Source organism: Antarctobacter heliothermus, assembly GCF_900188425.1.
Lineage (GTDB): Bacteria > Pseudomonadota > Alphaproteobacteria > Rhodobacterales > Rhodobacteraceae > Antarctobacter > Antarctobacter heliothermus.
Map to the genome: position 1 here is coordinate 1 of NZ_FZON01000021.1, position 57,231 is coordinate 57,231.

53 protein-coding genes and 1 tRNA gene (1 of these 54 only partly in view) are annotated in these 57,231 nt (G+C 62.4%); 28 read left to right on the forward strand and 26 right to left on the reverse strand.

The features are described 5' to 3' along the window. Positions 1 to 76 precede the first annotated feature (76 nt). Positions 77 to 697: a delta-class carbonic anhydrase gene (locus CHB90_RS12185; protein ID WP_170941053.1), complete on the reverse strand. Its 621-nt coding sequence runs from the start codon at positions 695 to 697 to the stop codon at positions 77 to 79. Between the two features lie 360 nt (positions 698 to 1,057). Here CHB90_RS12185 and aroQ point away from each other — a divergent pair, with 360 nt between their 5' ends. Together aroQ and CHB90_RS12195 are read left to right on the forward strand one after the other, a co-directional pair. Then, complete coding sequence (gene aroQ / locus CHB90_RS12190) at positions 1,058 to 1,501, forward strand: type II 3-dehydroquinate dehydratase (protein WP_089278152.1); 444 nt, start codon at positions 1,058 to 1,060, stop codon at positions 1,499 to 1,501. Next, positions 1,498 to 2,262 carry a helix-turn-helix transcriptional regulator gene (locus tag CHB90_RS12195; RefSeq protein WP_089278153.1) on the forward strand — a complete coding sequence of 255 codons (765 nt, stop codon included), beginning with the start codon at positions 1,498 to 1,500 and terminating at the stop codon, positions 2,260 to 2,262. Before aroQ ends, CHB90_RS12195 begins: the two co-directional genes overlap by 4 nt. Before the next feature lie 548 nt (positions 2,263 to 2,810). On the opposite strand, the gene tsf is transcribed toward CHB90_RS12195, so the two are convergent. The 11 genes from tsf to CHB90_RS12250 form a co-directional block, all read right to left on the reverse strand. Next, complete coding sequence (gene tsf, locus CHB90_RS12200; RefSeq protein ID WP_089278154.1) at positions 2,811 to 3,686, reverse strand: translation elongation factor Ts; 876 nt, start codon at positions 3,684 to 3,686, stop codon at positions 2,811 to 2,813. 127 nt (positions 3,687 to 3,813) lie between these two features. Continuing rightward, positions 3,814 to 4,590 carry a 30S ribosomal protein S2 gene (gene rpsB / locus CHB90_RS12205; RefSeq protein ID WP_089278155.1) on the reverse strand — a complete coding sequence of 259 codons (777 nt, stop codon included), beginning with the start codon at positions 4,588 to 4,590 and terminating at the stop codon, positions 3,814 to 3,816. A gap of 178 nt (positions 4,591 to 4,768) precedes the next feature. Continuing rightward, positions 4,769 to 6,502, reverse strand: coding sequence for a neutral/alkaline non-lysosomal ceramidase N-terminal domain-containing protein (locus tag CHB90_RS12210; RefSeq protein WP_089278156.1), 1,734 nt, complete (start codon positions 6,500 to 6,502; stop codon positions 4,769 to 4,771). Between the two features lie 95 nt (positions 6,503 to 6,597). Then, a complete protein-coding gene (locus CHB90_RS12215) occupies positions 6,598 to 7,899 on the reverse strand; it encodes a HupE/UreJ family protein (protein WP_089278157.1) in 1,302 nt (433 codons plus the stop codon). A gap of 154 nt (positions 7,900 to 8,053) precedes the next feature. Further along, a complete protein-coding gene (gene phoB / locus CHB90_RS12220) occupies positions 8,054 to 8,743 on the reverse strand; it encodes a phosphate regulon transcriptional regulator PhoB (protein ID WP_089278158.1) in 690 nt (229 codons plus the stop codon). 3 nt (positions 8,744 to 8,746) lie between these two features. Next, on the reverse strand, positions 8,747 to 9,499 hold the full coding sequence (phoU, locus tag CHB90_RS12225; RefSeq protein WP_089278212.1) for a phosphate signaling complex protein PhoU: 753 nt from the start codon (positions 9,497 to 9,499) through the stop codon (positions 8,747 to 8,749). Then, the gene (gene pstB, locus CHB90_RS12230) at positions 9,499 to 10,296 is read right to left on the reverse strand and encodes a phosphate ABC transporter ATP-binding protein PstB (protein WP_089278159.1); all 798 of its coding nucleotides are present in this window, start codon (positions 10,294 to 10,296) and stop codon (positions 9,499 to 9,501) included. The genes phoU and pstB overlap by 1 nt, the downstream gene beginning before the upstream one ends. 32 nt (positions 10,297 to 10,328) lie before the next feature. Next, complete coding sequence (pstA, locus tag CHB90_RS12235; RefSeq protein ID WP_089278160.1) at positions 10,329 to 11,660, reverse strand: phosphate ABC transporter permease PstA; 1,332 nt, start codon at positions 11,658 to 11,660, stop codon at positions 10,329 to 10,331. After that, a complete protein-coding gene (gene pstC / locus CHB90_RS12240) occupies positions 11,660 to 13,132 on the reverse strand; it encodes a phosphate ABC transporter permease subunit PstC (protein WP_089278161.1) in 1,473 nt (490 codons plus the stop codon). The genes pstA and pstC overlap by 1 nt, the downstream gene beginning before the upstream one ends. A gap of 103 nt (positions 13,133 to 13,235) precedes the next feature. Then, a complete protein-coding gene (locus CHB90_RS12245) occupies positions 13,236 to 14,276 on the reverse strand; it encodes a substrate-binding domain-containing protein (RefSeq protein WP_089278162.1) in 1,041 nt (346 codons plus the stop codon). Positions 14,277 to 14,523: 247 nt separating this feature from the next. Beyond that, positions 14,524 to 15,561 (reverse strand): sensor histidine kinase, encoded by a 1,038-nt coding sequence (locus CHB90_RS12250; protein WP_089278163.1) that lies wholly within the window; start codon positions 15,559 to 15,561, stop codon positions 14,524 to 14,526. 277 nt (positions 15,562 to 15,838) lie between these two features. Between CHB90_RS12250 and CHB90_RS12255 the strand changes: the two genes are divergently transcribed. Continuing rightward, entirely contained in the window at positions 15,839 to 16,357 is a 519-nt protein-coding gene (locus CHB90_RS12255) for a hypothetical protein (RefSeq protein WP_089278164.1), read from the forward strand. Here CHB90_RS12255 and CHB90_RS12260 read toward each other — a convergent pair. From CHB90_RS12260 to CHB90_RS12270, 3 genes are read right to left on the reverse strand one after another with little or no spacing between them, the layout of a single operon-like run. Beyond that, positions 16,354 to 16,875: a gamma carbonic anhydrase family protein gene (locus CHB90_RS12260; RefSeq protein ID WP_089278165.1), complete on the reverse strand. Its 522-nt coding sequence runs from the start codon at positions 16,873 to 16,875 to the stop codon at positions 16,354 to 16,356. The genes CHB90_RS12255 and CHB90_RS12260 overlap by 4 nt on opposite strands. Then, positions 16,872 to 17,522 (reverse strand): guanylate kinase, encoded by a 651-nt coding sequence (gene gmk / locus CHB90_RS12265; protein WP_089278166.1) that lies wholly within the window; start codon positions 17,520 to 17,522, stop codon positions 16,872 to 16,874. Before gmk ends, CHB90_RS12260 begins: the two co-directional genes overlap by 4 nt. A 7-nt stretch (positions 17,523 to 17,529) precedes the next feature. Next, positions 17,530 to 18,420, reverse strand: a complete 891-nt coding sequence (locus tag CHB90_RS12270) for a YicC/YloC family endoribonuclease (RefSeq protein WP_089278167.1) — start codon at positions 18,418 to 18,420, stop codon at positions 17,530 to 17,532. A 211-nt stretch (positions 18,421 to 18,631) separates the two neighbouring features. Between CHB90_RS12270 and CHB90_RS12275 the strand changes: the two genes are divergently transcribed. Continuing rightward, positions 18,632 to 19,351, forward strand: coding sequence for a PAS domain-containing protein (locus tag CHB90_RS12275; RefSeq protein WP_089278168.1), 720 nt, complete (start codon positions 18,632 to 18,634; stop codon positions 19,349 to 19,351). 252 nt (positions 19,352 to 19,603) lie between these two features. Further along, on the forward strand, positions 19,604 to 20,347 hold the full coding sequence (locus CHB90_RS12280) for a dihydrofolate reductase family protein (protein WP_089278169.1): 744 nt from the start codon (positions 19,604 to 19,606) through the stop codon (positions 20,345 to 20,347). On the opposite strand, the gene CHB90_RS12285 is transcribed toward CHB90_RS12280, so the two are convergent. Further along, on the reverse strand, positions 20,230 to 21,600 hold the full coding sequence (locus tag CHB90_RS12285; RefSeq protein ID WP_089278170.1) for a class II 3-deoxy-7-phosphoheptulonate synthase: 1,371 nt from the start codon (positions 21,598 to 21,600) through the stop codon (positions 20,230 to 20,232). The genes CHB90_RS12280 and CHB90_RS12285 overlap by 118 nt on opposite strands. Positions 21,601 to 21,902: 302 nt before the next feature. Between CHB90_RS12285 and CHB90_RS12290 the strand changes: the two genes are divergently transcribed. Both CHB90_RS12290 and CHB90_RS12295 read left to right on the forward strand, forming a co-directional pair. After that, positions 21,903 to 22,913, forward strand: a complete 1,011-nt coding sequence (locus tag CHB90_RS12290) for a GlxA family transcriptional regulator (protein WP_089278171.1) — start codon at positions 21,903 to 21,905, stop codon at positions 22,911 to 22,913. Beyond that, positions 22,910 to 23,419, forward strand: coding sequence for a GNAT family N-acetyltransferase (locus tag CHB90_RS12295; protein ID WP_170941054.1), 510 nt, complete (start codon positions 22,910 to 22,912; stop codon positions 23,417 to 23,419). Before CHB90_RS12290 ends, CHB90_RS12295 begins: the two co-directional genes overlap by 4 nt. 255 nt (positions 23,420 to 23,674) lie before the next feature. Here the strand turns inward: CHB90_RS12295 and CHB90_RS12300 are convergent, their stop codons facing one another. Next, positions 23,675 to 24,778, reverse strand: coding sequence for a PQQ-dependent sugar dehydrogenase (locus CHB90_RS12300; protein ID WP_089278173.1), 1,104 nt, complete (start codon positions 24,776 to 24,778; stop codon positions 23,675 to 23,677). Positions 24,779 to 24,932: 154 nt separating this feature from the next. Here CHB90_RS12300 and CHB90_RS12305 point away from each other — a divergent pair, with 154 nt between their 5' ends. The 8 genes from CHB90_RS12305 (at position 24,933) to CHB90_RS12340 (ending at position 31,360) form a co-directional block, all read left to right on the forward strand. Beyond that, positions 24,933 to 26,120 (forward strand): ABC transporter substrate-binding protein, encoded by a 1,188-nt coding sequence (locus tag CHB90_RS12305; RefSeq protein WP_089278174.1) that lies wholly within the window; start codon positions 24,933 to 24,935, stop codon positions 26,118 to 26,120. 98 nt (positions 26,121 to 26,218) lie between these two features. Further along, positions 26,219 to 27,004, forward strand: coding sequence for an ABC transporter ATP-binding protein (locus tag CHB90_RS12310; protein WP_089278175.1), 786 nt, complete (start codon positions 26,219 to 26,221; stop codon positions 27,002 to 27,004). Beyond that, positions 27,001 to 27,828, forward strand: coding sequence for an ABC transporter ATP-binding protein (locus tag CHB90_RS12315; RefSeq protein WP_089278176.1), 828 nt, complete (start codon positions 27,001 to 27,003; stop codon positions 27,826 to 27,828). The genes CHB90_RS12310 and CHB90_RS12315 overlap by 4 nt, the downstream gene beginning before the upstream one ends. A gap of 12 nt (positions 27,829 to 27,840) precedes the next feature. Continuing rightward, a complete protein-coding gene (locus tag CHB90_RS12320) occupies positions 27,841 to 28,203 on the forward strand; it encodes a hypothetical protein (protein WP_141135862.1) in 363 nt (120 codons plus the stop codon). Beyond that, entirely contained in the window at positions 28,203 to 28,586 is a 384-nt protein-coding gene (locus tag CHB90_RS12325) for a hypothetical protein (protein WP_141135863.1), read from the forward strand. The genes CHB90_RS12320 and CHB90_RS12325 overlap by 1 nt, the downstream gene beginning before the upstream one ends. A 76-nt stretch (positions 28,587 to 28,662) precedes the next feature. Next, on the forward strand, positions 28,663 to 29,673 hold the full coding sequence (locus tag CHB90_RS12330; protein ID WP_089278179.1) for a branched-chain amino acid ABC transporter permease: 1,011 nt from the start codon (positions 28,663 to 28,665) through the stop codon (positions 29,671 to 29,673). Next, positions 29,670 to 30,962: a branched-chain amino acid ABC transporter permease gene (locus tag CHB90_RS12335; RefSeq protein ID WP_170941055.1), complete on the forward strand. Its 1,293-nt coding sequence runs from the start codon at positions 29,670 to 29,672 to the stop codon at positions 30,960 to 30,962. Before CHB90_RS12330 ends, CHB90_RS12335 begins: the two co-directional genes overlap by 4 nt. Positions 30,963 to 31,126: 164 nt before the next feature. Then, complete coding sequence (locus tag CHB90_RS12340) at positions 31,127 to 31,360, forward strand: hypothetical protein (protein WP_089278180.1); 234 nt, start codon at positions 31,127 to 31,129, stop codon at positions 31,358 to 31,360. Positions 31,361 to 31,381: 21 nt separating this feature from the next. On the opposite strand, the gene CHB90_RS12345 is transcribed toward CHB90_RS12340, so the two are convergent. Beyond that, the gene (locus CHB90_RS12345) at positions 31,382 to 32,005 is read right to left on the reverse strand and encodes a helix-turn-helix domain-containing protein (protein WP_089278181.1); all 624 of its coding nucleotides are present in this window, start codon (positions 32,003 to 32,005) and stop codon (positions 31,382 to 31,384) included. 85 nt (positions 32,006 to 32,090) lie between these two features. Between CHB90_RS12345 and CHB90_RS12350 the strand changes: the two genes are divergently transcribed. From CHB90_RS12350 to CHB90_RS12365, 4 genes are all read left to right on the forward strand, one after another. Further along, a complete protein-coding gene (locus CHB90_RS12350) occupies positions 32,091 to 33,605 on the forward strand; it encodes a class I adenylate-forming enzyme family protein (RefSeq protein WP_089278182.1) in 1,515 nt (504 codons plus the stop codon). 63 nt (positions 33,606 to 33,668) lie between these two features. Beyond that, positions 33,669 to 34,313 (forward strand): DsbA family oxidoreductase, encoded by a 645-nt coding sequence (locus tag CHB90_RS12355; protein WP_089278183.1) that lies wholly within the window; start codon positions 33,669 to 33,671, stop codon positions 34,311 to 34,313. Then, positions 34,310 to 34,669 (forward strand): potassium channel family protein, encoded by a 360-nt coding sequence (locus CHB90_RS12360; RefSeq protein WP_089278184.1) that lies wholly within the window; start codon positions 34,310 to 34,312, stop codon positions 34,667 to 34,669. The genes CHB90_RS12355 and CHB90_RS12360 overlap by 4 nt, the downstream gene beginning before the upstream one ends. Before the next feature lie 56 nt (positions 34,670 to 34,725). After that, positions 34,726 to 35,982: a multidrug effflux MFS transporter gene (locus tag CHB90_RS12365; RefSeq protein WP_089278185.1), complete on the forward strand. Its 1,257-nt coding sequence runs from the start codon at positions 34,726 to 34,728 to the stop codon at positions 35,980 to 35,982. 18 nt (positions 35,983 to 36,000) lie between these two features. On the opposite strand, the gene CHB90_RS12370 is transcribed toward CHB90_RS12365, so the two are convergent. Next, entirely contained in the window at positions 36,001 to 37,548 is a 1,548-nt protein-coding gene (locus CHB90_RS12370; RefSeq protein ID WP_089278186.1) for a methyl-accepting chemotaxis protein, read from the reverse strand. A gap of 212 nt (positions 37,549 to 37,760) precedes the next feature. On the opposite strand from CHB90_RS12370, the gene CHB90_RS12375 reads away from it, so the two are divergent. From CHB90_RS12375 to CHB90_RS12385, 3 genes are all read left to right on the forward strand, one after another. Beyond that, positions 37,761 to 38,975 carry an NADP-dependent isocitrate dehydrogenase gene (locus tag CHB90_RS12375; RefSeq protein ID WP_089278187.1) on the forward strand — a complete coding sequence of 405 codons (1,215 nt, stop codon included), beginning with the start codon at positions 37,761 to 37,763 and terminating at the stop codon, positions 38,973 to 38,975. Between the two features lie 90 nt (positions 38,976 to 39,065). Next, a complete protein-coding gene (locus CHB90_RS12380) occupies positions 39,066 to 39,686 on the forward strand; it encodes a YitT family protein (RefSeq protein WP_089278188.1) in 621 nt (206 codons plus the stop codon). A 294-nt stretch (positions 39,687 to 39,980) separates the two neighbouring features. Further along, on the forward strand, positions 39,981 to 41,510 hold the full coding sequence (locus CHB90_RS12385; RefSeq protein WP_245823235.1) for a peptidoglycan-binding protein: 1,530 nt from the start codon (positions 39,981 to 39,983) through the stop codon (positions 41,508 to 41,510). 122 nt (positions 41,511 to 41,632) lie between these two features. Here CHB90_RS12385 and CHB90_RS12390 read toward each other — a convergent pair whose 3' ends face one another. From CHB90_RS12390 to pdxH, 7 genes are all read right to left on the reverse strand, one after another. Beyond that, positions 41,633 to 41,878 carry an EF-hand domain-containing protein gene (locus CHB90_RS12390; RefSeq protein ID WP_089278189.1) on the reverse strand — a complete coding sequence of 82 codons (246 nt, stop codon included), beginning with the start codon at positions 41,876 to 41,878 and terminating at the stop codon, positions 41,633 to 41,635. 548 nt (positions 41,879 to 42,426) lie between these two features. Beyond that, a complete protein-coding gene (locus tag CHB90_RS12395; protein WP_089278190.1) occupies positions 42,427 to 46,089 on the reverse strand; it encodes a vitamin B12-dependent ribonucleotide reductase in 3,663 nt (1,220 codons plus the stop codon). A 582-nt stretch (positions 46,090 to 46,671) separates the two neighbouring features. Continuing rightward, positions 46,672 to 48,624, reverse strand: a complete 1,953-nt coding sequence (locus tag CHB90_RS27330) for a DUF4214 domain-containing protein (protein ID WP_089278191.1) — start codon at positions 48,622 to 48,624, stop codon at positions 46,672 to 46,674. A gap of 200 nt (positions 48,625 to 48,824) precedes the next feature. Continuing rightward, positions 48,825 to 48,901 (reverse strand) — tRNA-Pro (locus CHB90_RS12405). A 54-nt stretch (positions 48,902 to 48,955) separates the two neighbouring features. Continuing rightward, entirely contained in the window at positions 48,956 to 49,777 is an 822-nt protein-coding gene (locus tag CHB90_RS27470) for a DUF192 domain-containing protein (protein WP_342744955.1), read from the reverse strand. Continuing rightward, positions 49,753 to 50,280: a cold-shock protein gene (locus CHB90_RS12415; RefSeq protein WP_245823236.1), complete on the reverse strand. Its 528-nt coding sequence runs from the start codon at positions 50,278 to 50,280 to the stop codon at positions 49,753 to 49,755. Before CHB90_RS12415 ends, CHB90_RS27470 begins: the two co-directional genes overlap by 25 nt. A gap of 160 nt (positions 50,281 to 50,440) precedes the next feature. Then, a complete protein-coding gene (gene pdxH, locus CHB90_RS12420) occupies positions 50,441 to 51,046 on the reverse strand; it encodes a pyridoxamine 5'-phosphate oxidase (protein WP_089278193.1) in 606 nt (201 codons plus the stop codon). 145 nt (positions 51,047 to 51,191) lie between these two features. Here pdxH and fabI point away from each other — a divergent pair, with 145 nt between their 5' ends. The 6 genes from fabI to trpE all read left to right on the forward strand — a co-directional run. After that, positions 51,192 to 51,998, forward strand: coding sequence for an enoyl-ACP reductase FabI (gene fabI, locus CHB90_RS12425; protein ID WP_089278194.1), 807 nt, complete (start codon positions 51,192 to 51,194; stop codon positions 51,996 to 51,998). A 123-nt stretch (positions 51,999 to 52,121) separates the two neighbouring features. Then, positions 52,122 to 52,724 carry a LysE family translocator gene (locus tag CHB90_RS12430; protein WP_089278195.1) on the forward strand — a complete coding sequence of 201 codons (603 nt, stop codon included), beginning with the start codon at positions 52,122 to 52,124 and terminating at the stop codon, positions 52,722 to 52,724. A 286-nt stretch (positions 52,725 to 53,010) separates the two neighbouring features. Then, entirely contained in the window at positions 53,011 to 53,514 is a 504-nt protein-coding gene (gene gpt / locus CHB90_RS12435; RefSeq protein ID WP_089278196.1) for a xanthine phosphoribosyltransferase, read from the forward strand. A gap of 137 nt (positions 53,515 to 53,651) precedes the next feature. After that, entirely contained in the window at positions 53,652 to 54,848 is a 1,197-nt protein-coding gene (locus CHB90_RS12440; RefSeq protein ID WP_089278197.1) for an aminotransferase, read from the forward strand. A gap of 29 nt (positions 54,849 to 54,877) precedes the next feature. Next, complete coding sequence (locus tag CHB90_RS12445; protein ID WP_089278198.1) at positions 54,878 to 56,722, forward strand: peptidyl-prolyl cis-trans isomerase; 1,845 nt, start codon at positions 54,878 to 54,880, stop codon at positions 56,720 to 56,722. A 4-nt stretch (positions 56,723 to 56,726) separates the two neighbouring features. Further along, positions 56,727 to 57,231, forward strand: partial view of an anthranilate synthase component I gene (trpE, locus tag CHB90_RS12450; RefSeq protein ID WP_089278199.1) — the start only. 1,010 nt of this gene lie beyond the right edge of the window; only the first 505 of its 1,515 coding nucleotides appear in the window; the start codon lies at positions 56,727 to 56,729; the stop codon falls past the right edge of the window.

The window sequence follows — 57,231 nt, forward strand, 5'->3', positions numbered from 1 at the left end:
CCCGTCATGGAGTGCCTCAAGATGTCCATTATCGATCATGGACATTATCGACAGCAGAGGCTCACCGTCAGAGCGGTCACAACGGACGGATACTCACCTGGGCCATCTGGGTGAAATCAATCGCTGCCGGATCGTTGACCAACACCGCCACCACGGCCTCGACCCGCAGTTGCGGATTGCCGATGGCATCGGTCAGACAGGTTCCCAGGCCGTGACCGGGTGCCGCCTGAGCGGTGGAATAGACAAAGTGGATCTCGATCGTGTCCCCCGGCACAAGGTCGCCGTGTTCGCTTTCCCCGACCTTCATTCCAATGGGCGCAAGTTCGCCCTCGCTGAGCGTTCCGTTGAATTTGAACCCTGTTCCATTACCGTGGCCATCGCCATTGCCGGCATAGGTGGTGAACTCACCGCCCTTGTGTTCGGCGTTCTCGTGGAAATGAATGTCGCACAGCGTCATGGCCTCATGGCTTGGCGCGGTGCCGAACGCCCGTGCATTGACGCCGGCCACAGCGTCGATATCGCGGGGCGATTGCGGGCCGAACCCAAGACCAGCGGTGGCCGCTGACAGTTCGGCGCGCTGACCAGAAATGACCTCGTCCGACACTGGGCCATGCGCCTCTGTCTCCGCGAGGCCTGTGGTGCCTATCACGCAGGCGAAAATCACCGCGGCAGATCGCTGGTGGAAAGATGTGGTCATCAGACCCTCCTGGAAAATAACTTGGACAATCGAGTTGCGGCTTCGGCCAGAACCCAAGGCCAGCGGACGCCGAATATGGACGGGTCGTCAACAGTCAATTCAAGCGTTCGTCACCCCCGCGATGGCCCTGCGAGGCTCGCCACCGACCTTACCTAAAGGTGTCTCAATGGGTTGGCAGGCATTGCTATGGTTGTGCGTCAGCGCGGTTTTTCGGTGAAGCAGCTGAAAAAACGTGTGAAACTCCACCGCATTTCGCGTCTCGAACGCAACGATTGCAGCCTAATCACGGAACGCCGCTGCAGGAGACTGGACAGCATTGCACAGCGCACCTTACCAACCGGTCAAACACCGGAGACGCACATGACCTCTATCCTTGTCCTCAACGGCCCCAATCTCAACCTGTTGGGGACACGCCAGCCGGAAATCTATGGCCACACGACCCTCGCCGATGTCGAAGAGATGTGTGTGGCCCACGGCAAGACGCGCGGAATTGACGTTGCGTGCGCACAGTCCAACCACGAAGGCGCGCTGGTCGCCCACATCCACGAGGCGCGCGGCCAACATGCCGGGATCGTGCTGAACGCCGGGGCCTATACCCATACCTCGATTGCGCTGATGGACGCGATCAAGGGCACCGAGATGCCCACCGTGGAATTGCACCTGTCCAACGTCCACGCGCGTGAAAGTTTTCGCCACACGTCATTCATTGCGCCGGTGGCCATCGGCGTCATAGCGGGATTTGGCGCAAACGGGTATAAACTGGCCATAGACGCCCTGCTGGGCTTTCTGGAGACACGGCCATGACCCCCGAGCTGAGAGATTACCTGATCGACCTGACCAATGCCCATGATGTGCAGGAGCTTTGGGAAATGCACTGTGCGCGGATGGACAGCTATGGGTTTGACCGGCTGATCTACGGGTTCACGCGGTTCATGACGGCAACCAGCTTTGGCGATCCGAATGATTTTATCGTGCTGACCAACCACACGCCTGCCTATCGCAAGGGCTTTGTCGAGGACGGGCTGTATCGCTACGCGCCGATGGTCCGCTGGGCTTTGGAAAACGAGGGTCATTGCAGCTGGCGCGCGATGGCGGAACAGATCAACAAGGGCACGCTGGACGACCGCGCCGCCAAGGTCGTGGCCTTCAACCTGCAGCACAAGGTGCACGCGGGCTATACGATCAGCTTTCAGTCGGTGTCGCACCGCGCCAAGGGGGCGATTTCGCTGACCACGCGCCCCGAACTGAACCAGGACGAGGCAGATGCCATCTGGGCGAAACATGGCCAGGACATCATCCTGCTGAACAATCTGGTGCATCTCAAGATCATGACCCTGCCCTTGCCGCTGGCTGGTCAGAACCTGACCCCGCGCCAGCGCGAGGCGCTGGAATGGGTCGGCGATGGCAAGACCATGCAGGACATTGCCACCATCATGGGGCTGACGCAGGCGACGATCGAAAAGCACCTGCGCCTTGCGCGTGAGACGCTGAATGTTGAAACCACCGCGCAGGCCGTGGCCAAGGCGGCGTTTCACAACCAGATGTACATCATCGCCGCGCAATAAAACATTAACAGGGCCAAGATGTTGACACCAAAGGGTTAAAATCCCGCCCTTTGGCGTAAATTCTGCGTGAGTCCGGGCGTTTTACCCTTTGGTCAGGAAATCCGTACTTCCTTTACCATAGGTTAATTGCGATTGTTTCCTTGTTCCGTGAGTGGTGGCTTTGGCCATGGAGCAAAGGGACCGCAACCCGCGAATTTCCGGGCCCTGCGGCGCCCCCGGTGTTTGCCGGACGCTGGTTCGACGGGGCAATTACCGCTTCCGTCGGCCAGCACCCTTTCGGGGTCCCTGGATCTCATCCCCAATGTCTCACCGGGGGCCCCGAATCCTATCCTCTGTTCTCTCCATGCGCCCTGCCCTGACCGGCACGCTGTCTTTTCTCACCATGCGAAGCCTTGGCCGTGCCCGCAAGCCAAGTTGTCGGCGGCGCTCCGTTCCGGCGGGTGTTCGCCCAAAAACAGCGCATCTGGTGCTGCCAGAACGCAAAACGCCCCGAACTGTGTCCGGGGCGCGTTGATGATGTGCGTTCGAGCCGGATCAGCCCAAAGGGATCAGCCCTGAGCGGCCTTGGCCACCTCGGCGGCAAAGTCTTCCTGGACCTTTTCGATGCCTTCGCCGACCTGCATCCGCACGAAACCGACAACCTCGGCGCCCGCGTCTTTGGCGGCCTGCTCAACGGTCTTGTCGGTGTCCAGCGCGAACTGCTGACCCAGCAACGTCACCTCAGCCATGAATTTCTTCATCCGGCCAACGATCATCTTTTCGATCACGGCGTCGGGCTTGCCCGATTCCTTGGCGATGTCGATCTGGATCTGCTTTTCCTTTTCGACCACGGACGGATCGAGCGAGGCCTCGTTGAGCGCGGCAGGGTTCATGGCGGCGATGTGCATGCCAACCTGTTTGCCGAACTCTTCGGTGCCGCCCTTGAGCGCGACCAGAACACCGATCTGGCCCATGCCGTCGGTGGCCGCGTTGTGGACATAGGCCGCCACGACGTCACCTTCGACCGACGCCATGCGGCGCAGGGACATGTTCTCGCCGATGGTGGCGATCTTGTCGGTGATCACGTCGGCCACGGGCTTGCCACCCATGTCGGCGGTCTTGAGCGCCTCGACGTCGGACACACCCAGCGCCGCCTTGGCGATCCCGCCAACCATCTTCTGGAAGTCGGCGTTCTTGGCGACAAAGTCGGTTTCCGAGTTGACCTCGACGGCCACACCCTTGCCACCGGCAACCTCGACGGCCACGAGGCCCTCGGCTGCGGTACGACCGGATTTCTTGGCCGCTTTGGCCAGACCCTTGGTGCGCAGCCAGTCAATGGCCGCTTCCATGTCGCCGTCGGTTTCCACCAGCGCCTTCTTGGCATCCATCATGCCTGCGCCAGTCATTTCGCGCAGTTCTTTCACCTGTGCAGCAGTGATCGCCATGGTTTGGCTCTCCTCATCGTCTCATTGCAGGAGGTCGGGTGGCCGCCGCGGATCCGAAACCCGCAGCTTTGGCCACCCCTCATGTCATGGGCATGTATCGCTTTTGCGACACGGCCCGCGAAGGCAATCAGCCTTCGGCTTTTTCACCGGCCTCGACCAGCGTCTCTTCGACAGGCGCGTCTTCGAGTGCGCCAAGGTCGATGCCGGCGGCTTCCATCTGGCCGGTCATACCGTCCAGAGCAGCGCGGCTGACGAGGTCGCAGTACAGCGCAATGGCGCGGGCCGCGTCGTCGTTGCCGGGGATGATGTAGTCGATGCCAGCGGGCGAGCAGTTGGTGTCGACGATGGCGACAATCGGGATACCCAGCTTGTTCGCCTCGGCCACGGCCAGTGCCTCTTTCTTGACGTCAATGACGAACAGCATGTCCGGCACGCCGCCCATCTCACGGATACCACCCAGCGACGCTTGCAGCTTTGCCTGGTCGCGTTCCATTCCAAGACGCTCTTTCTTGGTCAGGCCCTCGGCGCCGTTTTCCATCTTTTCGTCGATTTCCCGCAGGCGGTTGATCGACTTGGACACGGTCTGCCAGTTGGTGAGCGTGCCGCCCAGCCAACGGTGGTTCATGTAATACTGGGCGCATTTCTCGGCCGCCTCGGCGATCGGAACAGCGGCCTGACGCTTGGTGCCGACGAACAGCACGCGGCCGTTCTTGGCCACGCATTCACGGATCGCGTTCAGCGCCGCGTCCAGCATCGGAACGGTCTGCGTCAGGTCCATGATGTGGATGCCGCTGCGCGCGCCGTAGATGAACTCGCCCATGCGGGGGTTCCAGCGCTGCGTCTGGTGGCCAAAGTGAACGCCAGCTTCGAGCAGCTGACGCATGTTGAACTCGGGAAGAGCCATGCTTCTATCCTTTCCGGTTTATGCCTTGGCGGGGGATCAAGGCGGATGCCTCAACCGGTGGACGTTTGGGGATGTCTCTCCCAAAGCGCCCGCCCCCGCCTGCGGAGTACGTGGAGCGGCCCTTACAGCAGGTCCGGGCAGGGCGCAAGGGGGATTGCCATCCCCCTGCCCCGGCACGCTAGGCCCGCGCCAGATTGGTCAGATGGGCGACATGCGCGTCAAGGGTGTGCCTGCCGAACAGGGTCGATGCGCCCTCGTAGTGCTGACAGTCGTATTCCTCGGGCGTGGTGACGTACTGACAATAGTCGTTGGCATAACAGACCGTCAGGACGTGCGATGGTCTTTGCCCGCTTGGGTTGCAGACCTGGCCAAGGGCGTCACGCAGACGACGACCGGCCATGGTCGTCATCTCGCCCGGAAGCGCCGCGATGAGGATCGGCCCCAGCCAGAACACCTGTTTGGGCGGGCTCTCGGGTGAAATGCGACGGGTGAGGATCGCAACGGGCTTGGGCGCCTGCCCCCCAACATAATCCGCCCCGACAGAGATCGCGTCCGTATCCATGTCGAACTTCAGCTTGAGCAAGCCCACGACCGCGTCGGTCAATGCATTCGGTATCGGGCCGACAAGCTGGACGATGTCCTTTTTCGGCGTGCGCGACGAAACCTCCATCAAGAGCGACCAGAGCCCGCGCTCCGTGATGCTGGCATTCTGCGTCGTGATCCCTTCGCGCAGCCCCAGAGGCCCCGGCCCATCCATCACCGCGCCAGCCAGGGTCGACAGACCCACAGCGCCCCGCCACGTCCGCTTGTCGCCATCCTGCCAGTCGGTCATGTCTGGTGTGCCGTAGGCTGCGTGGATTTCCCCCTCCACGGTCGTGGGAAAAGAAGCCAGGTGTGTCTTGCTTTCGGGCGCCCCATGCGCTGCGGCAAAGGCTGCGCCGATCTCTTCCGCCAGCGCGACAAAGCCCTCTTCCTCTGTCTGGGGCGGCGCATGGTTGCCGGCGAACAGGCCCTTGAACCAGTCGATCGCTTCTTCGCCCCAATGCTCAACCTGCGCAATCGGGTTGTGCGGCACGCGCTGGCGTTTTTGGACATAGCCCTCGCCGCTGGCCTTCATGTTGGGGGAAATGTCGCCGCAGCAACCATTCAGGCTACCGGCCACAAAGGGTGCCGCGCCAGCCAGTTTCCTTCTCGTCACGAAGCCCTCAATGTGGGTCGAGACATTGCCGGGAATGTCGCCGCTCAGATTGCGGTTGTCGGGCCCCAGCGCAGTGCCATGAACCGCGAGGAAGTTCAGCGATCCGATCAGCGCGCCAGTGTCGGCTTCGCGAAACAGGAGCGTGGCAAAGTTCTTTTCCACGGCCGACCGATGGCGGTTCCGTTCTGCCTCCGGGTTGGCCTTGTAGGCCTCGAGCGACCGGTTGCCGAACCATGCGCCACTGGCGGCATCCCCCTTGTCCACGATGTCCAGGATCTCGATCCGCGCCGGGCGCCGGGTCTGGTCGGCCTGCTGCAAGGCCTTGCACATCGCCAGCGCGATGTCATCGACGACCGCCTGGGAATACCCGCCCGACAGCTGGGCATAGAGCCGATGATCGGTTATCCCGGACGGCCCGCTGTGGGTATGCGTGCCCGCCACCATGAGGTGACCGCCCGACAAGCGCGCGCCCAATTCCGTCCCCTTGAGACGCTTGAGCAGTGCCGTGCGGATACTCTCGGTCCCGGACCAGATGTCGGCCACTACAAGCGCGATCAGGTTGCCATCCGTTTCAATCACGAATGCGCGGGCGGCCAGCTGGCCGATCACTTTCTCTGCGATCTGGTTCTCATCGTTGAAGCCCATGAGGGGGCGTTTCAAAAGGTGTCTGTAGTCGATCTCAGCTTTTCCGGCCCCGATAACAAATTCGCCCACCCCGTGATCCCCCGATGAGAGTTTCCCTCATAAGGTTAGTCGGATTGGGCCGTTGGTGTCCACTTATTCCACCTGACGGGGCGCAATTGGGCCGGTTAGAGAAAGACCCGCTCTACGAACCAGTAGGCGCCGACACAGGCAATCGCCAGCGAGGCGGGCACGGCAACGAAATGGCGATAGGCCCGCACGTCGCTGACAAAAGTCGCCGACAACAGGCACAGCAGGCAGAGCCCGGCCAGCGGCCACAAAAAGACCGGCGCGCCCGCGCCCATGGCGGCGGTAAAGCCGGGGCCGTTCAGCAAGAAGCCGAAGCCGACAAAGGCCAGCGCAAGGATGCCGTAGACCACCTGCCCGGTGCGCAGATCGGTGCGTCCGCTGTCCACCCGCTGCGCCAGGAACACCAACAGAAAGGCGATGGCGATGACCGTCAACTGACCCAGTTCCACGCCGACGTTAAAGCCGATCAGCGCCGGTACAAATTGATCCGCTGGCAATCCGAACTCTCCCAGAACAGAGGCAAAGCCCAGCCCGTGCAGCAAGCCAAAGACAAAGATCACCAGAGGTCGCCAGCGGTGCAGTTTGTCCGAGACGATGTTTTCCACCGCCACATAGACGATGGAGGCGGCAATGATCGGTTCCACGATGCTGCCGGGAATGTTGACATACCCCAGCGCCCCAAGGGCGAGCGTCACAGTATGCGCCAGCGTAAAGGCCGAGATCTGCCACAACAGCGGCCCCATCCGGGTGGACAGAAAGAACAGCCCCAGCACAAACAGGATATGGTCCAGCCCCATGGGCAGGATGTGCTCAAAACCCACCGGGATGTAGTAGCCAAAGGTGCCCAGACCGGACATGGCGTCGCCACCGGCAATGGCGATGGGATCGGATGTGCCGCCGGTCAGATAGCCGGTAAAGCCATCCTCGACATCGATTTGCCGCAGGATCAGCGTGCCGTATTCCGACGGCCAGCTGACCGTCAGGCTTTGCGCGCCGTCGGGCAGATCGCCGGACAGAAACAGCCGAGACTCGCGCGGCAGGTCGACCTGCGGCACATCGTCGACCTGGATGTCTGTCACAGTCAGGGGCACGTCCGTTCCATCCGCCGCAATGGCGATTTGGCCCAGAACGCCGTTCATGGCGGCCGTGATGTCGGCCTTCATGGCCTCCGGGTCCAGCGCGCGCAGCCTGTCCACCGCATCGGCGCGGTCGGTGTCGTTGGTGTCCTCGACCCCTTCGAGATCGACGCCGGCCAGAACCGGCTCCATGCTCAGCCGCAGGACCAGAGCGACGCCGTCCTCGCCGGTGGACAGATCGCCAATGGCGGGGCGGACCTCATGTGCCGAGGCGGCGGTGACGGATATGAGCAAAGCGAAAAACGCGACAAGACTACGAAACATGAGACCCCCGAGAGCACAATTTCGTAACAAAATGACGCAGTCGCGGCAGAGTTCAAGCAAATGCAGACCCGACCGGACCAGAAACCGGAAAAAAGGCCGCGCCGTTGTGCAACGGCGCGGCCTTATTTGTTATGCGACGGACACAGCGAACCGGTCAGCCAAGCGCGTAGCCCGCGCCGCGTACCGTACGCAGCGGATCGCCGCCGCCGTGCTGGCACAGCGCCTTGCGCAGGCGCCCGATGTGGACGTCGACAGTGCGCGTGTCGACATAGATGTCGCGGCCCCAGACCCGGTCCAGCAGTTGCTCGCGCGACCAGACCCGGCCCGGCTTTTCCATAAAGGTGGTCAGCAGGCGAAATTCGGTCGGGCCCAGCTTCAGCGACTTGTCGTTGCGGGTGACGCGGTGGGTTTCACTGTCCAGCATGATGTCCTGGTATTCCAGCCGCAGACCCGCCGCCGCTGGACGCGCCCGGCGCAGTTGCGCGCGCACCCGTGCCATCAGCTCGATCACCGAATAGGGTTTGACCACATAATCGTCTGCCCCGGTTTCAAGGCCGCGCACCCGGTCCACCTCTTCCGAGCGGGCCGACAGCATGATGATCGGCACGTTGCGCGTGTCGGGGCGCGTCTTGATCTGGCGGCACACCTCGATCCCGGACACATTGGGCAACATCCAGTCCAGCACGATGATGTCGGGGTTTTCCTCGTCGATGAGGATCAGCGCCTCTTCGCCGTTTTCGGCGCGTGCAACGCGGAACCCCTCGGCCTCGAGGTTGTAGGTCAGCACTTCTCGCTGGGCGGCTTCATCCTCGACCACCAGAACTGTTGGCTGATCTGCGGCCATCGTTCAATCCTCTCTGTCCTCGTCGCCGTCCAGCGCATCCAGGGACAGGCTGGCATCGGTCGAGGTGCGGTCATCCTTGACGCGAATATCGTCCGGCTTGCGCCCGGATGTCAGGAACACGACCTGTTCGGCGATCGACGTCACATGGTCGCCCATGCGTTCGATGTTCTTGGCGATGAAATGCAGATGCATGCAGGCGGTGATGTTGCGCGGGTCTTCCAGCATGAAGGTCAGGAATTCGCGGAACAGGGTGTTGTACATCTGGTCGACGTCGCGGTCGCGTTCGATCACGTCCATGGCCAGTGCCTCATCGCGCTGGATATAGGCGTCCAGCGCGTCCTTGAGCATCAGTTCCACATCGCGCGCCATCCGGCGCAGCGATTGCGAGGTGCCGCCGATGGGCTGCATCTGCACCAGCACGGTTGTGCGCTTGGCCATGTTCTTGGACAGATCGCCGATCCGTTCCAGATTGGCCGACATGCGCATCACCGACAGGACAATGCGCAGGTCCGACGCGGTCGGCGCGCGCAGCGCGATCACGCGAGCCGCCTCTTCGTTGAGGCTTTCCTCCAGCGCGTCGATGGCGGCATCTCCGCGGCGGACCTGATTGGCCAGCTCTTCGTCGCGGGTCTCCAGCGATTTGGCCGCGCTGAGGATGGCAGCCTCGGCAAGGCCCCCCATCTTCATGATCTTGGCCTGTATGCCCTCAAGATCGCGGTCAAACGCGCTTGCGATATGTTGATTGAGCTCTCTCATCATCCGATCCGCCCTGTGATGTAGCTTTCGGTCCGGCTGTCGACCGGGTTGGTAAAGATCTTGCTGGTGTCGCCGTATTCCACCAGATGACCCAGGTGAAAAAACGCGGTCTTCTGGCTGACCCGCGCGGCCTGCTGCATCGAGTGGGTCACGATGACCACCGAATACTCCTGCCGCAGTTCGTCAATCAGTTCCTCGACTTGGCTGGTGGCGATGGGGTCCAGCGCCGAACAGGGTTCGTCCATCAGCAGAACCTCGGGTTCGGTGGCCACGGCGCGCGCGATGCACAAACGCTGTTGCTGGCCGCCCGACAGGCCGGTGCCCGGCGCGTCCAGCCGGTCCTTGACCTCATCCCAGATGGCCGCACGGCGCAGAGACCGTTCGACGATCACGTCCAGATCGGCCTTGTTCCGGGCCAGACCGTGGATGCGCGGGCCATAGGCCACATTGTCGTAGATCGACTTGGGGAACGGGTTGGGTTTCTGGAACACCATGCCGACCTTGGCGCGCAATTGCACCGGATCGACGCGCTTGTCATAGATGTCTTCACCGTCGATGGTGATGTCGCCCTCGACGCGGCAGATGTCGATGGTGTCATTCATCCGGTTCAGGCAGCGCAGAAAGGTGGATTTGCCGCAGCCAGAGGGACCGATAAAGGCGGTCACGGTCTTGTCCTGGATCTCGCAGTTCACGTCCTTGATGGCGTGGGTGGTGCCGTAATAGACCTGCACCTTGCGGGCGCTGATCTTGATGTCTCGCTGCTCCACGTTGATCTCCGTGTTCGGTACGTCGTACATTGTTGTGCTCTCCTAGTTCCGCAACCCGGCGCTTACCAGCGACGCTCAAAGCGGCGGCGCAGAATGATGGCGATGATGTTCATGGTCAGCAGAAAGATCAGCAGGATGATGATACCGCCCCAGGCCTTTTCGTAAAAGCTGGCATCGGCACGGGCCGCCCATGTGTAGATCTGCGCCGGCATGGCAGAGTTCGGGTCGATAAACCCGCTGATGAACCCGTCGGGATAGCCACGGGCGACAAAGCCCACCATGCCGATCAGCAGCAGCGGTGCGGTTTCCCCCAGCGCCTGCGCCAGACCGATGATTGTGCCGGTCAGGATGCCGGGCATCGCCAGCGGCAGAACGTGGTGGAACACCGATTGCATCCTTGAGGCCCCGACCCCCAGCGCCGCGTCGCGGATCGACGGCGGCACCGCCTTGAGCGACGCGCGGGTCGAGATGATGATGGTCGGCAGCGTCATCAGCGTCAGCACCAGACCACCCACCAGCGGCGCGGACTGCGGCAAGTGCGCGAACTGGATGAACACCGCCAGACCAAGGATACCAAAGACAATCGATGGCACGGCGGCAAGGTTCGAGATATTGACCTCGACCAGATCGGTCCAGCGGTTCTGCGGGGCGAATTCCTCCAGGTAGATCGAGGCGGCCACGCCGATGGGCAGCGACAGGAACAACACCACCAGCATCATGAAGAACGATCCCACGACCGAGGCGCCGATCCCGGCCCCGCCGGGGTTGTCCACGCCTGAATCCGCCCCGGTGATAAAGTTCCAGTCAAAGGTGGTGGTGATGATACCGGCCTCGGCCAGCGCATCGACCAGATCAAGGTCGGCCAGCGTCAGAAAGCGGCTGTCCTGCAACCCTTCGCGGGTCACGCGGCCCTTGAAATAGCCGTCTACACGCGACGATGCGCCCAGGCTGAAATCCACCGGCTGTCCCAGCGTGTCAGGCGAGGCGCTGTAGTGTTCGCGCAGCGTGCTGCCGATCTTGCCCATGACCCGTTCGATCGAGGCCTCGTCGAAGGAGACCTTGATCCCCTTTTCCGTCAGGGTCGTTTGCAGCGCGCTGATGAAGTAGTTCGAATAGGCCTTGGTCTTGAACAGTTGCCCTTCGGCCTCGTCGAATTCCTCCTGTTGCAGGGTGAACTCGACACTGACCACCGTGGTGGTGAAGGCCGGGATGCCCGACCGCAGGATCGAGGTGGCCAGCACCAGCAGGAAAAACAGGCCAATGGCGATGGCGCCGATGCCATAGGCCTGGAACCGCTTTTCTGCCTTGTTGCGCTTTTTCGTGCGCGCATCGTCGGCAACCAGCGAGATCTTTTTCCGGCGCGGGGTCGGGGTGTCCATGCTTGCATCGGTCATTAGTCGTACTGCTCCCGGTATTTGCGCACGATAAAGAGGGCCAGGACGTTCAGCCCCAGCGTCAGGACAAAGAGGCTCATCCCCAGCGCGAAGGCGACAAGCGCCTCGGGCGAGGCAAAGTCACTGTCGCCGGTGAGTTGGCTGACAATCTTGGCGGTGACGGTGGTCATCGCCTCGAAGGGGTTCAGGGACAGGCGCGCGGCGGCCCCTGCCCCCAGCACCACGATCATCGTCTCACCGATGGCGCGGCTGGCGGCCAGCAGGATGGCCCCCACGATGCCCGGCAGGGCGGCAGGCAGGATCACCTGCTTGATGGTTTCCGACTTGGTGGCGCCCAGCCCGTAGGAGCCGTCGCGCATCGCCTGCGGCACAGCGTTGATGATGTCGTCCGACAGGGAGCTGACAAAGGGGATCAGCATGATGCCCATGGCCAGACCGGCGGTGATCACCGCGCGCTGTCCGCCCATCCAGCCGGTGCCATCGGGGCCAAAGACGCTCAGCAGCATCGGGCCGATGGTCAGCAGGGCAAACAGGCCGTAGACGATGGTCGGGATACCGGCCAGCACCTCCAGCATCGGCTTGGCAAAGCTGCGCACCGTGGGAGAGGCGTATTCGGACAGGTAGACGGCGGCGAACAGGCCCACGGGCACCGCCACCAGCAGCGCCACGATAGAGATATAGAATGTCCCCCAGAGCAGCGGCAGCACCCCCAGGCTGGACGATCCGCCCCGGCCCGAAAAGCTGGGCGCCCATTCCAGCAGGGTAAAGAAGTCCCCGGCGGGATACAGGTTGAAGAACACCCAGGTGTTCCCGATCAGCGAGAACACGATGCCGATGGTGGTCAGAACCGCAATAGAGGCGGCGGCGATCAACAGCGCCATGACGCCCTGTTCCACCACGTTGCGGGCCCGGAAATCGGCGTTGGTTTCCTTCAATCCCCACAGCACGCCGACCAGCGCTGTCAAAAGGACAAGCCCGGTCATGACCCAGTTTCCGGTCGCGTTCAGCGCGCGGTAGCGTTGTGCTGCGTGCAGCACCGGCTGTGTGATCTGGCTGGTCACGACCTGTCCCGCATCCTTGAGCCGGGTGGTGACCGCGTCGAGATCGGCACCGGCGTCACGCGCCATGTCATCTGTCAGCGCCCCGCTGGCCACGGCATTGGTCAGCCCGTCTGAGGTGCGCCGCACCTCTGCGAGGATCAGCCCGCGGCTGGAGCCTTCGGAAATGACGCTGTCGGGGATCATGCCCGACACTGCATAGTTGACCGCAAAGGGCTGGGCGATCAGCCAGCCGATCATCAGCAGAAAGGCCGGCACCAGCGATTTCATCGCCACGTTGGAGCCATAGTAGATTGGCAGCGAGTGCAGGTCGCGTCTGTCGCCCCCGGCGCTTTGCAACGCGCGGGCCCGGCCGAGGATGAATCCAACGGCCGCCAGCGCGAGAACGATCACGATGAGCCAGAAAACAGGCATATGCCCCCCGAGGTCTGTGTTTGGGAAAAGGTCCAAAAAGGAAGGGGGCGGCGGAATATGCCGCCCCGCAGGTATCAGGCGCAATCAACCCAGTGCGGGTGGATCACATGCCACCGCCCATGACGACTTCGTCGGCAACCATCTGCTGGATCTTGCCCAGTTCGGGGTCGGACACGAGGCCATAGTTGGCCAGCGGACCGGAGGGGCCAGCCAGTTCGTCAGAGATAAAGAACTGCGCATACAGCTTCAGTCCGGGGATCACGCCGATGTGGGCCTTCTTGACGTAGAAGAACAGCGGACGCGACACCGGGTACTCTCCCGATGCGATGGTTTCGGTCGAGGGCGCGACACCGGCCATGGTGGCGACCTTCAGCTTGTCGGTGTTGTTTTCGTAGAACGCGAGACCGAACACGCCGATGCCGTTCACGTTGGCGTAGATGGAGGCCAGCGTTTCGGTATAGTCGCCATCGATGTCGACAGAGCGGCCATCGGTGCGGACCTCAAGGCAGGCATCTTCGGCGTCGTCTTCGGACATGCCGGCGTCGATCATGGCCGCCATTGCGCCGGTGGCCTCACAGCCAACCGCGATGACCTTTTCTTCGAACACTTCACGGGTGCCGTGCTTGGTGCCGGGGATGAACGCGAGGATCTCGGCGTCGGGCAGATCGGCGTTGAAGTCCGACCATTTGGTGTAGGGGTTGTCGACCAGCGCGCCGTCAACCATGACCTTGGGCGCCAGCGCGGTAAAGATGTCGGCCTGGGTAAAGGCCGTGTAGTCCGGGCCGCCCTGCTGCGAGGCAAACACGATGCCATCATAGCCGATGCGGACCTCGATGATGTCGGTCACGCCGTTTTCGGCGCAGGCCTGGATCTCTTTTTCGCGGATCTTGCGCGAGGCGTTGGCAACGTCGGTGTGCTCTTCGCCTACGCCCTGGCAGAACCGCTTGAGCCCGGCGGAAGAGCCGCCCGATTCAACGACCGGTGTCGGGAAGTCGGTGTTGTCGCCAAAGGCCTCTGCCACGATCGAGGCATAGGGCAGAACGGTCGACGATCCGGCAACCTGGATGTTGTCACGCGCGACAGCAGAGGTGGCCGACACAGCGGCGATCGCCAGAGTGGAAGCGGTCAGTTTAGCGAATTTCATGGAAAGCTCCGTGAACCTAGGAAACGATCATCCCCACGATGACCTTGTCCCGGACCGCTAACGGCCCGACGCTATGGTTTTGTGACGCTTGTGTAACGGTTTTATGACGCGCGCGGTTTTTGCTGCATTGCAGCAGGGATTCGCGCTCCGGGCGGCGGCGACAGAAATCTGCAACCCGAAAAGCGGCTGTGTTCCGCGCCGTCACGCAGTTTCATAGCTCTGGCAAGGCAGGAGGGGATTCGTCAGGTCAACTCACCGGCAGCGTGATGGTAAAGCGGGTGCCCACGCCCTGCTCGCTCTGGATCTTGAGCCGCCCACGGTGGCGATTGACGATATGTTTGACAATCGCCAGTCCCAGCCCGGTGCCGCCCATCTCGCGGGAGCGGTGTGTGTCGATGCGGTAGAACCGTTCCGTCAGGCGCGGCAGGTGGATCGGGTCGATCCCCGGCCCGTTGTCCTGGATGATCAGGGTCGCGGCCTGCGCCCGCAGTCCCGGCGCGTAGTTCGGCACGCCCAGCCGCACCGTTACCGTGGTGCCCTTGCCGCAATACTTGATCGCGTTCTCTATCAGGTTGGTCAGCACCTGATGCAGCTGATCCCGGTCTGCGGGCACCACCACCTGCGTGTCGGGCAGGTCATGAACCAGCGTGACCTCCGCCTCCTGCGCCAGTGGAGACAGCCCGTTGATGGTGGCCATGATCGACGCGCCCAGATCAATCCGTTCCGTCGGGCGGACCCGTTCATCCGCCTCGACCCGGCTGAGCGACAGCAGATCGCTGACCAGCCGGTTCATCCGGTGCGCCTCGGCCTCCATGATGTTCAGGAACCGCGCCTGCCCCACCGGATCGTTGCGCGCCGGTCCCTTCAACGTCTCAATAAAGCCGATCAGCGCGGTCAGCGGTGTTTTCAGTTCGTGGCTGACATTGGCGACAAAATCGCGCCGCATCTGGAGCAACTGTTCGGCGTGGGTCACATCCTCGAAACTGACCAACACACCCGCCCCGCTGGGCAACTCGACCGGACGCACCGCCACGCGAAAGGTGGTGTCCTGCCGTCCGTCGTTGCCCATATAGTCGGCGGCGCGCGGGGCGCTGTCCCGCAGGCTGTGTTCGATCGCGTCCAGCAGTTGCGGTTGCCGCAACGCGGTGATGAAATGCCGCCCCACGATCCCGGGCCCCAACAGGCTCCGGGCCTGCGGATTGGCGGCCTCGATGCTTTCGTCGCGCCGGATCACCAGTGCCGGCAGCGGCACCGCATCGACAAAGGCGGCGATGAACGGCGCCACCTCAGGCCACCGTCGGCACGGCGCGCGGCGATCGGACCGCCGGAACCGCTGCGCACCAGCGTGGTTGGCGCAATAGGGCCATCACCTTACCTCCACAGGGTTTTTGTTGCGACGGCTGTTTAGCTGATCGGTTCAGGCCGGTCGATAGGCATGATCCCGCCCTTCCTGCCCCTGACTGACACAATTCATCATTATGAATGACTATCCTTGAATATGAATTGCCGTTACCAGCATCAGGGTAAAGTTTTCGAATGATCGGTCGAGGGCAGCAAGAGACATGGACGGGACCAGACCAATCCACGACGGGCTATCGCCCGAACAGATCAAGGCAGCCTCTGTCCCGGAGGCCGTGACGATCTATCAGGACACCATCGACGCCATCAAGAAACACTTCTGGGTTGGCAATTGGGACGCTCTGGTGTCGTGCATCGCGGTTCCGAACCGGATCAGTGCACTGGATACCGCACGGGTGTTCGAAACCCATGAAGAATGGCTGAACGTGACCCGCGCCGCGCGGACCTGCTTTGCGGATCAGGGCGTGACGGAATATCACCGCATCTGCAGCGGTGCTTTTTTCATGGACGCCACCAAACAGGAGATCACCGGGTTTCACGAAACCTATATCCTGCGCGGCTCTGCCCTGGCCGCACCCCGGTTCAAGGGATACATGCGGCTGGTTCTGCGCGATGGTCGCTGGCAGTCGCAAGGACTGCACACCGAACAGCGCGATTCGGTGTTTCCGACCATCTACGCAGACCGTCTGGTGGCCGCCAAGGACCAGCGGATAACGCCCTAAAGCGCCGTCAGCCCGGTGGCAAAGCGGGCGGCATTCGCCTGATACCCCAGCGCCGATTTGCGCAGCCCTTCGATGGCAGCCTCGTCCAGTTGGCGCACCACTTTGCCGGGCATCCCCATCACCAGACTGCCGTCGGGGATCTCTTTGCCCTCGGTGATCAGCGCGCCTGCGCCGATCAGGCAGTTCTTGCCGATCTTCGCGCCATTCAGGATTGTGGCCCCCATGCCGATCAACGTGTTGTCGCCGATGGTACAGCCGTGCAGCATGACCTTGTGGCCGATGGTGCAGCCCCGCCCGATCACCAGCGGATAGCCCATGTCGGTATGGCAAACGGTGTTTTCCTGCAGGTTCGAACCTTCGCCGAGGCGGATTTCCTCATTGTCGCCGCGCAGCGTGCAGCCGAACCAGACCGAAGCGCGCGCCTCCAGCACCACCTTGCCGATCAGGTTGGCATCCGGCGCGGCCCATGCGTCCCCGGCCAGTTGCGGCGCGATCCCGTCCAATGCGTACAGAGTCATGACAAATCCTCGAATTCTTGTTGCAGGGCGCGGACGTGATCCAGCAGGCCGGGTTGCTGGGTGCGTCGCAGGCGTGCCGCCGTGACCACGCTTTTCAGCCGCGCCTCGGTCTCGTCCAGATCCTCGTTCACCAGCACAAAGTCGTAGGATCCCCAATGGCTGATCTCGTCCCAGCTTTTCTGCATCCGCTTGTCGATCACGGCTTCGTCGTCCTGCGCCCGCCCTTCCAGCCGCCGCTTGAGTTCGGCAATCGACGGCGGCAGCAAGAAGATCGACAGCGTGTGCAGCGCCAGTTCCGAATTGGTCATCTGCTGCGCGCCCTGCCAGTCGATGTCAAACAGCACATCCTTGCCCGCGATGATCGCATCGCGCACTGGCCCCTTGGGAGAGCCGTAGAAATTGCCAAAGACATGGGCGTGTTCCAGCATCTCGCCCTGGTTGACCGCCTTCCTGAAGTCCAGTTCACTCATGAAATGGTAGTCTTCGCCGTCAACTTCGCCGTCCCGGGGTGCGCGCGTCGTGGCCGAGACCGAGAAGACGATCGACGGGTCCCAGGCACGCAGCCGACGCGCCAGTGTGGATTTTCCCGCGCCCGAGGGCGAGGACAGGATGATCAGCAATCCGCGTCGTGTTGGTGTCTGGGTCATGTCGGGGTCACTCCACGTTCTGAACCTGTTCGCGCATCTGGTCGATCACGGTTTTCAGCGCCAGTCCGGTCTGGGTCAATCGCGCATCCCCGGATTTCGAGCATAGCGTATTGGCCTCGCGGTTGAACTCCTGCATCAGGAAATCGAACTTGCGGCCCACCGCGCCCTCTGCCGCCAGCAGATCCCGCGCGGCCACGATATGGGCGCGCAGCCGGTCGATTTCCTCGGTGATGTCGGATTTGACAGCGATCACCGCCAGTTCCTGCGCGATGCGCGCCGGATCGACGCCATCCGCATTGCCGATCACGCGGGCGAGTTGTTCGCGCAGGCGCTCGGCCTGTTGTGGCTGACGGTCGGCCACGGCCTTGGTGGCGTCGTCGACCAGCGTGGTGATCTCGGCCAGTTGGCCCTCCAGCACGACAGTCAGCGCATCGCCTTCGGCGCGGCGCATGGCCACGAAATCCGTCAGCGCACCGTCAAAGTCTGCCAGCAGCGCGGCGGCCAGCGCCACCGGCTCTGCCTCTGGCGCTTCGGTTGTCAGAACGCCGCGCAATCCAACGATCTCTGCCGCCGTCGAGGGGGCCAGCGACAGGCCCTCTGCCATGGCGTCTGCCTCGATCCGGTGCATCGCGGCCAGTACGGCGGCCAGTTGCGCCTCATCCAGACGCACCCCCGCGTCGCCCTCATCCGCTGCAAGTTTCAATGAGATTTGCAGGTTGCCGCGTTTGAGCAGCGCCGCGCAACGCGCGCGCACACCGGCCTCCAGCCCGTCGATCCCGTCGGGCATCCGCAACCGCAGGTCCAGCCCCTTGCCGTTCACACCGCGCAATTCCCAGACCCAGCTGCGACCAAGTCCCTGTCCGCTCCGGCTTGCAAAGCCCGTCATAGATTGGCGCATCTCGCCCCCTCCGCCGTCTTTCGAACCGGGGTATCGGCAGACGCTGCCGGGCGCAAGTCGGGGTTAAGTCCTGGGCGTTCCGTTAACCTTCGCCGAAGAATTGGGACGAATTTGAGACGAACCTCTGCTAGTAAGGTTTCAGTAACTTCAATTAAGCAGGCTGGGTGGCAGACACGCCTTACCATGCCGCGGCGGACGACAGGAGTTTGGCATGTTGGGCAAAAGTGGCAAGGACAAGGGCATCGTTTCCATGACGGAACGCGAAAAGATGCGGCGGCTCGCCCCTCTGCGGCAGGTCGAGGCCTATTGGCACGGGCTATGCGCGGCAGACGCGGTGCCGATGCGCAGCCAGATCGATCCGCGCGGCATGGAAGACGCGCTGGAGAATGCCTTTCTGATGGAACGGATCGCGCCCAGCATGGCCAAGATCCGCGTCGCCGGCACACATCTGAACGACATCATGGGGATGCAGATCGCCGGGATGCCGCTGTCCTGCTTGATCGCGCCGCCGGACCGGGAACGCTTTGGCGAGGCGGTGACACGGCTGTTTGCCGATCCAGCGATTGTGCGTCTGGATCTGACCGCAGAGGGCGGTTTCGGCAAACCCGACCTTGAGGCGCATATGATCCTGTTGCCGCTGCGGTCGGATTTCGGCGACCAGACCCGCGCTTTGGGTGCGCTGATCAGCCATGGCCGCATTGGCCGCACCCCGCGCCGGTTCACCCTGCGCCATGTCGAGGTGACGGCAGCACTGTCGGGCAAGCCGGTCACAGCGGCCCCGATGGAGCCCGCCAAACCTGACGCGCCGGTAATGCACAAGGCACCGGCGGCATCCATGCCGCGCGGCGCGACGCCGGTTCCGGCCCCCGCCGCCGTATCGGCTACGGGCGACAGGACAAGCCACCTGCGCCTTGTGGTCAGCAACGACTGACCCGGCCAGTCCTGACAGGGACGCAGCAAAGGATTGGCCCCGATCACAAGGTCGGGGCCTTTTGTTTCAAAGACATGTATTGACCCGCTGCCCCCCGGTCGAGCAGACCAGACAGGGTTTTCAGACAATCTTGATCTGGAACGGGTCGGTCCCTAAACTCGTCAACAGACAAGGGAGTGCTCTGCCAGTGATCAATTAAACCAACCGCACAATTGCCTTCGGGTGTGTCGGAGTTTTATTGAGGAGCAGGCAATGCATCCCATCGTTTATGATGTCGCTGTCTCTGTTGACGGCTTTATTTCCGGGCCCGACGGGGACATTTCAAACTTTGCGCAAGACGGGCAGGTTGTCGAAGACTACCGCGCCCGATTGGCGGGCTACTCTGTCGCCATCATGGGACGAAAGACCTATGAGTTTGGCTATCGTTTTGGCATGACCCCCGGTCAGAACCCTTATAGCCATATGAGAACAATCGTTTTTTCAAAGTCTCTGGACCTACCCGAAGAGAGCGAGGTGGAGGTGCGCAGAACATGTGACCTCGCAGTCCTCAAGACTCTCAAGACAACTTCGGATGGGCCTGTCTACCTCTGTGGCGGCGGGGATTTTGCGGGTGCGCTAGTGTCGATGGGTGCAATTGACCTGTTGCGCCTGAAGCGCGCGCCAATTCTGCTGGGGGGCGGAGTCACGCTGTTCGGTCAGACGGCGGTGTCTGCCCCCCCCCATCCATATTCGGTCCGATATTTACCCCTGTGGCTATGTGCTGCAAGAGTTCGCGCTGTAGGGTCAGGTCCGCTCATTCCGGCAAATGGACCGCAAAAGAAAAACGCCGCCGCAATTCCCTGCGGCGGCGTTTCTCATGTCTCAACGATTGGCCGAAATCAGGCGCTGGCCGCCTCGGCCGCCTTGGCGCGGCGGGCCACCAGTTCCTCGGCCACCAGGAACGCCAGTTCCAGCGACTGCGAGGCGTTCAGGCGCGGGTCGCAGGCGGTGTGGTAGCGGTCCGACAGATCCTCATCGGTGACTTCGCGCACGCCGCCGGTGCATTCGGTCACGTCCAGGCCCGTCATCTCGAAATGCACGCCGCCGGGGATGGTGCCCTCGGCCTCATGCACGCCAAAGAACTCACGCACTTCGCGCAGGATCGAATCAAAGGGGCGTGTCTTGTAGCCGGTGGCCGACTTGATGACGTTGCCGTGCATCGGGTCGCAGACCCATGTCACCTTGGCGCCCTCTTCCTGCACGGCCTTGATCAGGCGCGGCAGATTTTCCCCCACCTTGCCCGCGCCAAAGCGGGCGATCAGCGTCAGCTTGCCCTCTTCGTTCCTCGGGTTCAGCTTTTGCATCAGAACCTTGAGATCCTCTGCCGTGGTGGTCGGGCCGCATTTCAGACCGACCGGGTTCAGCACGCCGCGGGCGTATTCCACATGCGCGCCGTCCGGCTGCCGGGTGCGGTCGCCGATCCAGATCATGTGACCCGAGCCCGCCAGCCAATTGCCAGAGGTCGAATCCTGACGGCACAGCGCCTCTTCGTATTCCAGCAGCAGTGACTCGTGGCTGGTGTAGAATTCCACCGTGTGCAGCGTGTGCGCCTGATCGCCGGTGACACCGGCGGCGGTGAGGAAATCCAGCGCGTCCTGAATGCGGGTCGACATCTCGCGGTAACGCGCGGCCTTTTCGCTCTCGGTAAAGCCCAGCGTCCACTGGTGGACCTTGTGCACGTCGGCATAGCCGCCGGTCGAAAAGGCGCGCAGCAGGTTCAGCGTCGCCGCCGCCTGCGTGTAGGCCTGCAACATGTTACGCGGATCGGGGATGCGCGCCTCTGGCGTAAAGGCCAGCCCGTTGATGATGTCGCCCCGGTAGCTGGGCAGTTCGACGCCATCCTTGACCTCTGTCGGCGCGCTGCGCGGCTTGGCGAACTGGCCGGCCATGCGGCCCACCTTGACCACCGGCACCTTGGCGCCATAGGTCAGCACCATCGCCATTTGCAGCATCACCTTGAAGGTGTCGCGGATCGCATCGGCCGAGAATTGTTCAAAACTTTCAGCACAGTCGCCGCCCTGCAACAGGAACGCCTCACCCCGGCCCGCAGCGGCCAGGTGCTGCTTCAGCCTGCGCGCCTCGCCGGCAAAGACGAGCGGCGGATACTTGGCCATCTGCGACTCGACAGCGGTCAGGGCCTCGGGATCCGTATACTCCGGCATCTGAACCCGCGGCTTGCTACGCCAGTTCGCTTTCTGCCACTCGGTCATCGTGTCTCTCCGGTTCATCATTTCGAGCGCTAACGGTTGGGCTGTATAAGTCACCCTCTCGCCCCTGACCAGCGATGATTTGCCTGCAAATGCCGCACAGTGCAAAAGCACCGCCCCGGACGAGCCGTGCAAATCGATGCAGACATCGTCGGGCAGACCACGAACCGGCAAACCGGCAGACCCGCCCGGCGTTGTCCGGCAATTGTTTCCGACATGTCTTGACGCTGCCGGGGAGTTCTGCCCATGTGCCACGATGATATTGCGGGCAACAGGCCGCAACCCGATCAGGAAGGTGGCTTTCCATGTTTCCCCCGCCGCAGCGCCAGGTCATCGAACTCGACAGCGTGCCGCCCAAACCGCGCCGCTTTGTTTTTGTTCTGTTGGACAATTTCACCATGTTGTCGTTTGCCGCAGCACTGGACTGTCTGCGGCTGGCCAACCGCATGTCGCAGAAAAAGCTGTATGAGTGGCAAGTGGTCGGTGAAGGCGGGGAAACCGCGACCTGTTCCACCGGCACGGTGTTTCATCTGGATGGCGGGTTGAACGACCTGCACCGCGACGACACGGTTGTCCTGTGCGGCGGGGCCGAGGTGCAGCAGGCGACGACCAAACGGCTGCTCAGCTGGCTTCGGCGCGAGGCGCGCAAGGGGCTGGTCATGGGCGGGTTGTGTACCGCCACTTACACGCTGGCCAAGGCCGGGTTGATGGACGGCAAGCGCGCCACCATCCACTGGGAAAACCAGGACAGTTTTTCAGAGGAATTCGACGAGGTCGAGTTGACCAAATCGGTGTTCACCATAGACGGCAACCGGCTGACCACAGCGGGCGGCACATCGTCCATCGATCTGTTCCTGCAGATCATTGCCAATGATCATGGTGAGGAGCTGGCCACCGCCGTGGCCGATCAGCAGATCTATTCTTCGATCCGGACCGATCAGGACACCCAGCGCCTGTCGGTGCCCACCCGCATCGGTGTGCGCCACCCCAAGCTGAGCCAGGTCATCCAGATGATGGAAACCAACATCGAGGAACCGATCAGCCCGGCGATCCTTGCCAAGGATGTGGGCATGTCGACCCGTCAGCTGGAGCGGCTGTTCCGGCGCTATCTCAACCGTTCGCCGAAACGCTATTACATGGAATTACGGCTGCAAAAGGCACGCAACCTGTTGATGCAGACGGAAATGAGCGTGATCAACGTGGCGCTGGCCTGCGGCTTTGCCTCGCCCTCGCATTTCTCGAAATGCTACCGGGCGCATTACAAGACGACGCCGTACCGGGAACGCGGCGCGCAGGCCACCCGCCTGTCGGTATGATCCGGACAGAGCGGCTGTTGCTGCGGCCCGGTCGGCTGACCGATCTGGAGCCGCTGCACGAGATCCTGTCCAACCCCCAGGTGATGCGTCACTGGTCCGGTCCCGCCCATGAGGACATCGCGCAGACCCTGCAATTCCTGCGCCGGTTCATGGATGGCTACGGCCATGACGGGCGGGTGGAATACATCCTCGAAAAGGACGGGCGCTGTATCGGCAAGGCCGGGCTGTGGCAGAATGCAGAGGTCGGATACATCCTGCACCCCGACTACTGGGGACAGGGTCTGGCCTATGAGGCGATGTCCGCCATCCTGATCGAGATCGCCCGCCGCCGCCCCGACCTGACGCGCCTGACCGCCGATCTGGACCCGCGCAACACCGGATCCATCCGGTTGCTGGAAAAACTGGGGTTCATCCATGACCGCACAGAAACCGGCGACTACCTGTATGGCGGGTATGAGGTCTGCGACAGCGCCTACTACAGCCGGGTGATGCCCGCGCAGGACTGAGGCCCGCCGCAAGGCCGGGGCCTTGGGCGGGGACTGGCAGAGTAGTGATAGGTCCGAAAGAACGGCGGCCGCCGGTCGGATCATGCCACCGGGGTGTCAAACCCGGCGCCTTTGGGGCGTCGCCCCTTCGTTCCGCGCAGATCGAAAGGCCCCCATGAGGGCGTTGATCCTGTTTTCGGTGGTACCAGGGGCGAACATGCCGCGCACAGGTTTACGGAACCCAAACGCACCGCACGGCGGTCAATCAGCAGCAGATCAGTCGGCGGCAGGCACCAGCCGGTACAACGCGCCATTGCCGACGCTGAGGAACCACAGCGCACCGTCCGGCCCGGTGTCCACATCGCGCACGCGCAGGGTTTCATCGCTCTTGATCTGCTCGACCTCTGTCAGCGGGTCGCCCGACAGCCGCGAGATGTAGTCGAACTTGAGCGAGCCGATAAAGGCATTGCCGGACCACTCCGCCACGCTGCCGTCATAGAACCCCATGCCAGAGGGCGCGATGGACGGATCCCAGAAATGCACCGGCTGCGCCATGCCCTCCTTGGCGGTGCCCTGCCCCAGCTTGGAGCCGTCGTAGTCGACCCCGTAAGAAATCACCGGCCAGCCATAGTTCACGCCCGGATCAATTCGGTTGACCTCATCGCCACCCTTGGCGCCGTGTTCCACGACCCAAAGCTGTCCGCTGGCATCCAGTGCGGCACCCTGCGGGTTGCGATGGCCGTAAGACCAGATTTCCGGCAAGGCACCATCCGTGTCGACAAAGGGATTGCCCGGCGCGGGCGCGCCGTCGCGGGTGATCCGCAGAACCGAACCGTTGTGCATCGACAGATCCTGCGCCTTGGGCCCGTCGCCGCGGTCGCCCACGGTCACAAACAGGTGCCCGTCCGATCCCTCGACCAGACGAGAGCCAAAGTGGTATCCGCCGCCGGTTCCGCGCGCGATCTCGAAAATCGTCGTGCCGTCTTCCAGCCGCGTGCCGTCCTCTGACAGCCGGGCGCGGTAGACCGCCGTGCCGGAGCCGCGAAAGCCCTGACGTTTGGCATAGGTAAAGAACAGTTCACGGCTGGTGGCAAAGTCACGCGGCACCAGAACGTCCAGCAGGCCGCCCTGCCCGTTGGCCACAACCTTTGGCACGCCGCGCACCTCTGTCCGCGCGTCACCGTCGATCCGCAACAGCTGGCCCTCGCGTTCGGTCAGCAGAATCGCGCCATCCGGCAGAAAGTCAAAAGCCCAGGGCGTGCCCAGATCCTCGACCATCGGTTCGGCAGTCATGGGACCGGCAGAGGTCTGAATCGGGGCGGCGGCAAGCGGACCCGCCATGCAGACGGAAAGTGCCGTAACGGCATGTTTGAGAATCATGTTTGCGCCTCCTGTTTCCCTTGCGATATGGCGGCTCTGCTTTGCCGGGCAAGGGGACACGGGGAAGAAACCGCAGCTTTCAAGGGGCCTTTCCTTTTCTGAAAACCCTGCTTAGGCTCACGCTAGGACACAAGATCCAACACGGGAGTTAACAATGAAAAAACTACTGATGGCCACAACGGCCTGTACCCTCGTCGCCTCTGCCGCATTTGCAGAAAGCCACGCAAGCGAAGCAAAGATCGGCATCATCCTGGGCTTCACCGGCCCGATTGAATCGATCACACCCGCAATGGCAGACGGCGCAGAGCTGGCGATTTCCGAGGTCAACGCATCGGGCAAGTTCCTGGACGGTGTGACACTGACCCCGTCGCGTGCGGATTCGACCTGCATCGACGCCGCCGCCGCCACAGCCGCCGCAGAACGTCTTGTCACCACCGAGGGCGTCGTCGCCATCATGGGCGCGGACTGTTCCGGCGTGACCGGCGCGATCCTGTCGAACGTCGCCGTGCCGAACGGTGTGCCGATGGTATCGCCCTCTGCGACCTCGCCTGCGCTGTCGACTGCCGAAGACAACGGCCTGTTCTTCCGCACCTCGCCGTCGGATGCCCGCCAGGGTGCCGTTCTGGCCGAGATCCTCGCCGAGAAGGGCATCACCGAAGTTGCGGTGACCTATACCAACAACGACTACGGCAAGGGATTTGCCGATGCCTTTGCATCGTCCTATTCCGGCACCATCACCCTGTCGGCGCCGCATGACGACGGCAAGGCCGACTATTCGGCCGAGATCGGCGCGCTGGCATCGGCCGGCGGTCAGGCCCTGATTGTTCTGGGCTATACCGACCAGGGCGGCAAAGGCATCATTCAGGCATCCTATGATACCGGCGCGTTCGACACCTATGTCATGGGTGACGGCATGTACGGCGACACGCTGTTCACCGAACTGGCCGACGCTCTCGAGGGGTCGATCGGCACCGTGCCTTGGGCCGAGGGCGCAGGCGCAGACGCGTTTGCTTCAATCACAGCCGCCGCAGGCATCAACGGCGACAGCTCATACACGCGTGAGTCCTATGACGCCGCGGCGCTGATCGCACTGGCGATGATGAAGGGTGGCGCAGCTTCCTCCGACGTGATTGCCGCCAACCTGCTGGACGTGGCCAACGCACCGGGTGAGCTGATCCTGCCGGGTGAACTGGGCAAGGCGATGGAAATCCTCGCCGGTGGCGGCGACATCGACTATGTCGGCGCATCGGGTGTCGAGCTGATCGGACCGGGTGAAGCCGCTGGCAGCTACAAGTACTACACCATCACGGGTGGTGCTGCGGAAACCGTCTCGTTCAAGTAAACCGGAACCGTGACAAGAGCAGCCCGACAAATGTCGGGCTGCTTTTTTCGCTATATGAGGACGCCACCCCTGCGGGCGGCGCTCTTGGGGGATAATCCTTGATCAAGGTGGATAACCTGCACCGGCATTTCGGTGCGTTCCGGGCCGTCGACGGTGCCTCGCTTGAGATCGCCACAGGGTCGATCACCGGGCTTGTCGGACCAAACGGCGCGGGCAAGACAACGCTGTTCAACGTGATTGCGGGCGCGCTGGAACCAACCAGCGGCACGGTGACGATGGACGGTGAGGACATCACCGGCCTGCCGCCGCATGAACTGTTTCACAAGGGCCTGCTGCGCACCTTTCAGATCGCGCATGAATTTCACTCGATGACGTGCCGCGAGAACCTGATGATGGTGCCGGGCGGGCAATCCGGTGAAACCTTGTGGAACACATGGGTGGGCCGCAAGCGGATCGCCGAAGAGGAACGCGCCCTGCGGGCCAAAGCGGACGAAGTGCTTGAGTTCCTGACCATCGAGCATCTGGCAGATCATCCCGCCGGGGCCATTTCCGGCGGCCAGAAAAAGCTGTTGGAACTGGGCCGCACCATGATGGTCGACGCCAAGATCGTGTTTCTGGATGAGGTCGGCGCCGGTGTGAACCGCACGCTGCTGAACACCATCGCGGATACGATTGTGCGGCTCAACAAGGAACGCGACTATACGTTCTGCGTGATCGAACATGACATGGATTTCATCGGCCGCATCTGCGACCCGGTCATTGTCATGGCCGAGGGCAAAAAGCTGGCCGAGGGCACGCTGGACGAGATCAAGGCCAACGATGCGGTGATCGAGGCCTATCTGGGCACCGGACTGAAAAACAAGGACCAGGTGGCGCAGGCATGAGCGGCAATCCATACCACAACGATCGCGGCAACAAGGACGCCTCGATCACCCGTCCGGGCAAACCCAGCGAGATCGACTCGACCCGCAAATCTGGCCCGATCAAGGACGCCCCCGGCGGGCCGTTCCTGATTGGCGACACCATGACCGGCGGCTATGGCAAGGGGCCGGACATCCTGCACGACTGCACCATTGCTGTCGACAAGGGTGAAATCGCGGTGATCGTCGGCCCCAACGGCGCGGGCAAATCGACCGCGATGAAGGCGGTGTTCGGGATGCTGGACGTGCGCAGCGGCGCGGTGCGGCTGGACGGCCACGACATCACTGCGCTGACCCCGCAAGACCGGGTGGCGCAGGGCATGGGCTTTGTCCCTCAGACCTCCAACATCTTTACCTCGATGACCGTCGAGGAAAACCTTGAGATGGGGGCGTTCATCCGACTGGATGATTTCCGTACCACGATGGAACAGGTCTATGAACTGTTCCCGATCCTGCACGAAAAGCGCCGCCAACCGGCGGGGGAACTGTCAGGCGGTCAGCGTCAGCAGGTGGCCGTGGGCCGCGCGCTGATGACCAAGCCCAAGGTTCTGATGCTGGACGAACCCACCGCCGGTGTCAGCCCCATCGTGATGGACGAACTGTTCGACCGCATCATCGAGGTGGCGCGCACCGGCATTTCCATCCTGATGGTGGAACAGAACGCACGGCAGGCGCTGGAAATCGCGGACAAGGGCTATGTTCTGGTTCAGGGGCGCAACGCCTTTACCGGGACAGGCAAGGAACTCTTGGCCGACCCGGAAGTCCGCAAGAGCTTTCTGGGGGGCTGAGCGGTGCGGGCCGTGGAACACGCGGTACTGGGGTCGCTCCTGCTGGGGGCGCTGCACGGACCGGCGCGCGCCGGGATCGAGGGCTATGACTGTGACCTGACACGGGGCGATGACAGCCTGTCGCTGCGGTTCGATCTGGACACCGCCAGCTTTGCGCCGCCGCTGGACCGGAATGAGCCGCCGCACAGGCGTATCAGCCGGGTGACGCTGAACGACGGTGGTTTCACCGCCGAGGCGATCCTGTCCGAAACCGGACAACGCGGGTTCTGGTCGCCTGACCGGGGGTGGTTGCTGACCGTGGATCGCGATGGCGCGGCGCGGTTGAGCGATGCGGATGACACGCCGTGGCTGGGCAAATGCAAGGAGACCGGATGATGCGAAAACGGATTCTGGCCCTTGGCCTGACAGGATGCGCGGTGGCCGCCTCTGCCGACATCATCGAGGAACAGGGTGCCGCGCTGATGTCGTGCAGCTACACCGTCGAATGCCTCGAAGAAGAGACCTGCACCTTTGCCCAGTTCGGCCATGACGTCGACCTGCCGCAACAGATGCCCGGCGACGTGGTGCTGGAACTGGGCACCGGCCCCGCCAAGGGCACGGCGCAGGTCGTCAACGGCCTGCTGGTGATCAACGCATCTGACACCCACGGCAGTTACCTGCTGAGCCAGACGCCGGACGGCATCGCCAAACTGAGCGTCCATTTCGCCGATCCGCTGATGGTCGTCACCTATCACGGCGCATGTGTGGTCACGGAGTGACCGGACACATGACCGACATACACACAACAAGAGCCGCCGGAGCAACCGCGCGGCCGACCAACGAGGGCAACCCCTGATGGACTTTATCAACGCCATCGTGGCGCTATCCAACTTCGTTCTCATCCCGGCGATGACCTATGGCAGCCAACTGGCGCTTGGGGCGCTGGGGGTGACGCTGATCTATGGCATCCTGCGCTTTTCCAACTTTGCGCATGGCGACACCATGGCCTTTGGCACGATGGTCGTGATCCTGTTCACTTGGCTGTTCCAGTCCTGGGGCATCAGCCTGGGACCGTTGCCGACGGCGCTGCTGGCGATTCCCTTCGGGATCGCCGGGACCGCCGCGCTGATGCTGATCACCGATCGCGGCATTTATCGGTTCTACCGCAGTCAAAAGGCCAAGCCGGTTGTCTTTGTGATCGTCTCCATCGGAGTAATGTTCATCTACAACGGGCTGACGCGTTTTATCCTTGGCACCGATGACCAGAGGTTCGACGATGGTGAACGGTTCATCATAAACGTGCGCGAATTTAAAGAGATGACCGGCCTTGCAGAGGGTCTGGGGATCAAGACGACGCAGGGGCTGACGGTGATCACCGCCATCCTTGTGGTGATCGTGCTGTTCTGGTTCCTGAACAAGACGCGCACCGGCAAATCCATGCGCGCCTATTCCGACAATGAGGATCTGGCGCTGCTGTCGGGGATCAACCCGGAACGGGTGGTCATGGTGACCTGGCTGATCGTGGCGGCGCTGGTTACGATTGCGGGCACGCTGTACGGGCTGGACAAGTCGTACAAGCCCTTCACTTATTTCCAGCTGTTGCTGCCGATCTTCGCCGCCGCCATCGTCGGCGGGCTTGGCTCGCCGCTTGGGGCGATTGCGGGCGGCTTTGTCATCGCCTTCTCGGAGGTGACAATCACCTACGCCTGGAAAAAGGTGCTGGTCTACCTGATGCCTGACGCGCTGGAGCCGTCCGGTCTCGTGCAACTTATGGCGACGGAATACAAATTCGCTGTCAGCTTTATGATCCTCGTGGTGGTGCTGTTGTTCAAGCCCACGGGCCTGTTCAAGGGGAAGTCGGTATGAGCAACCATATCCGAACCGTCACACTCTTTGCTTTTGTCGCGCTGCTGATTGTCGGCACCGGCATGTTGCAAAGCTGGGATCTTGCGCTGGTCATCCTCAACATGGGCCTGATCAGCGCCATCATGGCGTTGGGGGTGAACCTGCAATGGGGCATCGCCGGGCTGTTCAACGTCGGTGTCATGGGGTTTGTCGCCCTTGGTGGCATGGCGGTCATGCTGACCTCTGTCGATCCGGTGCCAGAGGCCTGGGCCGCGGGCGGGGTGCGGGCCTTGTTTGCGCTGATCCTGGGCGCGGGCACCATCATCGTCACCTTCTTTGCATGGAAAAAGACCAAGAACCGCTATCTGGCAGCGGCGCTGCTGGTCGCCGGGTTCGTGATCTATCGCATGGTGCGTGACCCTGCCGTGGATGCCATCGAGGCGGTGAACCCTGCTGGCACCGGCTTTCTGGGCGGGTTGGGCCTGCCGGTGGTGATCGGCTGGATGGTCGGCGGATTGCTGGCCGCAGGCGCTGCATGGATCATCGGCAAGACGGCGCTGGGGCTGCGGTCGGACTATCTGGCCATCGCGACGCTGGGAATCTCCGAGATCATCATCGCGATCATGAAAAACGAGGAATGGCTAACACGCGGCGTCAAGAACGTCTCTGGCCTGCCCCGCCCGGTTCCCGACGCCATCGAGTTGCAAAATGATCCTGCCTTTGTGGAACGTGCGGCGGGCTTTGGTCTGGATGCCACCGCCGCCTCGACCTTGTATATCAAGATCAGCTACGGGCTGATGTTTGCGGTCGTTCTGGTGATCCTTCTGGTGCTGGCGCAACTGGCGCTGAACTCTCCCTGGGGCCGGATGATGCGGGCGATCCGCGACAATGAAACCTCGTCGCGCGCGATGGGCAAGGACGTCACCTATCGCCATTTGCAGGTCTTTATCCTGGGCTCTGCCATCTGCGGTATCGCGGGCGCAATGATGACCACGCTGGACGGCCAATTGATCCCGACCACATATCAGCCGCTGCGCTATACCTTCCTGATCTGGGTGATGGTGATTGTCGGCGGATCGGGCAACAACCTGGGCGCGGTGCTGGGCGGTTTCCTGATCTGGTTCCTCTGGGTGCAGGTCGAAACGCTGGGCCCCGGATTCATGACCTGGGTCACAAGCTGGATGCCCGACGATTCCAATCTCAAGGCTCATCTTCTGGACAGCGTGCAGCATATGCGCCTGCTGACCATGGGGGTGATCCTGCTGATGGTATTGCGGTTCAGCCCACGCGGGCTGCTGCCGGAACGCTGATTCAGCCAGTCGCGCTGTCCCCCGTCACAGGGCGGCGGCGCGACTGTGCCTGCGGCATCCGGTCAATAGGCCCTTGGTCGCAATGGATGCGACCCCTTTCCCCTTTTTCAACGTCCACAAAAAAGATACATTTCAGAGTCGGCGGACATGAAGGAGCGCCTGACATGAACTGGCATGAGCTTTCGGCAAACTGGGACAACACGGTTGGCAAGCTGCAAACCTGGTTTCCCGCGCTGGACCGCAGTCGCCTGGCGGACCCGCCGCGCGACAGCCGCGCGCTGACCCGCCACATCGCCGATATGCATGAGCTGACCGTCGAAGAGGCGCGAGACGCGTTGCAGGATTTCATGCACCGTGAGGATCTTGCCCGTCGGGCCACCGAACTGGCCAGCCAGTAGCAGGTCAGCCACAGTAGAGGATCAGCCCAGCGACGTGACCCAAAGGATGGTTGCATCCTCGGGCGAGGCTGACACGACGTTGTGCCCCATGGTCGCGTCGTAGTAGGCGCTGTCGCCGCGTTTCATCTCGATCGGTTCGTAAAATTCCGTGTACAGCCGGACCACCCCGGTCAGGACATACAGAAACTCCTCACCGTCGTGGCGGACCCAGCCGTCAAACTCTTCCATGCTGCGGGCCCGGACACGCGCCCGGTAGGGCAGCATTTTCTTGCGCGTCAGGCTTTCGGCCAGCAGTTCATGTTCATAGGTGGCGGTGGCGTGGCTCTGACCCGCGTCCGACCGGGTCACGGCCATCCGGCCATTGACCTTTTCCTGCTGCGGCTGAGTGAACAACTGCGGCACAGAGATTTCCAGCCCGACGGCGAGTTTCTTCAACGCGTCATAGGTCGGCGACATCTGTCCGTTTTCGATCTTGGACAAGGTCGATCGGGCCAAACCCGCCTGACGCGCCGCCTGTTCCAGCGTCCAGTTGCGTTCCTTGCGCAGCTCGCGCACGCGGTGGCCAAGGTCCAGAGGCTCTGGCTGGGGCGCGTCGCCGGACTCGCGGGCGATGCGGATCAGGGATTTGGGATCTCGCGACATAATCAGGTGCTATAGGATGGTGCCCGCAGTGTTGCAAGCGCGCCCCTTGCAGGCGCGCGCATTGCGGGCTACGCGAAGCGTCATGTCCATGACCGTATCGCTCTTTGATGAGGGGGCGTTTGCGCCCTGCCCGCCCAACTTCAACCTGGCTGCCCATGTGTTGGCGGCCGGTAGTGCCGTGCCCGACAAGATCGCGCTGGCGGTGGTCCGGCCAACTGGCGCGCAGCGCTGGTCCTACGCCCGGTTGACGGCGGCGGTGCGCGGGACGGCCACTGGGCTGTTGAACGCGGGCCTGACCCCTGGTGACATCCTGCTGATGCGGCTGGGCAATACCGTCGATTTTCCCATTGCCTACCTTGGGGCCATCGCGGCGGGCATCGTGCCAGTTCCGACCTCGTCGCAGCTGACTGTGCCTGAAGTGACCAAGATCATCGACCGTCTTGCACCAAAGGCCATCCTTCGTGCCGAAAACGTCCCTTGCCCGGACACCGACCTGCCGGTGTTCGGACCGGAAAGCTATGAGGCATGGCACGACCTGCCGCCTGCCGACTATGCCCTGGGCGACCCAGAGCGGCTGGCATATATCATCTACACCTCCGGCACTTCTGGAACGCCGCGCGCGGTCGGTCATGCCCACCGGGCGATCTGGTCCCGGCAGATGATGATGGACGGCTGGTACGGGCTGCGCCCCGACGACCGTCTGTTGCATGCAGGCGCCTTCAACTGGACCTATACGCTGGGCACCGGGTTGATGGACCCCTGGACGATGGGTGCCACCGCGCTGATCCCCGCCGCAGGCAGCGATCCGGCGCAACTGGCGCTGCTGATGAAACGGTTCGAGGCGACGATCTTTGCCGCTGCACCGGGAGTCTACCGGCAGATGCTGAAATTCCCTGTCCCGCCGATGCCCGCCCTGCGGCATGGGCTGGCGGCGGGCGAAAAGCTGTCCAGCGCGCTGCGCGACGGCTGGCGCGCGGAAACCGGTACAGAGATCTTTGAGGCCTACGGTATGTCGGAATGTTCGACCTTCATCTCTGCCGCGCCCGACGTGCCAACGGTCGCGGGCACCCTGGGCCGGCCCCAACACGGGCGGCAGGTGGCAATCCTTGACCACGACGGACACCCCGCGCCGCTGAACACCGAAGGCGTCATTGCCATTGCCCGCACCGATCCGGGCCTGATGCTGCGCTATGTCGGTGCGCCCGAGGCGACGGCAGAGAAGTTCAGCGGCGACTGGTTCTTGACCGGAGATCGCGGCACGATGGATGCAGCGGGCCATGTGACCTACCTGGGCCGCGATGACGACATGATGAACGCGGGCGGCTACCGCGTCTCTCCGCTAGAGGTCGAGGCCGCGCTGGCCGGGTTGCCCGGGGTGATCGAACTGGCGGTGACGGATATTTCAGTCAAACAAGACGTGCGCCTTGTGGTCGCCTTCTACACCGCAGATCAGGAACTGGACGAGGACACCCTGAAGGCCGAGGCCGCAACCCGGCTGGCGCGCTACAAATGTCCGCGCAGCTTTGTCCGCGTCGATGCCCTGCCCCGCAACCCCAATGGCAAGCTGCTGCGCAACCGGCTCCGGTCGCATGTGATCGGCTAGCAGCGACGAAACGTCGACTCTGCGCCACGCGCGTGCCATCTAGGAAGAAAATACGAGGTTCCCATGATCCAACTCGACATCTTTTCCGATCCCATCTGTCCCTGGTGCTATATCGGCAAGGCGCATCTTGACCGCGCGTTGCAGGACTATCCGGATCATCCGTTCCAGATCCGCTGGCTGCCGTTCATGCTGAACCCCGACATGCCCGCCGAGGGGATGGGCCGCCGCGCCTATCTGGAACAGAAATTCGGCGGCAAGGACGGCGCCATTCAGGCCTATATGCCGGTGCAGGGCGCCGCCGAGAAGGCCGGGCTGACCATGCATCTGGACGCGATCGAAAAGACCCCAAGCACCATCAACGCGCATCGCCTGATCCACTGGGCAGAGATCGAGGGCCGTCAGACGGCGGTGGTGTCCGCCCTGTTCCGGGCCTATTTCGTCGACGGCAGAGACATTGGCGACACCGAGGTTCTGGCAGACGTGGCCGACACGCAGGGCATGGACGCCAGCCTGATCCTGCGCCTGCTGGCCTCGGACGAGGACCGGCGCGAAATCGTCGAACGTGACGCGACGGCGCGGGGCATGGGGATCAATTCTGTCCCCACTTTCATCGTCGCGGGACGCCACGCGGTTCCCGGCGCGCAGCCGCCCGAACTGTGGCGCCGCGTTATTGATGAATTGCGCGCGGGGGCCGATCCCGCCGCATGACAAGACTGCGTTTTCTTAGCCTGTTTTTGACGTTGGGCCTGATAATCGCATTGGGCACCGTATTCTTTCGTTATGTCGAAGGCTGGAGCTGGTTGGATTCCTATTTCTTTTCCGTGGTGACCCTGTCGACGGTGGGTTACGGCGAACTGGTGCCGGCAACTGCGGCAGGCAAGATCGGGACCACGGTGTTTATCCTGCTGGGGCTGGGCATTTTTGCGGTGGCGATCCAGCAATTCGGTGTGTTTGCCATGCGCAAGCGCGAAGAGCATACCGAATGGCTGGTGGCCCGCCTTGGCCATGACAAGGACCCGCGCCATCCCGCTAACGAAGATGACCCGCCCGACGCCGCCAGTTGATCTGTTTATCCTGCGGGGAGCGTGATAAGGGCGGCAGACCAGCATCCGAGGTCCCCATGCACTCTCCCCAGGACGCCCCCACGCCATCCCGGACTGTCGCGTCCGGACCCTCGGCGCTACCCGGTCGCGTGGAACTCATTGCGCTGATGGCGATGATGGCCGCGACCATCGCCTTTTCGATCGACGCCATGTTGCCGGCGCTGCCCGCCATGGCCGCGGACCTGAGCCCGGAGGCCCCGAACCAGGTCCAGCTGGTGGTGACAATCTTTGTGCTGGGCATGGGGCTGGGCACGCTGTTCACTGGACCGTTGTCCGACACGTTCGGACGCAAACCCGTGGTGCTGGCGGGCTGCGGGCTGTACATCGTGTCCGCTGCACTGGCGGCGCAGGCCGACAGTTTGGGCCTGTTGCTGGCCGCGCGACTGGTCCAGGGGTTGGGCGCGGCCGGGCCACGCGTGGTGGTCATGGCGATCATCCGCGATCTGTTTGTCGGGCGGCAGATGGCGCAAATCATGTCCTTTGTCATGATCGTCTTTACGCTGGTCCCTGCTCTCGCCCCCAGCATCGGCGCGGCGTTGATGGCGCTGGCCGGATGGTCGGCGATCTTCTGGGCCTTTGTGATCTTCGCCGCCGTGGTCAGTCTCTGGCTGTTTTTGCGCCTGCCTGAAACGCTGCCGCGCCCCGCGCGCCGTCCGTTCAGCGCCACAGCCCTGCTGTCCGCCACGCGCGAGATGCTGGCCAACCCGGTCGTGCGCCTGTCCATCGCGGTGCAGGCCCTGGTGTTCGCGATGCTGTTCGCCACGATTTCCAGCATTCAACCGATCTATGAATCGGTTTTTGACCGCGCCGACAGCTTTCCGATCTGGTTCGGGGTGACCGCGCTGCTGTCGGCCTCTGGCAGCGTGGTCAATGCCATGCTGGTTATGCGGTTGGGGATGCGGCGGCTGGTGTCGGTGATGCTGGGCGTTCAGATTATGGTCAGCACGGTTTTGTTGACAGCCATTCTGGTGGGTCTGGCAGGCGACGGCCTGTTTGCCATGTTCTTTTTCTGGCAGTTCATGGCGTTTTTTCAGGCTGGCATGACCATCGGCAACCTGAACGCCATCGCGATGGAACCCATGGGGCACATCGCCGGTATGGCCGCCTCTATCATCGGATTTATCGCAACGGTTGTGGCGGTATTGCTGGCGGTGCCTGTCGGACTGCTGTTCAACGGGACGGCCATTCCGCTGACCCTGGGCGTCCTGGTCTTTGCCGTTGCCGGGCTTGCCCTGATGGCGGCCATGCGCCGGGCCGAGGACGCCGAGCGCTGAACCGCCAAGGCCGATACCTCAGGCCTCGGACATGCCGCGTCGCAGGTCGTCCTCGGTGAAGGTAAAGGCCTGAATGTCACAAGACAGTTTCTTGGAGGCGATGGTCATTTTTCGCGACCGCGCAGCCAGGGTGCGGCCTGTTTCGGCGGCGACACCAAACTGGCGATCCGCGTCGCAGATAGCCGCGTTCAGCTCTTGCAACGCCGCTATCAGATCGGCGTTCCGGGTCGAAATTGCTTGTGTGACCTCACTTGCTTGCGCCGCTTTTTCCTGGATCTCAGTCACGCTGTGACCCACCGCATCCACCAATTCCGCGCCGGTCTTGACCTGTTGTGAACTGTGCGTGATCAATTTTCGTATCCCTGCTGCCGCCTCTGACGTGCTTTGCGCCAGGTGCCGGACCTCTGTGGCGACAACGGCAAATCCCTTGCCCGACGGACCGGCGCGCGCCGCCTCGACCCCGGCATTCAGCGCCAAAAGATTGGTCTGGAACGATACATCGTCAATCAGATCGACGATCCGGGAAATCTGGCGCGAGCTGTCCTCGATTCCGCGCATGGCGGTCACAGCCTGCGTGGTCACGGCGTCAATCCGCTCTGCGCTGGTGCGCGCCTGTCCCGCAGAGGCGGCGGCCTGGCCGGCCTGTTCCACGGTCTTGGCCAACCTGTCGAGAAGGTTGGCCGACGATCCTGTCATCTCCTGAAGGTGTTTTGCCTGCTGATCGGATCGGCCGGACATGTCGATCATCTCTTGTGCCAATACCTGAGCCTCTGCGGTAAAGACCCCGGCAAGGTCGCTGGCGTTCAAAAAGGCATCGCGCAGGGTTTCAACGGTGGTGTTGAAATCCTCACGCATGATTTCATAGGTCTGAGGAAACGGTCGGGCAATCGAACAGGTCATGTCCCGTCCGCTGAGCCGTGACAACGCAATGCGCACCTCATCAATGACCTCTTGCGAAACGCGCTGTGCGGATTCTGCCTCTGCCTGGGCATCTGCGGCCATGCGGCGCTCTGTCTCCAGCCGGATTGCGGCCTGTTCGATTTGTTCGCGTGCCTTGCGTCGCTGCAATATCGCCACCGCCAGCACCCCGCCCTCGAGCACCACTAGCGCCAAGTGCAACCCGCCTTGCAGCAGCGCCGCCCGGCTTTCCACCAGCGGCAGGCCCGGTGTCGGCCAATAGAATGCCGCCGCCAGCAAAAAGGCCGATGTCAGCGCACAGGCCAGGATCAGCGCACGCACGCGCCGCTGCGTCGAGATGATCGCCAACAGTGCGAAAAAGATGACATAGGTATCGGTTTGCCACGGATGGCCGGCGAACTGCACGGTGAGCAGGCAGGCCTGAGCGATCAGCATGGACGCGATGAGGGTATCGCCCAGCCCGCCGTTTATGCGCCCCGCCAGCACCGCTCCCCCGGCCGCCAGGGGCAGTCCGAACAACAGCATCGCGGTCAGGCTCTGCCCCGACAGCCAGATGACGCCAAAGGCCAACGGTGCAAACAGCACGCTGATACCCGTCGCAAGGAGGCGCCCGTCAAACCGATCCAGCATAGGTGTTGGCGTACTCATGAATCGACACTCCGAGTTGCCCTCTGACCGAGAGGTAGCGCGGCGTCCTTACGCATGGATTAATGCTCAAATTTTAGGGCCTGAATCTGCCTGTCACGCGCGATGGCAGGGCCGGTTCAGGTAAATTGTGTATACCTTGGCATACCGCATTCTCGCGCCTGCAGAAAACCGCTATGACAGAGACGAGTCACCCAAAGCCGAAGGGGCGCATCATGACAAAGATCAAGGTCGACAACCCGATCGTGGAAATGGACGGGGATGAAATGACCCGCATCATGTGGGATTTCATCAAGCAAAAGCTGATCCTGCCCTATCTCGACATCGATCTGCTGTACTACGATCTGGGAATCGAAGAGCGCGACCGGACCGAGGACCAGATCACCATCGACGCCGCCGAAAAGACCAAGGAGGTCGGTGTCGCGGTCAAATGCGCCACCATCACCCCGGATGAACAACGGGTTGAGGAATTCGGCCTGAAAAAGATGTGGCGCAGTCCCAACGGCACCATCCGCAACATTCTGGGCGGCGTGGTGTTCCGTCAGCCGATCCTGTGCCGCAACGTGCCGCGCCTTGTACCCGGCTGGACCGATCCGATTGTTGTTGGGCGTCACGCCTTTGGCGACCAGTACAAGGCCACGGATTTCACCTTTCCGGGCAAGGGCCAGCTGACGATGAAATTCGTCGGCGATGACGGCACCGAGATCGAGCGCGTGGTCTATGACGCGCCCTCTGCGGGCGTCTATATGGGCATGTACAACCTCGACGACTCAATTCGCGATTTTGCGCGCGCCTCGCTGAACTACGGTCTCAACATTGGCTGGCCGGTGTATCTGTCGACCAAGAACACCATTCTCAAGGCCTATGACGGGCGCTTCAAAGATCTGTTCCAAGAGATCTACGAGGCGGAGTTTGCCGAGAAGTTCAAGGATGCGGGCATCTGGTACGAACACCGCCTGATTGACGATATGGTGGCCTGTGCGCTGAAATGGAACGGAAAATTCGTCTGGGCCTGCAAGAATTACGATGGCGATGTGCAATCCGACACCGTGGCGCAGGGCTTTGGCAGCCTTGGCATGATGACCAGTCAGTTGATGACCCCCGACGGCAAGATCGTCGAGGCAGAAGCCGCCCATGGCACCGTCACCCGGCACTATCGCCAGCATCAGGACGGGCAGTCGACCTCGACCAATTCCATCGCCTCGATCTATGCCTGGACCGGCGGGCTCAAGCACCGCGCCAAGCTGGATCAGAACGTGGCCCTGCGCGAATTTGCAGAGACGCTGGAACGGGTGATCGTCGAGACGGTGGAATCGGGTCAGATGACCAAGGATCTGGCGCTGCTGGTCGGGCCGGATCAGGGTTGGCTGACGACCATGGGTTTTCTGGAAAAGATCGATGAGAACCTGAACAAGGCGCTGGCGGGCTGACGACGCTTTGTCCGGCATTGCCGAGGGCGCAGATCCGCTTTGCGCCCTTGGCCCTTGCCAAACTGATGTAATTGAGCGCATCGGGATGCCATGACCCTGCTCACCCTGCCCCCCGCCGATCGTCACAGCCTGTGGGAAGATGCCCTTGGGCTGCTGGTCGGCACCAGTCTGATGGCGCTGGCGGTGATGTTTCTCAAGGCAAGCGGACTGATCACCGGCCAGATTGCCGGGCTGTCCCTGATCGCCAGTTATGTCAGCGGATGGTCCTTTGGGGCGGTGTTCTTTGTGCTGAACCTGCCGTTCTACCTGTTGGCGATCCGGCAGATGGGGTGGCGGTTCACGCTCAAGACCTTTGCCGCCGTGGGCCTGCTGTCGACCTGGACAGAGGTGCTGCCTGACCTGTTGCGGCTGGATCCACAGCACCCGGCGGTCAGCGCGGTGCTTTTCGGTGTTCTGGCCGGGATGGGACTGATCGTGCTGTTTCGACATGGGGCGACGCTGGGCGGCGTGGGAATTGTTGCGCTCTGGTTGCAGGACACGCGGAGGATTCCCGCGGGTGCTGTGCAGTTGGGATTCGATCTGGCGGTTTTTGCGCTGGCGCTGGCGATCTTTGACTGGCAGGTGGTTGCGGTCTCACTGCTGGGCGCGGTGATCCTGAACTTGATGGTGATCATCAACCACAGACGGGATCGATATGTCGCGCGGTCGTGATTTTCAGGCCATGTCGAAGTCGGTTAAAATCTTTTTTATCTGGGGCTTACGCGGCACGTCTTATCTGGATCAGGGGTCTGGGTCGCGGCCTTAACCGTAGGGCAATTGTCCCGGATCGGGTCAAGAATGGGCAGGCGCTGAGGGCATTGGAGTGACCCGACGCCTGACAGCACGTCCGAAAAGGGTTGCACCGCTACCGCACACGGACCGAACCGCCCTGCTCACGCTTTGATCACGGGCCGCAACGGGCTATGAGTCCTTGTGTCGATCTGCTGACAGGTATGGAGAGTAAAGATGCCAGTTGCCCCAATCCGCCGATCCATCCTGCACGCGCTGTTGTGCGGCGCGGCCCTTGCGCCGGTCCCGGCACTGGCCGGTGACATCGTGACGACCACCGGCAAGCACTTTGACTGTGCCGCCACCCTGACGGGTGAGATCGCCGACGGTGACCTGGACAAGATCCGCGCGCTGGACAGCCGCAGTTTTGCCAGTGGCACGCGGCCGCTGTGTCTGGACAGCGCGGGCGGCTCTTTTGCCGAGGCCATCCGGATTGCCGACTATCTTTATGATCGCGGCATCCCCACGGCTGTCGATGACGGCGCGGCCTGCCTGAGTTCCTGCGCCTTTGCCTTTCTGGGCGGCAGCACACCCGGCACGGGGCGGCAGCACGAACCGAACAAGAGCCTGCACCTGAACGCGGAATTGGGATTCGGATCGCTGGCACGGGTCTTGGACGCCAGCCAGTTCGCCGACGGCGAGACACAGACTGCGATGGTTGCGGCGCTGCAATCTGCCAGCGCGATCACCGCCCGCATGGACAAGTTCCAGATGTCGGCGGGCTTTGCCGCGCAGGTCATGGCGCTGGAAGACAGCGACATTCTCTATGTCGATCGAGTGGATGAGGCGCGCGCCCTGGGTCTTCGGCTGGAGGGGTTCGAGGCCCCCAGCAGCCTGGGCGACCAGATGGTGACGCGCGCCTGTATCCGTGAAAACGCCGATTTCGATCCCGAGACCTCGCGCCCGGATCAGTCGGTTTATGATCACCGCGTCCTTCGCGAAAGCGGCGCGTCGGCACACCGCAAGGCCACCTATCTGGTCGAGGCGATCATCGACGGTGTGCCGTCCTGGATTGGCTGTCAGGTGGAATTGACCTCTGCCGCGGCAACCACGGACGATCCGGCTGCGTCGATCCGACTGCGGATGAGCAAGGATTGGACCACCGGCGGCAACCCGCGCCTGCGTGAGGTTCACGTCCGGCTGGTGGCAGAGGACTGGCGCACATTCCCGTTCCGCGATTTCTGGAAGCTGATCCCCGAGGATCAGACACTGCAGGAGGCGCGCAAGATGGCCTCGGCGGATGCCAGCGCGTCGATCATCGTGGATGCGGTCGGCGATCTGCCCCGCACCACCCCCGGCACCGAGGCGCTGATGGACCTGCGGTTTGATGACCGGCAGGAAATCCAGAACCGGCTGACGCTCTTGGGCTATGACACACGCGGAGCCGACGGGATCTTTGGCCCCGGCACGCGGCAGGCGCTGGAGGCATGGCAGGATAGCAACGGCTTTGATGCAACCGGGTTTCTGGATGCCGCGCAACGCGATGTTCTGGTCCGCCAGAGTGAGGTGCAATACTCTGACTTTCTAGAGGAAAAGCGCTTGGAGGAGGCCGAACAGCAGCGCGTCCAGAACGCACCTGCGCCGGTGTTCAATCGTCCGATCAACCAAGCCCCTGACCCGGCACCCGAACCGCAGGGACAGAGGGTGCGCGTCTGTCAGCGCACGATCTTTGGCGAACTGGTGAACTGCCGGATCGAATTCCGCTGAGCAGCCCCCAGACAAGAAGACGCAGAACAACAAGGCCCCGGGCGGGCATATTGGGGACCATAGTACCCGCCCAAGGCAGGTGCCCCGCCGCCCTTGGGAGGCGAGGCACATAATCAGGGTGATCAGCCGTCTGTGGCCGGGATCAGGCCGCCGTCCATGGCTGCCTGCAACTCATCGCCATCAAGGAACCCGTCCGCATTGGCGTCCGCCTGGTCAAAGTCGTCCTGCGACAGTTCCGGATAGGCGGTCTGTGCCTCCATCAGAGTGACAAGGCCGTCGCCGTCCGTATCCGGTCCGGCCATGTCCTGCGCAAAGGCCGGCAGGGACAGCAGGGCAACGGTTGCCGTGGTGAAGAGTGTCGCTTTCATGATCTTTCCTCCATGAGTGGTGGGTTGAAAGTACCCAAGACATGGCGGCGATTTTTGTCCCTCGCACCCCCCAGTCAGCGCGGATGCCATTTCGCGCGAAGGGTTGCCGGATTTGCCCCCTGCCATCAGCGGAGGAAGGCCTGAGAAATTCGCCGCGCGGGAAGCCGCGCCTGCCGCATCCACGCTTTGGCGCGCCACCGCCGAACCACTGAGCGAATGACGATCACAGGAACTTCTCCGCGAGTCGGGACACGCAAAAACCCCGCCGACTTGACAGAAACCGAGTCGGCCAGACGCATGAAAAAAGAGCGCCCCGGGGAGGGACGCTCTGAGGTTCGCTGACAAGGCTCTTTCTGTTCACCGCCCGAGGTTTTTGTTCTGCCTGCGGCCTTGCCCGCGTCTGGGGTCGGCGCACCGACCCCTGGACCGGATGGCGGGACGGGACTCCCATATGCCACCCTAACCACGCGGACCCCTGGCAACGGGCCCCGCATCACCCCCCAAGGGGTGTCTCAGGGGACAGGACGCGTGCGCCCTGCCCCGCAATCTCAGCTACAGCCCGAGGTGCCGCCGCAGGTGTTGCACTTCATGCAGGTGCCGTTGCGCACCAGCGTGTAGTTGCCGCACTCGTTGCAGGCCTCACCCTCGTAGCCCTGCATCTTGGCGCGGGTCACGGCGGTGCTGATCGCAATGGTCGAGGTTGATGAAACACTGGTCTTGGGGCCAGCGGCGGTGGCGGGCACCAGAGTGCGCAGCACCTGCTCGGCGTCGGTTCCGGCCTCCAGCGCGACAGTCGCCTGACCGCCTTGCAGCACCACCAGTTCTTGTGGCATCCGCTTGCGCAGGTAGCCGGTCGAGCTGATCTGCTTCAGCACTTCCAGTGACCGGGTCGCGGCGCTTTCCGACAGCTCCTTGAGGTTGGAAACCCCCTCTTCTTCACCGCGGCCGATGTCGTCAAAGGACGCGCCTTCGGGTTTGACATGCGCCAGATCGGTGCGGTCCAGGTAGCTGACCGCCAGTTCGCGGAAAATATAGTCAAGGATCGAGGTCGCATTCTTGATGCTGTCGTTGCCCTGCACCATGCCCGCCGGTTCGAACTTGGTGAAGGTAAAGGCATCGACAAACTCTTCCAGCGGCACGCCGTATTGCAGACCAACCGACACGGCGATGGCAAAGTTGTTCATCATCGCACGGAAGCCAGCGCCTTCCTTGTGCATGTCGATAAAGATCTCGCCCAGATTGCCGTCCTGGTATTCACCCGTGCGCAGATAGACCTTGTGCCCACCAACGATGGCCTTTTGGGTATAGCCCTTGCGGCGTTCCGGCATCTTGGAGCGCTGAGATTTCACGATCTCTTTGATGACGACCTTTTCAACGATCTTTTCGGCAAGAACCTGGGCCTTTTCGGTATGGTTGCCGCTTTCCAGGATCTCTGCCGCCTCATCGTCGTCTTCGACCAGGGCTGCGGCCAGCGGTTGCGACAGTTTCGATCCGTCACGATACAGCGCGTTTGCCTTTACCCCCAGCGACCACGACAGTTCATAGGCCTTCTGGCAATCCTCGATCGTGGCATCGTTGGCCATGTTGATCGTCTTGGAGATCGCGCCAGAGATGAACGACTGGGCCGCCGCCATCATGTGGATGTGGCTTTCGACGCTGAGATAGCGCTTGCCTTTCTTGCCGCAGGGGTTGGCGCAATCAAAGACCTTGAGGTCTTCGTCTTTCAGGAACGGCGCTCCTTCGAGGGTCATGGTGCCGCAGACGTGGTCATTGGCGGCCTCGATGTCGCCCTTGGAGAACCCAAGATGGCGCAGCAGGTCAAAGCTGGGATCGGTCAGCTTGTCCGTCGGTATGCCCAGAACGTCGCGGCAGAAGTCCTCGCCCAGCGTCCACTGGTTGAACACGAAGCGGATGTCAAAGGCCGACGGCAGCGCGGTTTCGATCTTTTCGATCTGCGCAGGGCCAAAGCCATGACCGATCAGCGCGGTGTGGTTGATGCCGGGCGCATTGCCCAGTGTCTGGTGACCGACGGCATAAGAGATAATCTCTTCGATCTGGCTGGAGCTGTAGCCAAGATGCTCCAGCGCGCCGGGCACCGACTGGTTGATGATCTTGAAGTAGCCGCCACCAGCCAGCTTCTTGAACTTGACCAGCGCAAAGTCGGGCTCGATCCCGGTGGTGTCGCAGTCCATGACCAGACCGATGGTGCCGGTGGGGGCAATGACGGACACCTGTGCGTTGCGGTAGCCATTCTTTTCACCCAGGCTCAGCGCCTCGTCCCATGCGGACATCGACAGTTGCACCAGCGTTTCGTCCGGGCAGTTCACCAGATCCAGCGGCACCGGCTTGACGGCCAGGTCATCGTACCCTTCGGTCGCGCCATAGGCGGCGTTGCGGTGGTTGCGGATGACCCGCAGCATGTGATCCCGGTTCTTGACGTAGCCCGGGAACGCGCCCAGCTCACCGGCGATCTCGGCGCTGGTTGCGTAGGATGTGCCGGTCATGATCGCGCTCAGCGCACCGCAGAGCGCGCGGCCTTCGTCGCTGTCGTAGCCAAAGCCCATGTTCATCAGCAGCCCACCGATGTTGGCATAGCCAAGGCCCAGCGTGCGGAAGTCATAGCTGCGCTGCGCGATTTCCTTGGACGGGAACTGTGCCATGGTGACGGAGATTTCCAGCGTCAGCGTCCAGAGCCGCGTGGCGTGGATATAGCCCTCGGCGTCGAACTTGCCGTCGTGCAGGAAGGTCAGCAGGTTCATCGACGCCAGGTTGCAGGCGGTGTCGTCCAGGAACATGTATTCCGAGCAGGGGTTCGATCCACGGATCTCACCGTCCGCCGGGCAGGTGTGCCAGGCATTGACCGTATCGTGGAACTGGATGCCGGGATCGGCACAGGCCCAGGCCGCGTGGCCCACCTGTTCCCACAGATCGCGCGCCTTGATGGTCTTGGCGACAGCGCCGTCAGTGCGACGGATCAGCTCCCACGGTTTGTCCTCGCGGACCGCCTTGAGAAAGGCATCGGTGACGCGGATCGAGTTGTTCGAGTTCTGGCCCGACACGCTGGCGTAGGCCTCGGAGTCCCAGTCGGTGTCATAGGTCGGGAATTCGATGCTGGCATAGCCTTGCTTGGCGTAGTCCAGCACGCGCTTGATGTAGGTTTCCGGGATCATCGCCTGCTTGGCGGCGCGGATCGCCTTTTTCAGCCCGTCGTTTTCCTTGGGGTCATAGGCACCTTCTTCGGTGCCGTCCCAAGTGCGGATCGCCTCGAAGATGCCGTTCAGCATTTTCTCGTGCATCTTGGACCCGGCCACGATGCTGGCGACCTTTTGCTCTTCCTTGACCTTCCAGTTGATGAATTCTTCGATGTCCGGGTGGTCGGCATCGCAGATCACCATCTTGGCGGCGCGGCGCGTGGTGCCGCCGGACTTGATCGCCCCTGCGGCGCGGTCACCGATCTTGAGAAAGCCCATCAGGCCGGACGACTTGCCGCCACCTGACAGCGGTTCATTGGCGGCGCGCAGCGAGGAAAAGTTGGTGCCGGTGCCGGAGCCGTATTTGAACAGACGTGCCTCACGCACCCACAGGTCCATGATGCCGCCATCGCCAACCAGATCATCCCGGACCGACTGGATAAAGCAGGCGTGCGGCTGCGGGTGCTCATAGGCGGATTTGGATTTCGTCAGCTTGCCGGTTTTGAAATCGACGTAATAGTGGCCCTGACCGGGGCCGTCGATGCCATAGGCCCAGTGCAGGCCGGTGTTGAACCACTGCGGGCTGTTCGGTGCAGCGGATTGCGTCGCCAGCATGACGCGCATTTCGTCGAAATAGGCCTGGGCGTCTTCCTCGGTGGTGAAATAGCCGCCTTTCCAGCCCCAATAGGTCCATGCACCGGCCAGACGGTCAAACACCTGACGCGCGCTCGTCTCACCCGTGCGGGGCGTTTCCTTGGTTTCAGGAACCGAGCGCCACAGGAACTCTGGCACGCCGTCTTCGGGGACGCGTTTGAGCGCGACCGGGACACCCGCCTTGCGGAAATATTTCTGGGCGATCACATCGCTGGCCACCTGGCTCCAGCCTGCGGGCACCTCAAGCGCATCAAGGGCAAAGACCGTGGTCCCGTCCGGATTACGGATTTCCGACTTGGTGGTGACAAAGTCGATCTCCGCGTATGCGTCCTGACCTGCCTTGGTGAACCTTCTTTCGATCTTCATCGCTACTGCCCCAGAGTTGTCCCGTTTTTTCGTGCCGGTGGGTTGGCAAGGGAAAGACGCACCTCCACCGCGGTTGCCACGCGGATCAGGACCAACGTCCCTGTAGAGTGTCTGCTGTGCTAGTCTGTCCCTTGCCGGTGACCACTATATCTAGTGGCTGTCCCGACCGGCCCGCACAAGATGCCGTTTGGAGGGTCGAGTCGTCAACGGGTTTTTCACGATATCTACATATATTTGGTGTTGACCAGACGGCAGGCCACTAGGGGCAGTATGTGGCCCTGATTCAGGCCGGGAATGTTAACATTTTCCGCCTCGCGGCAAGTCCCGGAAATTTAAGGAGAGACGGTGTCTTACGCACATCTCCTTGTGGATAACTTCAGGTACGCGGCGTCAGGCGGTTAATAAGTGTTAACCATTTGAGGTGTCAGGGATGTTGCAGTCGGATCACGTTCAACCCTGCAAATCGGGCCATCGCGCGGACGCCCCACCATATCTGGTGTGAACCGATTCTCCGCCCGCAGTTTGAAACACAACCGCCCGGACCATGGGGCCCGGGCGGTCGGAAAGGCGTTTCGCGTCAGGTCAGACCAGCACCATGTCCCCGGACACCTGGCCCAGTTGCGTGTCTTCCAGTGTCACCATGACATTCTGATCGGCAAAGACCACATCGGCGCCCTGCTGCGTCATCTGGGCGATGGCCGCATCGGCATCGGCATAGCCGAAAGCGGTGAAATCCAGCATGTCCCACGTTTCCAGATCCGTCACGGTGTGGCTGCTGCCATCATCCGTGCCAAACACGAAGGTATCCGACAGATAGCCGCCCGACAGGGTGTTGGCACCGCCATTGCCCGTCAGCACGTCATTGGTGCCCTGACCATCGACCCAATCGACCATGTCCGACGCGCTCAACGCCTTCAGCTCGGCGCTTTCGGAGAATCCCAGCAGCACGTCGGCGCGGCTAGCACCGCCATCCAGCTTGCCGGTCCAATGGGCCAGACCACCCGGATCCGCACCGCGGTCCAGCGTGTTCTGATACATCGCGCGGACAAAGTCCTCGTTCGAGCCGCCCCCATAGAGCGCCTGAAATTCCGGCGAATTGGAGAAACCGGTGGCCACGCGGTTCAGGTTGAAATCCCCGCCGCCCAGGCCGGTGGCCCAGGATTCAAAGCCCGGCGCATCGGGATCGCGGTCGAAACTGGACAAGTACAGCCGGTAAAGCTGGCCAGTGATTCCGGTGATGTCGCCGGTAAAGGCCCCGTCGCCGTAGATCATGTCATCGCCGCCGCCGCCGCCGATGTTGTCGGACCCCATGTTGCCGAACAGGATGTCATTGCCCCCGGCCCCACGCAGGATGTCATCGCCGCCGTCGCCAAAGGCCACGTCCGCCATCATGCCGGTCTGGGCGTTGGGCAGGCCCTGATCGCCGTCGGACCAAGAGCCGGTATGGATCTCATCGTTGCCGCCGCCGCCGTGGATCGTATCCATCCCGTCGGCCATCGCGTCAAAGACCGATCCGGTCACCGCTGCGGTGCGGCTGTCATCGTCACCGGTCAGGATCTCATCCCCTGCGCCGCCCATGATCATGTCATTGCCCGCGCCGCCCGCGATGCCGCTGTCATACTGTGCCAGCGTCAGCCCACCCGACGCGCCCGCATCTGCGGCATTGGCCACGTTCATGTCCATCTGGCCGGCGTCAATCGCGTCGTCTCCGCCGTTGCCTTCGAGGATGTCGGCCCCGGTGCCGCCCAGCAGCGTGTCATTGTCCGCACCGCCCGTGATCGTGTCATCGCCACCAAGACCGTCGACCATGTCATCGCCCGGGCCCGCGTCGAACATGTCGGCGGCGGGCGTCAGTACCACGTCGTCACTGGCTGTTTCACGGTGTTCGGCCAGAATGGCCAGCGCCTCTTCTTTCGTGGCCACTTCGATATCGCCCGCGGCGGCGGGCAGGATGCCGATATAGCCGTTGGCACCACCCGAGACCTCACCTCCGGTGCCCATGCCGATCCCATCCGGAATCTCGACCCCGTGCAAGACGATCTCACGCAGGACAAGCGGCATGATGTCGGCGGCGGTGTAGTCCGTCATGGTGACCGGGCTGAAAAAGTTGCTGTCGTCGCCCAGATCGTAACTCTGGATGAACGACACGCGGCCTGTGGCATCGGCCATCGGCATCATGCCACCCGAACTCAGCGGCAGCAGCACGTCGCCGTATTGGCCAACACCTTCGAGCACCTCGACCATACCATCCCGGTCCGCATCGTCGGCAATGGTCGGTGCGACGGAATCGATCGGCACGCCGTTGGCATCAAACAGCCCGTGAATATGCTGGGCATGCGTTTGCGACGGAGTCAGACCCGTTGCGGAAATCGCGATGTTCAGATAGGTCGATCCGTCGTCATCGGTGACCATCGCCAGCACGGCAGTGCCTTCGACGCCCGAACTGTTGAGCGCCCCCAGATCGACCGTCCAAAAGGAATCAGCCTGTTGCACGAAGGTTTCGAATGACGAGTAGTTAGAGGCCAGATGGGCCATGAAAATATCCTCCTAACGCGTTTCTTGTGATCAGAGACACGCGAGGAGTTTTCGAAAGTTTCAGATTTTCTCAGAAAAACAGGTGCCATCGACGCAGCGAAGCACCTTTGGCAGCGACGTGACGCGCAACCGCGTTCCATCGTCCCTGCGGGAGGCCCCATCGGATGCCCCATTGGGCGCGATTTTTGAGAGATTGATGGTGGTCGGGGCGGCGAGATTCGAACTCACGACCTTCTGTACCCAAAACAGACGCGCTACCAAGCTGCGCCACGCCCCGACGACTCGTGCGGTTTATCCGCACAAAAGCAGTTTGAAAAGCCCTCTTTGTGCCTCAGCAGGGCCAGGCCGCGCGACGCACAGCCGGGTGCCGGATTTGCGACCCCTCTTCGATACGCAACATCTTGGCCAGACCGCCATTGATCTCCAGAACAAACTGGACCTGGTCGCCTCCGGGGATGGATGTCAGGTCACCCGGGGTCGCGCTGTGATGCACCTTGACCACCACGCCGTGACTGTCGGCAAAGATCATGTCGAGCGGGATCAGCGTGTTCTTCATCCAGAAGGCGACAGGCTGCGGCGCCGGGTAGACAAAGAGCATACCCTTGCTGGTGGGCATGAAATCGACGTTCATCAAGCCCTGCGCGCGGTCCTCGGCGGTCTTGGCCACATCAACGGCAAAGCGGGCCTTGCCGAAGTCACCACGCACATACAGCGTGTCACTGCGGCACGCACCGATCCGGTTGTCGGGATCGGGTTTGGCGGCGGGATCGACACCGGCATCTGCGATCGGCTCGTCCCCGATGGGCAGGATCGGTTCCAGTACCGGCGGCACCTCATCCGGCGCGGTTGCGACTGGCGGATCGACCGGCGCATCTGTTGGCACCTCTTCGGCAGGCGGCTCAGGATCGCTTGGCGCCCGCGCCACCGGCACACCGTCCTCGGGTGCGTCAGCATCCGGGGTCTCTGCCACCGGCCCCACCGGCCCCACCGGATCCGCTGAATCCAGAGGCTCGACAGGCTCTGCCGCCGGTGCCGATGGCATCGGCGGCGGCACAGCTTCCTGTTCCAGAATCACAGAGCCATCGCCCTGCCCCAACACCGGCCACGCCACCAGCGCAGCCACAAAACTCAACGCGACAAGGCGCTTTCCCATGCAGTCACTTCCATCGCCATATGTCCCCGCTTGCCTTCGACCACGCGGATGGCAAGGGCTTCGCCCGGTTGCAACTCCGCGAGGCCCGAGCGGCGCAGGACCTCGATATGAATGAACACATCTTCGGGTTTTCCGAACACATTTGCAAACCCGAAACCTTTTGCCTTGTCGAACCATTTGACCCGCGCCGGTTCCAGCACGGCTTGTGCCATCACTTCGGGGTCAATCTGCTCGAAATCCGCCAATGGCGCATTTTCGGGGAGTTCGGGTGGTTCGACCTTCAAAACCTGCGTTGCCTGAACGCCTCGATCGGTGCGCTGGACCGTGATTTCTATGACGGCCCCGTCCGCAACCGAGCTTTGCCCAAAGTTACGCAGGACATTCGCATGCAACAGGATGTCCGGTCCGCCACTGTCCGATACGACAAAGCCGAAACCCTTGACCGGATCGAACCATTTTACCCGTCCCGCAACCGCGGTCTGGTCTATTTCCTCGTGTGTCAACGCCGTTTCCAACTGTACCAACTTATCCCCACCCCGAGTCTTGGAGCAAAGCCGACCTTCAAGGCAAGACAGGTCAATTGGCATTTTTGTGTCAGAGTCGCCATCCAGACCAATTGAGATCCAATGGCTTGTCGTGAAAACGCATGTTTCTTCAACAGGATCACGGATTCAGGCGGGCAATGTTCCAACTGTCTGACATATCCTTTCGAGACCAGCGGAACCTGTCGTGCAGTCGAAATGCTCCGTCTGCCCAGAATTCAATCTCCAGCGGACTGATCCGATATCCTCCCCAGAACGGCGGTCGCGGCGGATTTGTGCCCTGGCGCGCGGTGATCCGTGCGACCTCAGCCATCAACGCCGCGCGACTGGACAGTGGCTGGCTTTGATGACTGGCCCAGGCCCCCAACCGGCTCTTGAGGGAGCGTGAGGCATAGTAGGCATCGGCCTGGGGGCCGTCCTCTTTTTCCACCAGTCCGCGCACGCGAATCTGTCGGCGCAGGGATTTCCAGTGCATCACAAAGGCCGCCTTGCCCGCCTGGTCAATTTCCTGCGCCTTGCGGCTTTCGTAATTGGTATAAAAAACAAAAGCCGCGCTTTCGATTTCTTTCAGCAGCACCATGCGCGCGTTGGGCAGCCCGTCGGCGTCGACCGTCGAAAGGGCAATGGAATTGGGGTCGTTTACCTCGGTGCCTTCGGCTTCGGTCAGCCAGCTTTGGGCGATGACAAACGGATCGTCCCCGGCAAAAATCCCGCTACGGTCGCTCATCGTGTCTCTCCTTCTGGCCGTTGCCGCGACTTGGCGCCTGTGTCGCCCGGGATGCAAGGCAGGTTTTGCGCCAACGGCAGGCTTGATGGTCCCCATGCGATACCCTAAAGGTCGCTTTATCAAAGATCTGGCTGAAAGGGCGACAATGTCAAACCAGTTGATGGCGGGAAAACGCGGCCTGATCATGGGATTGGCCAATGACAAGTCAATCGCCTGGGGCATCGCCAAGGCCTGCGCCGACTCCGGGGCGGATCTGGCGTTTTCCTATCAGGGTGAGGCGCTGAAAAAGCGCGTCGATCCGCTGGCCGGGCAACTGGGATCGGATTTTGTGCTGCCCTGCGATGTCGGTGACGAAGCGTCGATAGACGCGCTTTTTGCCGGACTGAAGGAACGCTGGGACACGCTGGATTTTGTCGTCCACGCCATCGGTTTTTCCGACAAGAATGAGCTGCGCGGGCGCTATGTGGACACGTCGAAATCCAACTTTACCATGACGATGGATATCTCTGTTTACAGCTTTACCAGCGTGATGCAGCGCGCCGAAAAGATGATGAAAAACGGGGGCAGTGCTGTGACCCTGACCTACTATGGCGCTGAACGTATCATGCCGCACTATAATGTGATGGGTGTGGCCAAGGCGGCGCTGGAGGCTTCGGTCCGCTATCTGGCAGAGGATCTGGGCAAGGACGGCATCCGCGTCAACGCGATCAGCGCCGGCCCGATCAAGACGCTGGCCGCCAGCGGCATCGGCGATTTCCGCTACATCATGAAGTGGAATGAATACAACTCTCCGCTGCGCCGCAACGTGACCATTCAGGATGTTGGCAAATCGGCACTGTACCTGCTGTCAGATCTGGGCAGCGGCGTCACCGGCGAGACGCACCATGTGGACGCGGGTTATCATGTCGTCGGCATGAAGGCGGTGGACGCGCCGGACATCTCCAAGGGCTGAGCGTCCGGCGACCCGCCCCAGCGGCAGCGCATGACACGCCCCGGCCCCCGCGCCGGGAACCTAACCGTTTGACAGGCTGCGCGGCCTCTGGCCTGCTGTGATCAAAGCGTTCCGGAGCGAGTCATGGACTGGACCCACCTGCTGGCCTTCAACCTGACCTTGCTGGCGGCCATGGCCGCCCCGGGGCCCGCGCTGCTGTACGCTCTGCGGCAGTCCATTGCCGGCGGGATCCGGGTCGGCGTGGCGACTGGCGCCGGACTGGGCCTGGTGGCGGCGGGCTGGACCGGCGCGGCCCTGTTGGGGCTGGAGGCACTGTTTACCCTGTTTCCTTTTGCCTATGGCGCGATGAAACTGGCGGGGGCGCTATACCTGCTGTGGATCGCATGGCACCTGTGGCGGGACGCGAAAAACCCGGTCTCTGACAGCGCAAATCCCGGAGCGCGCGCCTTTCTGGGCGGGATGCTGGTCAGCTTGTTGAACCCCAAATCGGTGCTTTTTGCGGCCTCGGTGCTGGTGGTGATCTTTCCGGCAGGCCTGACCCTGGCGGACAAGGCGGTGATCGTGCTGAACCATTTCACCGTCGAGATCTGCGTCTACACCGCCTTTGCCGCACTACTGTCGACACCGCCAGCACGCACCGGGTATCTGCGGGCCAAGCCGGGGATCGACCGGATTGCGGCACTGGTTCTGGGCGCGCTAGGTTTGCGGCTGCTGTTCGGACGTTGAGGCCGTGCCACCAATCGACCGGTGCGGTTGGTGGCAGACACTTTTTCTGCCTGGCAGGCGCATTCATCGCAGCCTGCCTTGCCGGTTTTCACTCTGTCAGACATGTCTGTGTGCTGAACCACAACGTCATGCGCGCCGACTGCACCGCGCCCGCAGCCCCGCCCGGACGCAGGGCTTTCTTTTCACCTCCCTGACCTGTCACCACAGAACGGGTGTGTTGCGACTTCCCTCGCCCTCGCTGGCTTGCTATGCCCTTGCGCACCCTCACCATTGGAGACAGAGCGCCATGACCGACCGCCTGCCGCACGAAAAAGGCTTTCACGTCAGTTGGGACCAGCTGCACCGGGACGCACGCGCCCTCGCGTGGCGACTACAGGGACGCGGCCCCGATGACGGCGCCTGGCGGGCCGTGGTGGCAATCACGCGCGGCGGCATGGCACCGGCAATGATTGTCGCGCGCGAACTGGACATCCGCATCGTCGATACGATCAGCGTGAAGAGCTACAACCATCAGGCCCAAAGCGCGCCCAAGGTGATCAAATCGCCGAACATGGAATACATCGGCGACGGTACCGGAGTGCTGGTGGTGGACGATCTGGTCGACACCGGCCGCACACTGGAAGTGGTGCGCGCCCATATGCCGAACGCACATGTGGCGACAGTCTACGCCAAGCCCCAGGGTCGCCCGCAGGTGGACACCTTTGTCACCGAAGTGAGCCAGGACACCTGGATCTTTTTCCCTTGGGACATGGCGCTGCAATACGTCAAACCCTATCGCGGCGACGACTGAGGACGTGATCCAAAGGCGCGCCTGACGGCGCACTCTCACTCTTGGGGGCATAGCCCCCAAACCCCCAGGCGAGGGCTCTGCCCTCGCGCTCCCGGGACATTTCTGGACAGAAGAAATCGCCAGACGGAGGTGATACAATGGTCTCGCGCACGGACGCCACCTTTTTTCCACCGATCCCGGAGGCACAGCGCTGGTTGCGCGGGGTCACGTTTCCCAAGGACCGGCCCTTGATCAACCTCAGTCAGGCCGCCCCGGCCGACCCGCCACCGCCCGCCATGCGCGCCGCGATGGCGCAGATGATGGAGGAACCGTCCAGTCACTCTTACGGTCCGGTACTGGGGTTGCCGGGGTTGCGCGCGGCGCTGGCCGCAGAGTGGTCCGGGCACTATGGTGGCTCGGTTGATCCAGCGCAGGTGGCCATCACCGCCGGGTGCAATCAGGCCTTTGCCGCCATGATTGCCGCGACTTGCGGTGAAGGCGACGAGGTGATCCTGCCGGTGCCGTGGTATTTCAATCACAAGATGTGGCTGGACATGAGCGGAGTGAAGGCCGTTCCACTGCCTTGCGGGCCGGATCTGCTGCCCGATCCGCAGGCGGCGCGCGCCCTGATCACACCGCGCACGCGGGCCATTGCCATGGTGACGCCGAACAACCCCTGCGGAGTGGAGTATCCAGCCGAGGTGTTGGACGGCTTTTTTGAGGTGTGTCGGGACGCAGGCATCCGGTTGATCGTGGATGAGACTTACCGCGATTTCGACTCGCGCAGCGGGGCACCGCACGGGTTGCTGACGCGCGACGGCTGGGACGAGACGCTGATTCAGCTTTACAGCTTTTCCAAGGTCTACCGGCTGACCGGGCATCGTGTCGGTGCCATTATCGGAGCGGCCCCCTTGTTGCATCAGATCGAGAAGTTTCAGGACACCGTGGCGATCTGCGCGCCCTCTCTGGGGCAACGCGCGGCGCAATGGGGATTGGAACATCTGGCGCAGTGGACGGCCGAGCAGCGCGACGAGATCCTGGATCGGCGCGCCGCCGTCGAACAGCATTTTGCTCCGCTAGCAGCAAAAGGCTGGGCGCTGTTGGGCTGTGGCGCCTATTTTGCCTATATCGAACACCCCTTTGCCGAAGGCTCGGCCCAGCTCGCGCCGCGATTGGTGCGCGACGCGGGTGTGTTGATCCTGCCCGCCACGATGTTCACCCCCGAGGGCGACCGCAGCGGCGACCGGCAGTTTCGGGTGGCCTTTGCCAATTCCGACCGCGCCGGCATCGCAGAATTCGCCCGACGGCTGTCACAGGTCGAAGGCCCCCTTGCAGCCTCGCAAGGCGCGGAATAGACAGGGGCGGAACTGCGCGGGAGGGCGGCATGGCTGCGAAAAAATCCGGTATCGGAAAGTACTTCGTCTGGGGCCTGCTGGGTCTGCTTTTGTTGGGGTTGGGCGGCTTTGGTGCCACCAGCTTTTCCGGCACTGTTCGCTCTATCGGCAAGGTCGGTGAGGCCGAGATTTCGACCTCGGATTACTTCCGTGCCCTGCAGAGCGAGATGCGCAATGTCCAGCAGCGGACCGGACAGGCGCTGAGTTTTCAGCAAGCACAGTCGATGGGCCTGACCCAGCAGGTGCTGAGCCAGATGGTGGTGACCGCCGCGCTGGAGAACGAGGCTGCTGTATTGGGCATTTCCGTTGGGGATGCGCGTTTGGCCGAAGACCTGCGCAATATCGGTGCCTTTCAGGGCGTCGATGGCAGTTTCAACCGTGACGCCTACAAGCTGACGCTGGAAAACGCCGGGTTGAATGAGCGCGCGTTTGAGGAAAAGCTGCGCGACGAAAGCGCCAGCACGCTGTTGCAGGGGGCGGTTCTGGCCGGGGTGCGCCTGCCCGACACCTATGTCAACACGCTGATCGGCTATACCGGAGAGCGTCGCGCCTTTACCTGGGCCGAAGTGGATGAGAGCGAACTGGAGGTTCTGCCCGCCCCCACCGAGGACGAACTGCGCGCGCATTACGAAGAGAACATCGCCCTGTTCACCCGCCCCGAGACCAAGCGCCTGACCTATGTCTGGCTGACGCCTGAAATGATCGTGGACAGTGTCGAGGTCGATGAGGACAGCCTGCGCGCCGCCTATGACGAACGCATCGAAGAGTTCGATCTGCCGGAGCGCCGCCTGGTCGAACGCCTGGTGTTCAACGATCAGGCGGCGGCAGAAGCCGCGCTGGCGCGCATCGTCGCCGGAGAGGCCGTGTTCGAGGATCTGGTCGATGATCGAGGGTTGGACCTGTCGGACACTGACATGGGCGATGTGACGCGCGGTGATCTGGGTAAAGCCGCCGACGCGGTTTTTGACACCGATGTGGGTCAGGTGGCTGGCCCTGCGCCCACCACGTTGGGACCGGCGTTGTTCCGGGTCAACGCGGTGCTGCCTGCCCAACTGACGTCATTCGAGGAAGCCATCCCGGCGCTGCGCGGCGAACTGGCGTTGGACCGTGCCCGCCGTGTGATCGACACCCAAATGCAGAGCTTTGACGACGAAATGGCAGCAGGTGTCACGCTGGACGAACTGGCGGCCTCCACCGATCTGGTCGCGGGCACCTTGGGCTGGATCGGCGAGAACGATGAGGACATCGCAGGCTATCCCGCCTTCCGCGAGGCGGCGGATGCGGTGGACCTGTCGGACTATCCGGCGATCGCCCAGTTGGGAGACGGCGGGGTGTTTGCGCTGCGCCTGGACGAGATACTGGACCCGGAGCCTTTCCCCTATGAAGAGGTCGAACTGCGGGTGCAGGCGGATTGGCGGCGCGCGCAAAAGGCGGATGCGCTGTTTGCCCGGGCCGAGGCCCTTGCCGGTGAACTGGGCGAAGGCGTGACCTTTGATGGAGCGGGTCTTGAGGCTGCGACCGAAGACGGGCTGACACGCAATGCCTTTGGCGCCGATCTGCCGCGTCCGGTGCTGGAGGCCGTGTTCGACATGGCACCAAACGAGGTGCGCGCCGTGCGGGCGGACGATCTGGCCGTTGTGGTGCGCATGGATGAAATCCTGGCCGTCGACACCGACAGCGAGCAGTCAAAGCAACTGGCCCAGTTGTTCCGCGATCAAGCGGCGCAGGACGTGGCACAGGACCTGTTCCGCGCTCTGTCGACCGATATCCAGACCCGCGCGGGCGTCGAGCTGGACCAGCCCGCCATCAACGCGGTGCACGCGAACTTTCAGTGAGACCATGGCACATCTGATCCCTTCCTTCGACGGCTTTGCCGAAGCCTATGCGGCAGGCCGCAACCAGGTGGTCTATGCCCGTCTGGCGGCGGATCTGGACACGCCGGTGTCCCTGATGCTGAAACTGACCGGCGCTGCGCGAGACGCCTTTATGCTGGAATCGGTGACCGGCGGCGAGGTGCGTGGGCGCTATTCAATCATCGGAATGAAGCCGGATCTGATCTGGCAATGTCACGGGCACAGCAGCCGCATCAATCGCATGGCGCGGTTTGACCCGGACGCCTTTGAAACACAGACCGACGACCCGTTGTCCGCGCTGCGAAGTTTGCTGGCCGAATCGCGGATCGACCTGCCCGATGACTTGCCGCAGGCGGCAGCGGGGCTGTTCGGCTATCTGGGCTATGACATGATCCGACTGGTGGAGCACCTGCCGGACGTCAATCCGGATCCGCTGGGCCTGCCCGATGCGTTGCTCATGCGGCCCTCGGTCGTAGCGGTGCTGGACGGGG

Bases quoted from the DNA above. Each gene is read 5' to 3' on its own strand.
- CHB90_RS12315 (WP_089278176.1), top strand. From the start codon at position 27,001: ATGAGCGGCAATCCATACCACAACGATCGCGGCAACAAGGACGCCTCG.
- CHB90_RS12385 (WP_245823235.1), top strand. From the start codon at position 39,981: ATGCCAGTTGCCCCAATCCGCCGATCCATCCTGCACGCGCTGTTGTGC.
- CHB90_RS12325 (WP_141135863.1), top strand. From the start codon at position 28,203: ATGCGAAAACGGATTCTGGCCCTTGGCCTGACAGGATGCGCGGTGGCC.
- CHB90_RS12305 (WP_089278174.1), top strand. From the start codon at position 24,933: ATGAAAAAACTACTGATGGCCACAACGGCCTGTACCCTCGTCGCCTCT.
- CHB90_RS12430 (WP_089278195.1), top strand. From the start codon at position 52,122: ATGGACTGGACCCACCTGCTGGCCTTCAACCTGACCTTGCTGGCGGCC.
- pstA (WP_089278160.1), bottom strand. From the start codon at position 11,660: ATGACCGATGCAAGCATGGACACCCCGACCCCGCGCCGGAAAAAGATC.
- gmk (WP_089278166.1), bottom strand. From the start codon at position 17,522: ATGACCCAGACACCAACACGACGCGGATTGCTGATCATCCTGTCCTCG.
- CHB90_RS12445 (WP_089278198.1), top strand. From the start codon at position 54,878: ATGGCTGCGAAAAAATCCGGTATCGGAAAGTACTTCGTCTGGGGCCTG.
- CHB90_RS27470 (WP_342744955.1), bottom strand. From the start codon at position 49,777: ATGGGAAAGCGCCTTGTCGCGTTGAGTTTTGTGGCTGCGCTGGTGGCG.
- pstC (WP_089278161.1), bottom strand. From the start codon at position 13,132: ATGCCTGTTTTCTGGCTCATCGTGATCGTTCTCGCGCTGGCGGCCGTT.
- CHB90_RS12380 (WP_089278188.1), top strand. From the start codon at position 39,066: ATGACCCTGCTCACCCTGCCCCCCGCCGATCGTCACAGCCTGTGGGAA.
- CHB90_RS12270 (WP_089278167.1), bottom strand. From the start codon at position 18,420: ATGCGCCAATCTATGACGGGCTTTGCAAGCCGGAGCGGACAGGGACTT.
- CHB90_RS12375 (WP_089278187.1), top strand. From the start codon at position 37,761: ATGACAAAGATCAAGGTCGACAACCCGATCGTGGAAATGGACGGGGAT.
- CHB90_RS12195 (WP_089278153.1), top strand. From the start codon at position 1,498: ATGACCCCCGAGCTGAGAGATTACCTGATCGACCTGACCAATGCCCAT.
- CHB90_RS12365 (WP_089278185.1), top strand. From the start codon at position 34,726: ATGCACTCTCCCCAGGACGCCCCCACGCCATCCCGGACTGTCGCGTCC.
- CHB90_RS12330 (WP_089278179.1), top strand. From the start codon at position 28,663: ATGGACTTTATCAACGCCATCGTGGCGCTATCCAACTTCGTTCTCATC.
- CHB90_RS12215 (WP_089278157.1), bottom strand. From the start codon at position 7,899: ATGTTTCGTAGTCTTGTCGCGTTTTTCGCTTTGCTCATATCCGTCACC.
- gpt (WP_089278196.1), top strand. From the start codon at position 53,011: ATGACCGACCGCCTGCCGCACGAAAAAGGCTTTCACGTCAGTTGGGAC.
- CHB90_RS27330 (WP_089278191.1), bottom strand. From the start codon at position 48,624: ATGGCCCATCTGGCCTCTAACTACTCGTCATTCGAAACCTTCGTGCAA.
- CHB90_RS12280 (WP_089278169.1), top strand. From the start codon at position 19,604: ATGCATCCCATCGTTTATGATGTCGCTGTCTCTGTTGACGGCTTTATT.
- CHB90_RS12285 (WP_089278170.1), bottom strand. From the start codon at position 21,600: ATGACCGAGTGGCAGAAAGCGAACTGGCGTAGCAAGCCGCGGGTTCAG.
- CHB90_RS12260 (WP_089278165.1), bottom strand. From the start codon at position 16,875: ATGACTCTGTACGCATTGGACGGGATCGCGCCGCAACTGGCCGGGGAC.
- CHB90_RS12275 (WP_089278168.1), top strand. From the start codon at position 18,632: ATGTTGGGCAAAAGTGGCAAGGACAAGGGCATCGTTTCCATGACGGAA.
- CHB90_RS12245 (WP_089278162.1), bottom strand. From the start codon at position 14,276: ATGAAATTCGCTAAACTGACCGCTTCCACTCTGGCGATCGCCGCTGTG.
- CHB90_RS12370 (WP_089278186.1), bottom strand. From the start codon at position 37,548: ATGAGTACGCCAACACCTATGCTGGATCGGTTTGACGGGCGCCTCCTT.
- CHB90_RS12300 (WP_089278173.1), bottom strand. From the start codon at position 24,778: ATGATTCTCAAACATGCCGTTACGGCACTTTCCGTCTGCATGGCGGGT.
- CHB90_RS12295 (WP_170941054.1), top strand. From the start codon at position 22,910: ATGATCCGGACAGAGCGGCTGTTGCTGCGGCCCGGTCGGCTGACCGAT.
- CHB90_RS12255 (WP_089278164.1), top strand. From the start codon at position 15,839: ATGGACGGGACCAGACCAATCCACGACGGGCTATCGCCCGAACAGATC.
- tsf (WP_089278154.1), bottom strand. From the start codon at position 3,686: ATGGCGATCACTGCTGCACAGGTGAAAGAACTGCGCGAAATGACTGGC.
- CHB90_RS12395 (WP_089278190.1), bottom strand. From the start codon at position 46,089: ATGAAGATCGAAAGAAGGTTCACCAAGGCAGGTCAGGACGCATACGCG.
- fabI (WP_089278194.1), top strand. From the start codon at position 51,192: ATGTCAAACCAGTTGATGGCGGGAAAACGCGGCCTGATCATGGGATTG.
- aroQ (WP_089278152.1), top strand. From the start codon at position 1,058: ATGACCTCTATCCTTGTCCTCAACGGCCCCAATCTCAACCTGTTGGGG.
- pstB (WP_089278159.1), bottom strand. From the start codon at position 10,296: ATGTACGACGTACCGAACACGGAGATCAACGTGGAGCAGCGAGACATC.
- rpsB (WP_089278155.1), bottom strand. From the start codon at position 4,590: ATGGCTCTTCCCGAGTTCAACATGCGTCAGCTGCTCGAAGCTGGCGTT.
- pdxH (WP_089278193.1), bottom strand. From the start codon at position 51,046: ATGAGCGACCGTAGCGGGATTTTTGCCGGGGACGATCCGTTTGTCATC.
- CHB90_RS12360 (WP_089278184.1), top strand. From the start codon at position 34,310: ATGACAAGACTGCGTTTTCTTAGCCTGTTTTTGACGTTGGGCCTGATA.
- CHB90_RS12355 (WP_089278183.1), top strand. From the start codon at position 33,669: ATGATCCAACTCGACATCTTTTCCGATCCCATCTGTCCCTGGTGCTAT.
- phoU (WP_089278212.1), bottom strand. From the start codon at position 9,499: ATGAGAGAGCTCAATCAACATATCGCAAGCGCGTTTGACCGCGATCTT.
- CHB90_RS12390 (WP_089278189.1), bottom strand. From the start codon at position 41,878: ATGAAAGCGACACTCTTCACCACGGCAACCGTTGCCCTGCTGTCCCTG.
- CHB90_RS12440 (WP_089278197.1), top strand. From the start codon at position 53,652: ATGGTCTCGCGCACGGACGCCACCTTTTTTCCACCGATCCCGGAGGCA.
- CHB90_RS12335 (WP_170941055.1), top strand. From the start codon at position 29,670: ATGAGCAACCATATCCGAACCGTCACACTCTTTGCTTTTGTCGCGCTG.
- CHB90_RS12185 (WP_170941053.1), bottom strand. From the start codon at position 697: ATGACCACATCTTTCCACCAGCGATCTGCCGCGGTGATTTTCGCCTGC.
- CHB90_RS12340 (WP_089278180.1), top strand. From the start codon at position 31,127: ATGAACTGGCATGAGCTTTCGGCAAACTGGGACAACACGGTTGGCAAG.
- phoB (WP_089278158.1), bottom strand. From the start codon at position 8,743: ATGGCCGCAGATCAGCCAACAGTTCTGGTGGTCGAGGATGAAGCCGCC.
- CHB90_RS12350 (WP_089278182.1), top strand. From the start codon at position 32,091: ATGACCGTATCGCTCTTTGATGAGGGGGCGTTTGCGCCCTGCCCGCCC.
- CHB90_RS12290 (WP_089278171.1), top strand. From the start codon at position 21,903: ATGTTTCCCCCGCCGCAGCGCCAGGTCATCGAACTCGACAGCGTGCCG.